The sequence below is a fragment of the Kitasatospora sp. NPDC004723 genome, from assembly GCF_040609255.1.
GTDB lineage: Bacteria > Actinomycetota > Actinomycetes > Streptomycetales > Streptomycetaceae > Kitasatospora.
Genome location: NZ_JBEXJT010000006.1, coordinates 1 through 56,530, shown reverse-complemented (window position 1 = coordinate 56,530; position 56,530 = coordinate 1). Strand labels below are relative to the sequence as shown.

The window sequence follows — 56,530 nt, the reverse complement described above, 5'->3', positions numbered from 1 at the left end:
GAGGCAAGGCGCACGACGACGCCCCGGCCCGCTGCGCGCGGCTGCGGCAGCCGTGAGCGGAGGGCCGGGGCGAGGGCGTCACGGGGGTGACTACCGGTCGGCGGGGATGGTGCCGAGGCGGCCGGCCTGGAAGTCCTCCATGGCCTGCTGGAGTTCGCGGTGGCTGTTCATCACGAACGGGCCGTAGTGGGCGACGGGCTCGCGGATCGGCAGGCCGCCGAGGAGGACGACCTCGAAGTTGTTGTCGCGGGAGTCCTGCTTCTCGTCGGCACGGATGGTGATCGAGTCGCCGTCGCCGAAGACCACGGCCTGGCCCCGGTGGAAGGGACGGTGCTCGGTGCCGGCCGAGCCGTTGCCGGCGAGGCCGTAGGCGAGGGCGTTGAAGTCGGAGCGCCAGGGCAGGGTGATCTGGGCGCCGGGGCTGACCGAGGCGTGGATCATGGTGATCGGGGTGTGGGTGGAGCCGGGGCCCTGGTGGCCGTCGATCTCACCGGCGATGACGCGCAGCAGGGCGCCGCCGTCCTCGGTGCTGAGCAGCTTGACGCTGCCGCCGCGGATGTCCTGGTACTTCGGGGCGATCATCTTGTCCGAGGCGGGCAGGTTGACCCACAGCTGGAGGCCGTGGAACAGGCCGCCGGACCGCACCAGGGACTCCGGCGGGGTCTCGATGTGGAGGAGGCCCGAGCCGGCCGTCATCCACTGGGTGTCGCCGTCGGTGATGGTGCCGCCACCGCCGTGCGAGTCCTGGTGGATGAACGTTCCGTCGATGATGTAGGTGACGGTCTCGAAGCCGCGGTGCGGGTGCCAGGGGGTGCCCTTCGGCTCGCCGGCCGCGTAGTCCACCTCGCCCATCTGGTCCATCATGATGAACGGGTCGAGGAACTTGGTGTTGATCTTGGCGAAGGCGCGGCGGACGGGGAAGCCCTCGCCTTCGAAGCCCTCGGGAGCGGTGGCCACGGTGAGGACCGGCCGGGCGCTCGTGACGGCGGGGTCGGGGGTGGCGACGCGCGGGAGGGTCAGCGGGTTGTCGACGGTCACGGCGGGCATGTCGGCCTCCTTCGGGGATTCTCCTCTGGCCTGTGTCCACGAGATTAGTTCAATCCTCAACAAGAAGCAAGTTGAATTTTGAACCAAGTCCGCGCGGGCCGACCGGCGGGCGGGGCCGGCGGCCCCCCGACCATCGTCCGTCAGCCGTACATCCGGCGCATGGTGAAGTCGACCATCTGCTCGACCGCCTTGGCGTCGAACACCATCCGGTGCTCGCCCTCCATGTCCAGCGCGAAGCCGTAGCCGGTCGGCAGCAGGTCGAGGACCTCGGCGCCGGTGACGGTGAAGTGCTTGGAGTCCTTGCCGGCGTAGCGGCGCAGCTCCTTCAGCGAGCTGAACATCGGGATGACCGGCGTCGGCGTGTTGTGCAGGGCCAGGAAGCCCGGCCGGTCGCCGCGCGGGCAGTGCACCTTGGAGGTGATGAAGATGGCCTGGAAGTCCTCCACCGCCATCGAGCCGGTGGTGAAGGCCCGCACCGCGTCCGCCAGGGACGGTGGCGAGGGCTCCGGGTAGAGGGACTGCTGTGCGCTCGGCGGCTGCTCGCCGTACGGGCCGGGGCCGGGCATGCCGTTCATGCCCGGCTGCGGCCCCGCCTGCTGCTGGTAGGGATCGCCCGGGTATGCGTTCTGGTCATAGCCGTACACACGGACAGGCTATCGGGAGCGCGGGGCCCCGTGCGGGCGTCGATCCTGACAAGGTGTGGCCGTCCCGGCTTGTGGGACGTGACCACGTTCATACGGTTATCCGCAGAGGATTCACCGACGGGGGCTTGAAACAAGTTACCGCCGGGTAGCATCATAGGCCTACTGGTGGGTACGGGCGCCCGAACGCGGAGATGTCCCGGAAGCGACGAACCGGAGATAACGGCCATGGGTCACTACAAGTCCAACCTGCGGGACGTGGAGTTCAACCTCTTCGAGGTGTTCGGCCGCGAGCAGGTGTACGGCACCGGACCGTTCGCGGAGATGGACGTCGAGACCGCGAAGAACATCCTGAGCGAGATCGCGCGCCTCGCCGAGAACGACCTCGCCGCGTCCTTCGCCGACACCGACCGCAACCCCCCGGTCTTCGACCCGGAGACCAGCACCGCGCCGATCCCGGCGGCCTTCAAGAAGAGCTACCAGACCTTCATGGACGCCGAGTGGTGGCGCCTGGGCATCCCGGAGTCGATCGGCGGCCAGGTCACCCCGAACTCGCTGGTCTGGGCCTTCGCCGAGCAGATCCTGGGCTCCAACCCGGCCATCTGGATGTACTCCTCCGGCCCGGCCTTCGCCGGCGTCATCGCCGAGGAGGGCACCGAGGCGCAGCTGGAGGTCGCCAAGCGGATGACCGACCGGCTGTGGGGCTCCACCATGGTCCTCACCGAGCCGGACGCCGGCTCGGACGTGGGCGCCGGCCGCACCAAGGCGGTCCAGCAGGAGGACGGCTCCTGGCACATCGAGGGCGTCAAGCGCTTCATCACCTCGGGCGAGCACGACATGTCCGAGAACATCATCCACATGGTGCTGGCCCGCCCCGAGGGCGGTAAGCCGGGCACCAAGGGCCTGGGCCTGTTCATCGTCCCCAAGTTCGACTTCGACTGGGAGACCGGCGAGCTGGGCGAGCGCAACGGCGTCTACGCCACCAACGTCGAGCACAAGATGGGCCTGAAGGCCTCGAACACCTGCGAGATGACCTTCGGTGCCAAGCACCCGGCCAAGGGCTGGCTGCTCGGCGAGAAGGTCGACGGCATCCGCCAGATGTTCAAGATCATCGAGTTCGCCCGGATGATGGTCGGCACGAAGGCCATCGCCACCCTCTCCACCGGCTACCTGAACGCGCTGGAGTACGCCAAGGAGCGCGTGCAGGGCGCCGACATCTCGCAGTTCCTGGACAAGACCGCCCCGCGCGTCACCATCACCCACCACCCGGACGTGCGCCGCTCGCTGCTGACCCAGAAGGCGTACGCCGAGGGCATGCGCGCCCTGGTGCTGTTCACCGCGTCCACCCAGGACGACATGGCGGCCGCCAAGCTGCGCGGCGAGCGCGACGAGGCCGCCGAGCGCCTCAACGACCTGCTCCTGCCGATCGTCAAGGGCTACGGCTCGGAGAAGTCCTACGAGCAGCTCGCCCAGTCGCTGCAGACCTTCGGCGGCTCCGGGTACCTCCAGGAGTACCCGATCGAGCAGTACATCCGGGACGCCAAGATCGACACCCTCTACGAGGGCACCACGGCCATCCAGGGCCAGGACTTCTTCTTCCGCAAGATCGTCAAGGACGGCGGCCAGGCGCTCACCGCGCTGTCCGAGCAGATCCAGAAGTTCCTCGGCTCCGCCGCGGGCGGCGACGCCCTGGCCGCCGAGCGCGAGCTGCTCGCCAAGGCCGCCGGCGACCTGGAGGCCATCGTCGGCAAGCTGCTCGCCGACCTCTCCTCGGTCGAGCAGGACGTCAAGAACATGTACAAGGTGGGCCTGAACACCACCCGCCTGCTGATGGTCTCCGGCGACGTCGTGGTCGGCTGGCTGCTGCTGCGCCAGGCCGCGGTGGCCCTGGCCAAGCTGGAGGCCGGCGCCTCGGAGAAGGACGTGCCGTTCTACCGGGGCAAGGTCGCGGCCGCCCGCTTCTTCGCCAAGAACGTGCTGCCGACCGTCGCCTCGCAGCGCCTGATCGCCGAGGGCATCGACAACGAGATCATGGAGCTGGCGGAGGAGGCGTTCTGACGCCACCCGTCTCCCGCCGCCGCCCTGCACCGGGCACGCCGCGCGTGACACCTTCCTGACCGCCCGACCCCACCCTCACACCGAAGGGCCCGGTCCTCCCGACCGGGCCCTTCGGCGTGTCCGACGGCCCGGTCGACGGCCCGGCCGACCTGCCGGTGGCCCAGCAGCGGTGAGGGGGGCGTCAGTTCACGGTTCTGTCTGCGTTGTGCATCCGTTGGGATGCTCCGAGTGTCATGTCCGTGTACGGGCATATGCTCAAGGTGCGAGGCCGATCCCCCATTTCGGCCCCGGCCCTCCCTCGACCCAGGAGCAGCATGTCGACCGCCGCCCGCCAGGCCTTCTTCGACCGGACGCACACCGATGACCTGATCGCCTTCCTCGGCACCTCGCCGTCGCCCTACCACGCGGTCGCGAGCGCGGCCGAGCGTCTGGAGAAAGCCGGCTTCCGGCAGGTGCTGGAAACGGACTCCTGGGACGGCGTGGCCGGTGGCCGGTACGTCGTCCGCGGAGGCGCGCTGATCGCCTGGTACGTGCCGGCCGGCGCGGGCCCGGAGACGCCGTTCCGCGTGGTCGGCACGCATACCGACTCGCCCAACCTGCGGGTCAAGCCCCTCCCGGACACCGGGTCGGCGGGCTGGCGGCAGGTGGCGGTGGAGATCTACGGCGGGGTGCCGCTGAACACCTGGCTCGACCGGGACCTCGGCCTCTCCGGGCGGCTCACGCTGCGCGACGGCAGCCGGCGGCTGGTCCAGCTGGACGAGCCGCTGCTGCGCGTGCCGCAGCTGGCGATCCACCTGGACCGCCAGGTCAACGACGGCATGAAGCTGGACAAGCAGCGCCACCTCACCCCGATCTGGGGCCTCGGTCCGGTCGACGAGGGCTCGCTGATCGGCTACGTCGCCGAGCGGGCCGGGGTCGACGCGGCCGACGTGACCGGCTGGGACCTCATGACCCACGACGTCCAGCCCGCCTCCTACCTGGGCCGGGACCGCGAGCTGCTGGCCGGCCCGCGGCTGGACAACCTGCTCTCGGTGCACGCCGCCACCGCCGCGCTGGCCGCGGTGGCCACCGCCGCCGAGACGGACGGCGCCGCGCTGCCGTACATCCCGGTGCTGGCCGCCTTCGACCACGAGGAGACCGGCAGCGAGTCGGACACCGGCGCGCAGAGCCCGCTGCTCGGCAACGTCCTGGCGCGCAGCGTCCACGCGCGCGGCGGCGGCCTGGAGGACCGGGCCCGGGCGCTGGCCGGCACCGTCTGCCTCTCCTCCGACATGGGCCACGCCGTCCACCCGAACTACAGCGAGCGGCACGAGCCGGGCCACCACCCGCTGCCCAACGGCGGGCCGATCCTCAAGGTCAACGTCAACAACCGGTACGCCACCGACGGCGTCGGCCGGGCGGTGTTCGCGGCGGCCTGCGAGAAGGCCGGCGTGCCGTGGCAGACCTTCGTCTCCAACAACGCCATGCCCTGCGGTACGACGATCGGCCCGATCACCGCGGCCCGCCTCGGCATCCAGACCGTGGACTGCGGCATCGCGGCGCTCTCCATGCACTCGGCCCGCGAGCTGTGCGGCGCGGAGGACCCGTACCTGCTGGCGAGCGCGATCAAGGCGTTCCTGGAGGGCTGAGCCCCCGCAGGACGCAGGAGCAGGACGCAGAACGAACGGGGCCCGGCGCGTGCGAACTCGCCGGGCCCCGTGTCCGTGCCGCGGGCCGGTTACTCCAAGCCCGCCAGCACCAGCGGCAGCCGGCGCGCGCCGTCGGCGGTGAGCTTCACCGGCACGCCCCAGTCCTGCTGGTGGACGTGGCAGGCCGGGTACTCGATCGCCGGGTCGTCGTCGCAGGACGCCGCCATCGCCGAGACGTGCAGCACGCCCTCGGTCACCGTGTCGGAGAGCACCAGCTCACGGGAGAGCGCGGAGTCCGCGCCCGCGCCGGAGACCAGCAGCTCGGGCGGGGTGGCGCTGACCAGCAGCCGGGTGGACGGGCCGTAGCGCTCGTCCAGCTTCTGGCCGGTGGGGGCCCGGAAGACCACGTCCAGCCGCAGGGCGCCCGGGGCGACCTCGGTGGCGGCCCGCTGGGTGCGGTGCGCCACCGCGTCCACCCGGACGGCCTCCTCGGGCAGCCGCAGCCGGGTCAGCCGGTGCCGGGCGGACTCGACCACCACGATGTCGCCGTCGGCCAGCACCGCGCCGGACGGCTCGCGCAGGTCGGTGGCCAGCGTGCTGACCTCGCCGCTCGCCGGATCGTAGCGGCGCAGCGCGTGGTTGTAGGTGTCGCTGACGGCCACCGAGCCGTCCGGCAGCACGGTGACGCCCAGCGGGTGCTGCAGCAGGGCCTGGCCGGCCGCGCCGTCCCGGTGCCCGAAGTCGAACAGGCCGGTGCCGACGGCGCTGTGCACGGTCCTTGTTTCACGTGAAACCCAGCGCAGCGCCGAGGTCTCGGAGTCGGCGACCCAGAGCCGCTCGCCGTCCGCCGAGACCGCCAGGCCGGACGGCTGGGCGAACCAGGCCTCGGCGACGGGGCCGTCGACCAGGCCCTCGTTGGTGGTGCCGGCCGCGACGCCGACGGTGCCGGCGGCCGGGTCGTACGCCCACAGCTGGTGGACGCCGGCCATCGCGATCCACACCCGGCCGTCGAACCACGCGACGTCCCACGGGGAGGAGAGGTCCACCTCGCGGGCCGGTCCCTCGGTCGCCGAGCCCTGCCACCACTGCCGTCCGGTGCCGGCCAGCGTGGTCACCCGGCCGTCGGCGAGCCGGACGCCGCGCAGCGCGTGGTTGACGGTGTCGGCGACGATCACGTCGTAGTCGGCGGTGCCCTCCGGCAGCAGCGCCAGGCCCTGCGGCTCGCTGAACCGGGGCGCGGTGCCGTCCACCAGCCCACGCGCGCCGTCGCCGATCCGGCGCACCACGGTCTCGCCGTCGGCCTCCAGCTCGACGAGCGAGTGGTGGCCGGAGTCGGCCACCAGGAAGCGGCCGTTCGGCAGCCGGACGGCCTTGCCGGGGAACTTGAGGTCCCCGGCGGTCGGCTCGGGCGCCACGTACGGGCCGTCGCCGCGCCGCAGCGTGCCCTTCGCCGTGTGCTCGGCCTCCAGCTCCTCGACCAGCCGGGCGATGGCGTGCGCATGCCCCTCGCCGGCGTGCTGGGCGACCACGTACCCCTCCGGGTCGATCACCACCAGCGTCGGCCAGGCCCGCACCGCGTACTGCTTCCAGGTCGCGAGCGCCGGGTCGTCCAGCACCGGGTGGTGCACCTCGTACCGGTCCACCGCGTCCACCACGGCCCGGTGGTCGGCCTCGTGCACGAACTTGGGCGAGTGCACACCGACGATCACCACGGTGTCCCGGTGCTTCTCCTCCAGCTCCCGCAGCTCGTCGAGGACGTGCAGGCAGTTGACGCAGCAGAACGTCCAGAAGTCTAGTACGACACACTTACCTCGCAGGTCGGCAAGCTTGAGTTCCTTGCCGCCTGTGTTGAGCCATCCACCGGCGCCGACCAACTCGGGGGCGCGGACACGTGCACGAGAAGCCATGGCCCAATCAAACCCCACGCTGCCCGTCCGCATTCCGGTGCGGGGCGTCATGCCGTGGAGCGGGGCCTGCGCTGATGCTTCGCGGCCTTGTAGGCTGCGACGGATTTGCGTGACGAGCGCCAGACTCCGTCGGAGCCCTGCACGGCGTTCAGGCGACCACGCTGGGCTGCCTGTCGGAGTGCTGCGAGGGACAGCTCCTCATCGACAAGCGCGGCAAGCGGGACCATCCTCGCGGGGCCGGCCACGTTCGGGACGATGAAGCGGTTGAGGTTGTCTTCCATGGCCCGCGCGATCAGCTCGCCGAGGGTGCCATAGTCCCCTGCGTCCGCTCTGCGCAGCGCGGTCAGGTATGCGTCCCGCTGTCGCTTGAAGATGATGATCGGCGGATATCCGAGGCGAACGAGGACAAGGTTCATGACGAGTCGGCCTGTTCGGCCATTGCCGTCGAGGAACGGGTGGATTCGTTCGAACTGGTTGTGGATGCGGGCCAGTTCTTCGGGGAGCGGGCGGTCGAGATCCGCGCTCTTCTCAATCAGCTGGCCAAGGGCGCAGGCGTCGGTAACCCACTGCTCGACCTGTGCCGGCACCAGCGGCCAGCGTGGCGGCGTCATTCCCTCGGCGAAGGGGGCGATGTCGTGTTCGCGGAAGTTGCCAGGGACCTCGCGGTCGCCCGCCTCCGGGTGGGGTGCCACGTTCCAGACCGGGGTCATCGCCGTGTGGTGGATATGGCGGATCTCGCCGAGGGTGATGAGGCGCCCGTCATGCCAGGCGTCGGGTTCCAGTGCCTGGCCGTAGACCCAGCGGGCGGCGTCGGCATATCCCTGGACCTCGTTGTACTCGCTGAGTGGCTTCGCTCCTACAGCTCGTCCTTGATCCAGGAGTGCTTGCACCTCGCGCAGGACGAGCGTATTGCCCTCAAGCGCGGTGGAGTGGTGTGCTTCCTGATGCCAGATGTCGTCCCAGATCTCCTGGGCTTCCCTGGGACTGGGGAGTCCGCCGAAGCGCTCGTTCAGCTCCGTCAGTGCGCCGGTGAGTCGGGCGTAGACAGTACTGCGGCTGGGCCTGCCTCGTCCGGCCAACTTCGCTCTCCTCGGAATTGATACATGCCATGAGTGGCTAATTGAACTTATCAACTTCGAGGGCTACCGAGGGGCTGACCAGTACATGCAGGCCCTGGGGCGGCAAGATCCCTACGCGAAAGTCCAGAAGTCCAGAATGGTGATCTTGCCCCGGAAGTCGGCGAGCGCCAGCTCCTTGCCCCCGGTGTTCAGCCAACCGCCTGCCCCGACCAGCTCGGGGGCGCGTACACGTGCACGAGATGCCATAACCCCATCAAACCGCACGGCGGGTGTCCGCATTCCGGGTACCCGGGGGTGCCCGGACGGGCTCAGACGATGAGGTGGGGCAGGAAGCGGGCGCCCTGGTGGGTGATGGGGCTGTCGTCGGTCTCGCGGATGCCGAGGCCGGCGGCCTCGCCGTCGACCACCCAGGTGCCGAGGACCGGGCGGTTGCCGTCGAAGTCGGGCAGCGGGTGGAGCTGCTGGTAGCAGTGGCCCTCGGCGCCGTAGCGGTCCGGGTCGCCGGCCCAGTCGGCCAGCCGGGTCTCCCGGCCGCCCGGTTCGACGATGCGCACGCCCGCGCCCTCGCGGCCGAGCAGCGGCTTGGCGGCGTAGCCGGGGCCGTCCGGGGCGGCGAGCTCGCGCGGGCCGTCCAGGTAGGCGGGCAGCAGGTTGGGGTGGCCCGGGTTGAGCTCCCACAGGACGGCCAGCAGGGCCTTGTTGGAGAGCAGCATCTTCCAGGCCGGCTCGATCCACATCGTGGAGCCGGTGGAGCCGCCGTGGTCGACGACGTCCAGCAGGCGCTCGCCGAACTCGTCGGAGGCCAGCCACTCCCACGGGTAGAGCTTGAACGCGGCGCGGACGAAGCGGTGCTCCAGGTCGACGAAGCGGCCGGACAGGCTGTCCCAGCCGATGTCCTCCATGGCGATGCCGACCGTCTCGATGCCGGCCTGCTCGGCGCACTCCTGGAGGTAGAGGGTGGTCATCCAGTCCTCGCCCTCGGTGTCGCCGCGCGAGTGCGCGAAGTGCACCGGGCCGGGCGGCAGCAGGTGCTTCTGCCGGGCCCAGGAGGCGACCAGGCGCTCGTGCAGCGAGTTCCACTGGTCGGCGTGCGGGAAGCGCTCCTCCATCCAGAACCACTGCGGGCCGGCCGCCTCGATCAGCGAGGTCGGGGTGTCGGCGTTGTACTCGAACAGCTTCGCCGGGCCGCTGCCGTCGTAGGCGAGGTCGAAGCGCCCGTAGAGAGTGGGCTGTTCGTCGCGGCGGTGCCAGGACTCGGCGACGGCGGCGGCGAGCCGCGGGTCGGTGATGCCGTAGTCGGCGAAGCGGCCGGTGCGCACCACGTGGTCGGCGGCGGCCAGCGAGAGCTCGTGCAGTTCCTCGACCACCTCCTCCAGCGCCTCCACCTCGGGCAGCGAGAACTCGTAGTAGGCGGACTCGTCCCAGTAGGCGTGCGGGCCGCCCTGGTTGCACGGGTCCGAGCACATCGCGTAGACGAGGCCCTGGCCCTCGACGGTGGCCAGCCAGTCGGGACGGGGTTCGACGGTGCGGCGGCGCACGGCGGATCAGCCCCCGCCCGAGCCGCTGGAGCCGGAGGGGCAGCCGAAGCCGCCGCGCTTGGTGGCGGACTTGTCGAAGGTGCCGCCGGTCGCGGTGGTGGAGCCGGAGCCGCAGTAGTACCAGCGGCCGGCGGTGGCGGTGCCCTTGGTGGTGCAGGAGTGGCTGTCCAGGACCTTGAGGGTGGCCGGGTCGACGCAGCGGCTCGGCGGGTTGCCGCCGGAGGAGGACGAGCAGCCGGAGAGGGCGAGCGCGAGGGTGCCGACCATGCCCAGGGTGACGACGCCGGAGCGGCGGCGGGAGGGCGCTGCCGAGGCGTGGCCGCCCGGGGAGGGCGCTCCCGGGGAGGGGGCGTCAGGTCCGGGATCGTCAGGTATCCGGGTGGACGCGGCGGGCGGCGGCTGGGTCATGGCGTCCGATGGTACGCGTGCGGCCCATGGTGCGGGAGGGGTCCGTTCCCGCTCGGAGCCCGACCGCGATGGGTTATCTTTTGCCGATCCTTGACCGTGGGAGGGGGCCCGCGCAACGGGCGGCCCGGCCCGCGGTGAGCGACCTGCGACACGGACCCCGGGGGGCTGGACAACCCATGAACGACATCCTGCACGGTCTCGGCGCGGCGTCGGCCTTCGGCGGCGTCGGCGTGGTCCTGCTGCTGCTCGGCATCGTCCTGGTGGACGCCCTGACGCCCGGCCGGCTCGGCCACCAGATCTGGATGGAGCGCAACCGCAACGCCGCCGTGCTGCTCAGCTCGGCGCTGCTCGGCATCGGCGGCATCGTCTTCACCGCGATCCTCTACACCTACGAGGACTTCGGGAAGGGCCTGGTCTCCACCGCCTGCTTCGGCGTGCTGGGGCTGCTGCTGATGGCCGTCGCGTTCTGGGTGGTGGACCTGCTGACGCCGGGCAAGCTGGGCGCGATCCTGGTCGACCCGGAGCCGCACCCGGCGGTCTGGGTGACCGCCAGCTGCAACCTCGCGGTGGCGGCGATCGTGTCCGCCGCGATCGCCTGAGACGGGCGCGACCGCCCCGGGCCGCCCCGGGCCGCCGCGATCGTCCGGGGTCGGCGGGGCGTCAGGCGGCCGGGTGCGGGACGCCGTTCAGCACGTGCTGCCGGCCCCAGGCGCCCAGCGGCGCCAGCGCCTCGTTGAGCCGCCGCCCGGCCGTCGTGAGCGAGTACTCGACCCGCGGCGGCACCTCGTCGTACGAATCGCGGTGCACGATGCCGTCGGCCTCCAGTTCGCGCAGGTGGGCGGCGAGCACCTTCTCGGTGATCCCCGGCACCTGCCGGCGCAGCTCGCCGAAGCGCAGGCTCGGCCGCTCGGCCAGCGCCCAGAGGATCAGCACCTTCCACTTGCCGCCGATCACGTCCATCGCGGCGTCGATCCCGCACACGTACGCACCGGGCCTCGGCACGGTTGCCGCCATGTCCCGCCCACACCCCTTCGCCGGCCTGCTCGCTCACCTCAGGGTAACCACCCACTCCGAAGTGCGTACTTGATCGTTTCCGGGGGCGGAACGAGGCTGACGGACATGACGCAGAACCTTTCCGACACCGCCTCGAAGGCCTCGCCCGCCCCGCTCACCCTGCTCGGCCTCGGCGCGATGGGCACCGCGCTGGCCGGCGCCTGGCTCGCCGCCGGGCACCCGCTCACCGTCTGGAACCGCACCGCCGCCCGGGCCGAACCGCTCGCCGCCCGGGGCGCCGTCGTCGCCGCCACCGCGGCCGAAGCGGTCGCAGCCAACCGGCTGGTGGTGGTCTGCCTGCTCGACGACGACTCGGTCGAGGAGGCGCTGGCCGGTGCCGACCTCACAGGCCGGGACGTCGTCAACCTGATCACCAGCACCCCCGGCACGGCCCGCGCCCGCGCCGCCTGGGCGACCGGGCGCGGTGCCCGCTACCTGGACGGCGGGATCATGGCCGTCCCGCCGATGATCGGTGTCCCGCAGGCCGGCCCGTACGTCTTCTACAGCGGTTCGCAGGAGCTCTTCGAGGAGCACCGGGCGGCCCTCGCGGCCCCGGCCGACGCCCGCTACGTGGGCGCGGACGCCGGCCTCGCCGCGCTGTACGACGTGGCGCTGCTGAGCGCGATGTACGGGATGCTCGGGGGCGTCGCGCACGCCTTCGCGCTGGTGCGCGGCGAGTCGGTCGACCCGCGCTCGCTGGCCCCGCTGCTCTCCTCCTGGCTCACCGCGATGACCGGCTCGGTCGCGGCCACCGCCGAGCAGCTGGTGGCCGGCGACTACACCGGTGGCGTCGTCTCCAACCTGGCGATGCAGGTCGCCGGTGTGCCGACCTTCCTGCGCACCGCCGAGGAGCAGGGCGTCAGTCCCGAACTGCTCACCCCCTACTTCGAACTGATGCAGCGCCGCCTCGCCGCCGACCCGGCCCGCCACGGCGTGGAGGACCTCACCGGCGTGATCGACCTCCTGCGTCCCTAGGGCGTGTCCGTCGGACACGCCCTGGGCGCCCGGCGCGTTGTCAGCCGGCCGCCGGGCGGTCGGCGGGGAGGCGGCGGCGCAGGGCCGGGTCGGTGAGGGTGCGGGGCTGCCAGACGCCGTCCGGGGGGTAGACGTCGGTGCCGGGCGGGACGATCGCGTCGATGCGGTCCAGGGTGGCGTCGTCGAGCACGAGGTCGGCGCCCTTGAGGGCCGACTCCAGCTGGCCGAGGGTGCGCGGTCCGATGATCACCGAGGTGACCGCCGGGTGCGCCGCCGGGAAGGCGAGGGCCAGTTCGGGCAAGGTGCGGCCGAGGTCCTCGGCGACGGCGGTCAGCTCCTCGACCGCGGCCAGCTTGGCCTGGTTGACCGGCAGCGCCGGGTCGAAGCGGGCCGGCATCAGGGCGGCCCGGCCGCTGGTCAGGTCGACCGGCCGGTCCTTGCGGTAGCGGCCGGTGAGGAAGCCGGAGGCGAGCGGGGACCAGGTCAGCGCCCCCATGCCGAGCCGCTGCACGGTCGGCAGGACGGCGCGCTCGACGCCGCGGGCGAGCAGCGAGTACGGCGGCTGCTCGGTGCGGAACCGGGGCAGGCCGCGCCGCTCGGCGAGGTGGTGGGCCTCGACGAGGTCGTGGGCGGGGAAGGTCGAGCAGCCGAAGGCGAGGATCTTGCCGGCCCGCACCAGGTCGCCGAGGACGGCGAGGGTCTCCTCCAGGTCGGTGGCGGGGTCGGGCCGGTGCACCTGGTAGAGGTCGATCCGGTCGGTGCGCAGCCGGCGCAGGCTCTCCTCGACCTCGCGGACGATCCAGCGGCGGGAGTTGCCGCCCCGGTTGCGGCCCTCGCCCATCGGGAAGTGCACCTTGGTGGCGAGCACGACGTCGTCGCGGTCGCCGCGGGCCTGCAGGGCCTTGCCGACGATCTCCTCGGACTCGCCGGCCGAGTACATGTCGGCGGTGTCCACGAAGTTGATGCCCGCGTCGAGCGCGGCGTGGACGATCCGGGCGCAGTCGTCGTGGTCGGGGTTGCCGATCGCGCCGAACATCATCGTGCCGAGGCAGTAGGTGCTGACCTCGATGCCGGTGCCGCCGAGGGTGCGGTAGCGCATGGTGGTGGTCCCCCTGGGGTGCGTCGGTGGTGGGTGCGGTTCGCTGATTCCGCTGCCGACCCTAGGAGTTGGAGTGCGCTCCAACGCAAGGCGCTGTCCCGGGGGTTTCCCTCTGCCGGGGGAGCCGGCTCGTCCCGGCGGGCGAGGTGCGGCCGGTCCGGCCGCTGCGAACGTGGCGGTATGACGACGGTGGACAGGCGGCGGCCGGCGGGCCGGTGGCGGCGGGTGGACGGGTGGCGGACCGACGGGCGGGCGGTGGCCGCCTGGGGCGTCGGCTACGCGGTGCTCGGCGCGGGCTGCGCGCTGGGCGGGACACCGCTGTTCGGTGCCGCCGCGGTGGGCTGGGCGGTGGCGGCGGTGGGCCTGGCCGCGGCGGCGGCCGGGGCGGTGCTGGGCGCGGCCGGGCCGGGTCGGGCGGTGCGCGGGGTGCTCTGGACGCTGTGCGGGCTCGCCGCGGCCGGTGCTTTCGGCCTGCTGATGGACGCGATCACGCTGCTGTTCGGCCAGGGCCTGGACAGCGGGCCGGGCGCGGCGGAGCACGCGCTGGCGGCCCTCGGCGCGGGGCTGCTGGCGGCCGCGGCGCGCTCCGGCACCGCGCCGTCCGCCGGCACCGCGCCGTCCGCCGGCTCGCACTCCGCCGGCTCGCACTCCGCCGGTCCGCACTCCGCCGGTCCGCGCTCCGGGGCCTCGCGCCCCGCCCCGTCGGCCGCCTCGGGAACGGTGCAGCTCGCGGCGCTCGCGGGGAGCGCGGCGTTCGTGCCGTACGTGGTGATGAAGCTGTGCTGGGCCTCCGGCGGCACCTTCGCCGGGATGAGCGGCGCCGAGATGCACGCCGCCTCCGTGCGCAACGGCGCCTCCGGGGTCTGGCTCACCCTGGAGTCCTGGGGGCTGGACGGGACCGCGCTGCTGGCGGGGCTCGGGGTGTTCCTGCTCTGGGGGCTGGTCCGCCCCTGGGGGCAGGCGTTCCCGCGCTGGACCCTCCCGCTGGCCGGCCGCCCGGTCCCGCGCTGGCTGCCGCTGGTGCCCGCCCTGCTGGGGGTGGCCACCCTGGCGCCGTACGGGGCGGTGGGTGTCGGCTGGTCGGCGCTGGCCACGGCGGGGGTGGTGGAGGTGCCGCGCGGTGACTTCCCGACGGCGGCGGACACCCTGCTGGTCGCCTGGATCGGCCTGGGCGCGTTCGCCGTGTACGGGGCGGCCCTGGCGGTGGCGGCCCGTTCGTACTGGCGGCGCACCGCCCGCTGACCGATCGGGCGGGTGTTGCTGAAACAGCAACGAAAGTTGCCTCCCGCCCGGCGGTCGGCGCAGCCTGGCGGTGGAGGTGATCGCCGTGAGCGAGATGCGGAACGGGACCGTTCCCGAGAGTTCCACCGCCACCGACGGCTATGACGTCGTGGTGGTCGGCGGCGGTGCCGCCGGGCTGAGCGCGGCCCTGGTGCTGGCCCGGGCCTGCCGCCGGGTGGCCGTGGTGGACGCCGGTCAGCCGCGCAACGCCCCGGCCGAGCGGATGGGGGGCTTCCTCTCCCGGGACGGCATGCCCCCGGCCGCGCTGCTGGAGACCGGCCGCGCCGAACTGGCGGGGTACGGGGTCGACCTGCTCGACGCCCGGGTGGACCACGTCGAGCCGGTGCCGGCCGCGGACGCGCCCGCCTTCGACGTCCACCTGGCCGGCGGCCCGGCCCTGCGCACCCGCCGGCTGGTGGTCGCCACCGGTCTGCGCGACGGCCTGCCGGAGCTGCCGGGCCTGGCCGAACGCTGGGGCCGCGACGTGCTGCACTGCCCGTACTGCCACGGATACGAGGTCCGCGACCGCCCGCTCGGCGTGCTGGGCGCCCACCCGGGCGCGGTGCACCAGGCGCTGCTGCTGCGCCAGTGGTCGGCGGACGTGGTGCTGCTCGCGCACACCCTGGAGCTGTCCGCGGACGACCGCGCCCGGCTCGACGTCCGGGGCGTGCGGGTCGTCGAGGGCGAGGTCAAGCGGGTGGTGGTCACCGACGACCGGCTGCGCGGCGTCGAACTGGCGGACGGTACGGCCGTGCCGCGCGAGGCGGTGTTCCTCTTCCCGCGCATGGTGCCCCGGGACGCCCTGCTGTTCGGCCTGGACTGCGAGCGTGACGAGCAGGGCTGGGTGACCACCGACCGCACGGGCCGCACCAGCGTGCCCGGGGTGTGGGCGGTGGGCAACGTCGCCGACCCGCGCGCCCAGGTGGTCACCGCCGCCGGAGCGGGCGCCGCGGCGGCATTCGCGCTCAACCACGACCTGGTGGACGAGGACGTCGAGCGCGCCCTCGTCGCAGCCTGAACCGACCCACCGAGAGGACGGAGTTCCCCATGGCCCCGCACGCCCACACCCCCCAGCACGGCCACGCCCACGGTCACGGCCACGCGCCCGCCCACCAGCACGCCCACCAGCACGGCCAGGAGGCCGAGTTCGACTGGGACGCCCTCGCCGGCCACCTGGAGCGCGAGGCCGAACTCAAGGTCCCGGCGGTCACCGAGGCCGCCCGGTGGCTGGGCGGGCTGCTGGACGGCGCCCCCGTCCACCGGGTGCTCGACGTGGGCAGCGGCCCCGGCGTGGTCGCCGGGCTGCTCGCGGACGCCTTCCCGTCCGCCGAGGTCGTCGCCGTCGACCGGTCGGACGCCCTGCTGGAGCGCGCCCGCACCCGCTCGGCCGGTCGTGTCGGTACCCACCGCGCCGACCTGCCGGAGGAGTTCGGCACGCTCGGCAGGGCCGACCTGGTCTGGTCCGGCAACGCGATCCACCACCTGGGCGACCAGCAGGCCGCGCTGACCGCGCTGGCCGCGATCCTGCGCCCGGGCGGTCTGCTGGCCGTTGCCGAGGGTGGCCTCCCGGCCCGCTACCTCCCGCGCGACCTCGGCCTCGGCCGCCCCGGCCTGCAGGCCCGCCTGGACGCGGCGCACGAGGAGACCTTCGCGGCGATGCGCGGGTCCGTCCCGGACGCGGTCGCGGTGGTCGAGGACTGGCCGGCCCTGCTGGCCGCCGCCGGGCTGATCCCCACCGGCAGCCGGACCTTCCTGGTCGACCACCCGGCCCCGCTGGACACCCCGGCCCGCGAGTTCCTGCACGCCCAGCTCTCGCGCCGCCGCGGTCAGGCGGCCGAGCTGCTGGACGAGGCCGACCTCGCCGCGCTGGACGCCCTGCTGGACCCCGAGGCCCCCACCGGCATCCTCGCCCGCCCCGACGCCTTCTACCTCGCGGCCCTCACCGTGCACACGGCCCGGAAGGTCCGGGTGTTCTGACCCGAGAGGCCGAGGACGCGGCCGGCGGGTGGCTCGCCGGCGGCCGGCCGTCAGTGGTCCGGCTTGCGGTGCCGGCCGGTTCCCCGGCGCAGCAGCGGGACGGGCGCGTCCGCCTGCGGGAAGAGCGCCTGTGGGCCGGACGCCCGTTCGGGGCGGACGATCAGCGGATAGGCCCCGGCGTAGTCCTGTGCCACCGCCAGGGGCTGCCAGGTGTGGCCGTCCCACTCGACCACCAGCCGGGGCACGTCCTGGAAGAGGTGGGCGGCACGCCGGGGCCCGGGGGCGAGGGTGATCGCGTCCCGCGTCCCCGGCGCCCGGCGGCGGCGTGCCCGCTCGGCGTACCAGTCGGCCAACGGCTCGTCGGCCAGGGGTTCTTCGGTGAACGGATCGTCCTCGGCGGCCATCGTCGGCGCCTCCCTCGCGTGTCGGTCGGGGACGGCCAGTCTGGCCGATCCGCCGGGGGCCGGGCGATTCCACGATCGGGTGAAAAACCGATGGACGGCCGCCTCCCCGCGCGGGGAGACGGCCGTCCATCGAACGCGCACCCATTCGAACGCACGCCTACTCGGCCACGCGCCCGCGTGCCTACGCGCCGCCGCCGAAGCGCTCGGTCCAGGAGGCCAGGTCCTCGTCCGTGATCTTCGCGAACAGCACCGGCGGCACCGTGAACGGCGTCCCGGCCGGCACCGCGTCCAGCGCCCGCGCCGCGTCCGCGTCCACCCAGGTGGTGGTGCGCGCCGGGGCGTCGGCGGGCAGCGCGAAGGCCTCGCGCATCGCCTGCGCCGCCGCCGGGATGAACGGCTCGGAGACCACCGCGTACAGGTGGATGAGGTTCATCGCCGTGCGCAGCGTCAGCGCCGCCGCCTCCGGGTCGGTCTTCACCTGCAGCCAGGGCGCCTTCTCGTCCAGGTAGGCGTTGCCCGCGCTCCACAGGGTGCGCAGGCTCTGCGCCGCCTTGCGGAAGTTGAGCGCCTCCAGCTGCGCCTCGTAGTCGGCCAGCAGTTCGGCGATCTGCGCGCCCAGCCGCTGCTCCGCCTCGCCCGCCGGGTTCCCGGCCGGCACGTCGTCGCCGAACCGCTTGCGGCTGAAGGACAGCACCCGGTTGACGAAGTTGCCGAGGGTGTCGGCGAGGTCCTTGTTGACCACCGAGGCGAAGAGGTCCCAGGTGAAGCTGGAGTCGTCCGACTCGGGCGCGTGGGCCATCAGGAAGTAGCGCCAGTAGTCGGCCGGCAGCAGCTCCAGGGCGACGTCGGTGAAGATGCCGCGCTTCTGGCTGGTGGAGAACTTCCCGCCGTAGTACGTCAGCCAGTTGAAGGCCTTGACGTAGTCGACCTTCTTCCAGGGCTTGCGCGAGCCGAGGATCGTGGCCGGGAACATCACCGTGTGGAACGGGACGTTGTCCTTGGCCATGAACTCGGTGTAGCGGACCGTCTCGTCCGCCTCGTACCACCAGGACTTCCAGTCCCGCAGCTCGCCGGCCGGCGCCGCGTCCGACCACTCCTTCGTCGCGCCGATGTACTCGATCGGCGCGTCGAACCAGACGTAGAAGACCTTGCCCGCGGCCGCCAGCTCCGGCCACACGTCGGCCGGGACCGGCACGCCCCACTCCAGGTCACGGGTGATCGCGCGGTCCTGCAGGCCCTCGGTCAGCCACTTGCGGGCGATCGAGGAGGCCAGCACCGGCCACTCGTCGCCGTGCGCGGCGACCCAGTCCTCCACCTGCCCGGTCAGCTTCGACTGGAGCAGGAACAGGTGCGTGGTCTCCCGCACCTCCAGGTCCGCGCTGCCGCTGATCGCCGAGCGCGGCTCCAGCAGGTCGGTCGGGTCGAGCACACGGGTGCAGTTCTCGCACTGGTCGCCGCGGGCCTTGTCGTAGCCGCAGTGCGGGCAGGTGCCGACGATGTACCGGTCCGGCAGGAAGCGGCCGTCCGCGTTGGAGTACACCTGGCGGATCGCCCGCTCCTCGATGAAGCCGTTGGCGTGCAGCTCGCGCGCGATCTCCTGGGTGATCTCCCGGTTCTGCGGCGAGGAGCTGCGGCCGAAGTAGTCGAAGGAGAGCCGGAAGCCGTCGTAGACCGCCTTCTGCTGCCCGTGCGCCCGCGCGCAGAACTCCGCCACCGGCAGCCCTGCCTCCTGCGCGGCCAGCTCGGCCGGTGTCCCGTGCTCGTCGGTCGCGCAGATGTACAGCACCTCGTGCCCGCGCTGGCGCAGGTACCGCGAGTAGACGTCCGCCGGCAGCATGGACCCGACCATGTTGCCCAGGTGCTTGATCCCGTTGATATAGGGGAGGGCGCTGGTGATCAGGTGCCGAGCCATCCTCGGATGCTCCGATTTCTCCCGCACGCACCCCTGTCCCGGAGTGCCGTGACGGGCGCAGGGTCTGGGGCGGCGAGGAGAACCGGGCACAGGCGCCGCCTCCCGGGCTGCCGGCCAGAGCGACGTTCCACTGTGGGCTCCCCAATCCTAGCGAAGCCCACCCCTCCCCCTCGCGCCCATTTCCCCGGGTCCGGTGCGCTGCGCTCCGCCGCCCGCTCGCGCGGAGCGAGGGGGCGGCGGAGCGGGACACGCCCTAACGCTCGACGAAGTGGTCGAACTCGCCGGCCTTCACGCCGAGGACGAAGGCGGCCCACTTGCGGGGGGTGGTGCGGACGACGATGGCGTCGTTCCTGGGGTCGCGGATCTCGACCATGCCGTTGACGGTGCGGATCTCGAGGGCGTCGTCGCCCTCGCCGCCGGGGGCGGCCTTCTGCCAGGTGTCCATGGAGGTGGCTCCTTTGTCGGAGGTGGGTGGGCTACCGGGTGGTGAGGTGGTCGAACTCGCCGCGCTTGACGCCCTCGATCCAGCGGGCGAAGGCCTCGGCGGTGGTGGTGACGGCGGAGTCGGGGGTGTCGGACTCGCGGATCTCGATCTGTCCGCCGGCGGCCCGCACTTCGAGGCACTGGTTGCTGTTGCCGCTCATCGAGGACTTCTGCCAGTCGGTCATCGGGGTGGCCGGCCTTCCAGGTCCGTCATGATGCGCCGGACGAAGTCGCGGGTCTCCTCGGGGGCCAGGGCGAGGGAGTCGGACTCGGTGACGATCGAGCGGTAGGACGCCAGGTCCGCCTCCGAGTCGATGAACTGCGGTCCCTGGGTCAGGTCGATCTGCACCGTGTCGAGCTCGGGGACCGGTCCGTGGGCGAGGAAGAGGTCCTCGCCCGAGCCGGGATAGGTGTCGACGCTGAAGGGGATCGCGCGGACGGTGACCCCGGGGCGCTCGGCGTCGTCCAGGAGGCTGGCGAGCTGTTCGCGCAGGACCGCGGGGCCGCCGAACTGCATCCGCAGCGCGGCCTCGTGTATGAACGCGGTGAACGGCCGGCCGGCGGCCAGGACCTGCTGGCGCTCGGTGCGGAAGGCGGTCCGTACGTCGGCGTCGTGGCGCGGCAGCGGCGGACGCAGCCGGGCGAACATCGCGGCGGCGTACCGGCTGGTCTGGAGCAGGCCCGGGATCGAGGTGGTGTTCAGGACGAGCAGGGACTCGGCGTGGTGCTCCAGCTCGGCGATGTCGAGCATCCCGGCGGGGACGCGACCGCGGAAGTGGTGCCACCAGTGCTTGCCGCGGTCCTGGGTCATCAGCGTCAGGGCCTCGACGAGCGGGGGGTTGGAGCAGCGGCAGGCGGCGGCCCAGGAGCGGAGGCGGTCGGCGCTGATGCCCGACTTCCCGTTCTCCATCTGGGAGATCTTGGGAACGTCCGTGCCCAGGGCCGCCGCCATGGCCTTCGGGGTCATGCCCGCGTGCTCGCGCAACTTGCGCAGTTCCGACCCGAGTCGTTGCTGGCGCACGCTGGGCGACAGGCGTGGGGGCATGCGCGTCTCTCCTCGGTCGGTGCCTTCGGTGCAGTTTGCCGCCCCGTGGACACCGGGTCCACCGTGTCGCTCGATAGGGTGAAGTGCGCCAGACGCAGTAGCAACTGTTGCCCCTGAAACCCTAGCGTCGTCGCCACGGGGCCGGTCTGCGCCGGCAGCCGGGCCCCACCCCTCAACTGGACTGGAGACAGTCGATGTTGCTTCCACCGGGGACCGGGGCCGAGCCCGACGGGTCGCGCCGCGGGTGGCCGCGCGGTGCCGTCGGGCCGGACTCGGCTCGAACTCGTGCGCGAGGGCTTGACCTCGTCGCCGCTTTGGCCGATGACTGGGGTGTGGAACTCATCGGGGTGTGCGGCGAGGCGGTCCGGGCCGTGGCGGCGGTCGATCGCTGATGGCCGTGGTGTTGCTGACGGGCCTGCTGGTGTCGGTGGTCTTCGTCGGGGTGGTCGCGCAGATCATCGCGACCCGTCAGCCACGGGAACGGCGGTCGGGCAAACGGGACTTGGCGCCCCGCAAGGAGAAATAGCGGTCAGCCGGCGGCGAGCCGCCGCTCCAGGCGGGCGCGGGCGGCCGGCCACTCGTCGCGCAGCATCCCGAAGTGGGCGGTGTCCCGCCAGACGCCGTTGGCGCGCCGCTTGTCGCGGCGGTGCACACCCTCGAACCGGGCGCCCAGCCGCTGGATCGCTTGGCGCGAACGGTCGTTGAGCGCGTCGGTCTTCCAGAACACCCGGCCCATGCCCAACTCGTCGAACGCGTGGACGAGCAGCAGCAGCTTCGCCTCGGTGTTGACGGCGGTGCGCCAGACCGACCGGGCGTACCAGGTGCCGCCGATCTCGACGAGCTCGTCCTCGGCGCTGAACGCGTAGTAGCCGGTGATGCCGACGGCCCGGCCGGACGCGAGCTCGATCACGGCGAACTTCACGGCCCTCCCGGCCGCCGCCTCGGCGAGCCGGAAGTCGAGGATCGCGCCGAGCTCCTCCTCCGACGCCGGCGGGGCGAACGGGATCCACCGCCACACCTCCGGGTCCGGGCCGACGGTGTCCCACAGGTCGGACAGGTGGCGGCGCTCCAGCGGCTCCAGACGGACGTGGCGGCCGGTGAGGACGACGGGGACGGGCAGCTTCGCGGTCATGACCCGGAACGGTAGCCAAACAATGCACTAGAGGCAATCAATTTTTGTGCTAGTTCAATGATTCGGGGGCAAAGGAAGAGGCCCTGCGGACCGAGTGGTCCGCAGGGCCTCCCCGGGAGGGCCCGGCCTACAGGAACGAGTTGATCTGGATCGTCTCGTCGCGGCCCGGGCCGACGCCGATGGCCGAGATCGGGGCGCCCGACATCTCCTCCAGCGCCTTCACGTACGCCTGGGCGTTCTTCGGCAGCTCGGCGAAGGTCTTCGCCTTGCTGATGTCCTCGCTCCAGCCCGGCAGCGTCTCGTAGATCGGCTTGGCGTGGTGGAAGTCGGACTGGTTGTACGGCAGCTCCTCGACCCGCTGCCCGTCGATCTCGTACGCCACGCAGACCGGGATCTGCTCCCAGCCGGTGAGCACGTCGAGCTTGGTGAGGAAGAAGTCGGTGAGGCCGTTGACCCGGGTCGCGTAGCGCGCGATCACCGCGTCGAACCAGCCGCAGCGGCGGTCGCGGCCGGTGGTGACACCGCGCTCGCCGCCGATGCGGCGCAGCGCCTCGCCGTCCTCGTCGAGCAGCTCGGTCGGGAACGGGCCGGAGCCGACGCGGGTGGTGTAGGCCTTCAGGATGCCGATGACCCGGTCGATCTTGGTGGGGCCGATGCCGGAGCCGGTGCAGGCGCCGCCCGAGGTCGGGTTGCTGGAGGTGACGAACGGGTACGTACCGTGGTCGACGTCGAGCAGGGTGCCCTGGCCGCCCTCCAGCAGGACGACCTTGCCGGCCTTCAGCGCCTCGTCGAGCACCAGGGTGGTGTCGGCCAGGAACGGCTTGATCTTGTCCGCGTAGCCCAGGTACTCCTCCAGCACCAGGTCGGCGGGGATGGCGCGGCGGTTGTACAGCTTGACCAGCAGCTGGTTCTTGTCGTGCAGCGCCGCCTCGATCTTCTGGCGCAGGATCGACTCGTCGAAGAGGTCCTGGACCCGGATGCCGACGCGGTTGATCTTGTCCGCGTAGGTCGGGCCGATGCCGCGGCCGGTGGTGCCGATCCGGCGCTTGCCGAGGAAGCGCTCGGTGACCTTGTCCAGGGTGCGGTGGTACGGCGTGATCAGGTGGGCGTTGCCCGAGACCAGCAGCTTGGAGGTGTCGATGCCGCGCTCGTTCAGGCCGTTGAGCTCGGAGAGCAGCACGCCCGGGTCGATGACGACGCCGTTGCCGATCACCGGCGTCACATTCGGGCTGAGGATGCCGGAAGGCAGCAGGTGCAGCGCGTACTTCTGGTCGCCGATGACCACCGTGTGACCGGCGTTGTTGCCGCCCTGGTAACGGACGACGTAGTCGACGGAGCCGCCGAGGAGGTCGGTCGCCTTCCCCTTGCCCTCGTCTCCCCACTGAGCGCCAACGAGCACGAGTGCCGGCACAGGCGTACACCCCTTCCGGTTGGGGCATCCTGCGTAGGCCGCAGTCTGCCCCGAGATAGACGAAGCCCCTGGCGCAATAGCGCAAGGGGCTCTTGCACCGAGAGATTACCTGAGGAAGGACCGGTTGTGTCGTCCCTGTCCACGCCCGCAACCGGCGGCCCGGAGCCGCTTCTCCTGCTCCTCGACCCGGCGGCCCGGCAGTCCGACGGCGAGTCGGTGCGGATCGCGAAGGACGTTCTCTCCGGTGGGACGGACGTCAAGGTGGCCTGTCCGGAGACGCCTTCCGAGCTCGACCGGGTGCTTTCGCACCGCGGCCGGCGGCGACCGGTGGTGATCGGTTCCGATCTCGCCCTCCAGCGGGTGCTCCAGGCGCTCTACCGCCAACGTGAGCTGGGGACGGACCCGGTGGGCCTGGTGCCGGTCGGCCAGCCGGAGGAGGTGGCGGCGGCCCGCGGACTGGGCGTTCCGGCGGCCCCGGTGGCGGCGGCGCGGGCGGTGCTGGCGGGGGCGCCGCGGAAGCTGGACCTGTTGGTCGACGACGGTGGCGGGGTGGCGCTCGGCGGGGTGCGGATCTCGGGAAGCGGGTCGCGGCGGCCGGTGGGCCGTCCGAGTGGCTGGCGTTCGCTATGGGCGAAATTGGCTGCGGCCGAGCAGGGGACCGTGCTCACGCCGGATCGGGCCGGGCGGACCGGACGCCCGGGCCGGGGCGAGCCGGGCGCGGGGGAGCAGAGCTCGCGGCTGCGGGTCGAGGCGGACGGCCGGCTGCTCGCCGACGTGCACCGGCCGGTCCGGGTGGTCCAGGTGACCCTGCCGGCCGGCGAGGCGGTCGGCGAGGGCGTGATGGAGATCGTGGTCCGCGCCCCCGGCGCCCTGCTCCGGGCGAAGGCGGCCAGCGTCTCGGTGGCCGGCCGCGGCTTCGGCTACCTGGCGGACGGCCGCCCGGTCGGGCCGGTCCGGGCCCGCACCTGGACGGTCCACCCGGGGTGCTGGGGCCTGCTGCTGCCCGCCGCGCCGGCGCCCCGCGCCGACGGTGCCCCCGGGTGAGCAGGCTCACGTTGGACGAACGGCGGACGAACGCCGGGCGAAGCGCCGGACCCGCCCGGAACGCGCCAACGGGCGCGGGCCGCAAGGCCGGGCGGGTTCGCCGTCCACTCCCGGAGGTGCAAACCCGCCTCCGGTAAGGGGTTTTGTCTACGCGCGTTACTGGCCCACGCCCGGTCAGCTCCGGTCGCCCGGGTGCCGGAGGGCCGGATCGGCTGGCCTAGACTCGAAGGCGTGCCACGTGGTGACGGAAGACTCAACCACGATCTTCTTCCCGGTGAGAAAGGCCCCCAGGACGCTTGCGGCGTCTTCGGTGTCTGGGCTCCCGGCGAGGAGGTCGCCAAGCTCACGTTCTTCGGCCTTTACGCCCTGCAGCACCGCGGTCAGGAATCCGCGGGCATCGCAGTGAGCAACGGCTCCCAGATTCTCGTCTTCAAGGACATGGGACTCGTCTCCCAGGTCTTCGACGAGGCCTCGCTGGGGTCGTTGCACGGGCATATCGCCGTCGGACACGCCCGCTACTCGACCACCGGTTCCTCGGTCTGGGAGAACGCCCAGCCGACCTTCCGGGCGACCGTGCACGGCTCGCTGGCCCTCGGTCACAACGGAAACCTGGTGAACACCGCCGAACTGGCGGCGATGGTCGCCGAACTCCCCGGCGAGGAGCACGTCTCCCGCTCCGGGAGGACGGCCGCGACCAACGACACCGACCTGGTGACGGCGCTGCTCGCCGGCCACCCGGAGCTCTCCATCGAGGAGACCGCCAAGGTCGTCCTGCCCAAGGTCAAGGGCGCCTTCTCGCTCGTCTTCATGGACGAGAACACGCTCTACGCCGCCCGTGACCCGCAGGGCATCCGCCCGCTGGTGCTGGGCCGGCTGGAGCGCGGCTGGGTGGTCGCCTCCGAGACCGCGGCGCTGGACATCTGCGGCGCCTCCTTCATCCGCGAGGTCGAGCCGGGCGAGCTCATCGCCATCGACGAGAACGGCATGCGCACCTCCCGGTTCGCCGAGGCGAAGCCCAAGGGCTGCGTCTTCGAGTACGTCTACCTCGCCCGCCCGGACACCACCATCGCCGGCCGCAACGTCCACCTCTCCCGCGTGGAGATGGGCCGCCGGCTGGCGAAGGAGGCCCCGGTCGAGGCCGACCTGGTGATAGCGACGCCCGAGTCCGGCACCCCGGCCGCGATCGGGTACGCCGAGGCCAGCGGCATCCCCTACGGCTCCGGCCTGGTGAAGAACGCCTACGTGGGCCGCACCTTCATCCAGCCCAGCCAGACCATCCGCCAGCTCGGCATCCGGCTGAAGCTCAACCCGCTGCGCGAGGTCATCCGGGGCAAGCGCCTGGTCGTGGTCGACGACTCGATCGTCCGCGGCAACACCCAGCGCGCCCTGGTGAAGATGCTCCGCGAGGCCGGCGCCGCCGAGGTCCACATCCGGATCTCCTCGCCGCCGGTGAAGTGGCCGTGCTTCTTCGGCATCGACTTCGCCACCCGCGCGGAGCTGATCGCCAACGGCATGACCATCGAGGAGATCGGCCGCACCCTCGGCGCGGACTCGCTCTCCTACATCTCGATCGACGGCATGATCGAGGCCACCAAGCAGCCGAAGGACCGGCTCTGCCGGGCCTGCTTCGACGGTGAGTACCCGATGGAGCTGCCGGACCCGGCGCTGCTCGGCAAGCTCCTGCTGGAGGCCGAGATCAAGGGCGGCCAGCAGACCCCCGCGGTCCGCGGCAAGCCGACCAGCGGCAGCGACCTGGACGGCGTCCAGTCGCTGCTCGGCGGGGCGGGCGCGGCCGACGCGCTGCGCCGCCCGTAACGAGCCCACGGTGGGGTCCCGCGAACCGGGGCCCCACCGCTGTTCCAACCCCCACCACAGACCCGAAAGGGCCGCAGTGACCAGCTCCAACCAGAACGGCGCCACCTACGCCGCCGCCGGTGTCGACATCGAGGCGGGCGACCGCGCCGTCGAGCTCATGAAGCAGTGGGTGAAGAAGGCCAACCGCCCCGAGGTGGTCGGCGGTCTCGGCGGCTTCGCCGGCCTCTTCGACGTCTCCGCGTTCAAGAACTACGAGCGGCCGCTGCTGGCCTCGGCCACCGACGGCGTGGGGACCAAGGTGGCCATCGCGGCCGCCATGGACAAGCACGACACCATCGGCCACGACCTGGTCGGCATGGTCGTCGACGACATCGTGGTGTGCGGCGCCGAGCCGCTGTTCATGACCGACTACATCTGCGTCGGCAAGGTCGTCCCGGAGCGGGTCGCCGCGATCGTCAAGGGCATCGCCGAGGGCTGCGCGCTGGCCGGCTGCGCCCTGGTCGGCGGCGAGACCGCCGAGCACCCGGGCCTGCTCGGCCCGGACGAGTACGACGTCGCGGGCGCCGGCACCGGTGTGGTCGAGGCGGACGCGCTGCTGGGCGCCGAGCGGGTCCGGGCCGGCGACGTGGTGATCGCGATGGCCGCCTCCGGCTTGCACTCCAACGGCTACTCGCTGGTCCGCCACGTGCTGCTGAACCAGGCCGGCTGGAAGTTGGACCGCAAGGTCGAGGAGTTCGGCCGCACCCTCGGCGAGGAGCTGCTGGAGCCGACCCGGATCTACTCGCTGGACTGCCTGGCGCTGATCCGGGCCACCGAGGTGCACGCCTTCTCGCACGTCACCGGCGGCGGCCTGGCGGCCAACCTGGCCCGGGTGATCCCGGACGGCCTGCACGCCCGCCTGGACCGTGGCACCTGGACCCCGCTGCCGGTCTTCCGGACCGTCGCGGAGGTCGGCAAGGTGGCCACCCTGGAGATCGAGAAGACGCTCAACATGGGCGTCGGCATGGTCGCGGTCGTCCCGCCGCACTCGGTGGACACCGTGCTGGCGGTCCTGGAGGACCGCGGCGTGGAGTCCTGGGTGCTGGGCGACATCGTCGACCGCACCGCCGAGCACGAGGACGGCGCGGCCCTCTACAACGCCTACGAGGGCTTCACGGCGGGCTGAGCCCGGCCGGTGCGCGGAAGGCCCCTCCGGCGCTGCCGGAGGGGCCTTCCGCGTCCGCTGCCCGAGTGCCCCGGCGCCCGGGGGCGGGTCCGCGGGTGCGGGAACGCCGAAAACCGGCCCGGTGCACTGGGCACCGAGGCCGGTCTGGTCAGACTCGGACTGGGAGACTACGCGCGACGGCGGGCCTGCGAGGGCCCGGTACCCGACTCGGTGTCGTCGTCCTCGCCGTCATCGGCGTAACGAGCCGCGTACTCCGCGTACGGGTCGTCGTCCTCGTCCTCTTCGATCGGCTCCGGCTCGATCGGGGAGGTGGAGGGCGATACGCCCAGCTCGCTGGAGAGACGATTGGCGTCGAACCCGCCGCTGTTGTACTTCAGCTCGCGGGCGACCTTCGTCTGCTTGGCCTTGGCCCGGCCGCGCCCCATGGGTCGACCCCCTCAACGATGGGGCTCACGGCCCCGAGTCTGACACGTGTTCATGATCAAGAGCGGCCTGCCCGAATGGGGAGAACCGTCCCTTGGAGCATTAACGGTACCTGTTTCTGCCGCTGGACGGTACGTCGTCAGTGTGACGTGGCGCGCACCAGCCGCACCCGCGACCAGGTCGTCCCAGGTCAGGGGAGGTTTTGCGGCTTTCTGCACGCTGTCCGGAGGTGTCTCAGGTCCGTTGTTTCCTCGTCGATTATCCCCCCAAGGGGGACCTTGGATCACCCGATCGGGCGCAGAATCGAGAATCCGGTTCCACATTGTGATGCGCGGGGGACGGACGTGGACGTCCCCCGCGCATCACCGGTCGGGTGCCGGGCGGGCACCGGTCGAGCCGGGCCCGGCCGGACCGGGATCAGCCCCGGCGGGCGCCCGGCAGCAGCACCGAGCGCAGCGCGCTGATCTCGCGCATCCGCTTCTCCGCGAGGCGGTCGGCGGCGACGGCCGGCGGCACGCCGTCGGCGGCGGCCCGGGTGAAGATCTCCAGGGTGGTGTCGAAGATCTTCGTCGCCTTGTTCTTGGCGCGCTCGAAGTTGAAGCCGTCGATCTCGTCGGCGACCTGGATGACGCCGCCGGAGTTCACCAGGTAGTCCGGGGCGTAGAGCAGGCCGCGGTCGGCGAGGTCCTTCTCGACGCCCGGGTGGGCCAGCTGGTTGTTGGCGGCGCCGCAGACGATGGCGGTGCCGGACTCGCCCAGCGCGGCCACCGTGTCGTCGGTGAGGGCGCCACCGAGCGCGCAGGGGGCGTAGACGTCCAGCTTGGCCCGGAGCAGCGCGGCGGTGTCGGCGACGACCTCCACGTCCGGGTGGGCGGCCCGCACGCGGTTGACGGCCGCCTCCGAGACGTCGGTGACGACGACGGTGGCGCCGTCCGCGACCAGGTGGCCGACCAGGTAGTGGCCGACCTTGCCGACGCCGGCCACGCCGACCCGCTTGCCGCGCAGGGTCGGCTGGCCCCAGCGGGCCTGGGCGGAGGCGCGCATGCCCTGGAAGACGCCGAAGGCGGTCAGGATGGACGAGTCGCCGGCGCCGCCGTGCTCGGGCGAGCGGCCGGTGACGAACTCCGTCTCGCGCGCCACGACGTCCATGTCCTGGACGTAGGTGCCCACGTCGCAGGCGGTGATGTAGCGGCCGCGCAGCGACTCGACGAAGCGGCCGTAGGCCCGGAGCATCGCCTCGTTCTTGTCCTTGGCCGGGTCGCCGATGATGACGGCCTTGCCGCCGCCGAGGTCGAGGCCGGCCAGCGCGTTCTTGTAGGACATGCCGCGGGAGAGGTTGAGCGCGTCCTCCAGCGCCGCCTCCTCGGAGGCGTACGGGAAGAAGCGGGTGCCGCCGAGGGCCGGGCCCAGCGCGGTGGAGTGGATGGCGATGATCGCCTTCAGCCCCGAGGAGCGGTCGTGGCACAGGACGACCTGCTCGTGGCCGTCGCCGGTGGCGCCGTCCTGGGAGTTGCCGAAGATCCTGCCGAGCACGCCGGGTACGGGGTGGGTCGGGGCGGCGGTCTGTACGTCGGTCACGGTGGTGACTCCAGTATTCCGAGGCCCGCTTGCTGTGGTGCGGGCGCCTAGGGCGAAGCGTAGTCGCGGGGGCGCCGCCGATCCGCCCCCTTGGCGAAGCTCGTCCCGGTTGTCCGAGGGGTGAGACGGGGAGGCCGTCAGCAGCCCGTTCGTGCCCCGGGGGTGTGTCCGCGAACGGGGCCGCCGGCGGGCACCCGCCGCCGGACACTCCCGGTCGGCGGGGGGTGCGTGCGACGATGCAGGACGTGACCGTCGTCCGTACCTCCGTGCTGCCGCCCTACGCCGCGCACCTGCGGGTCTACGAGCCGCTCGCCGCCTACCCGGAGCCCGACCGGGCGCACTGGCAGGCCTTCGCGGCGGAGCACGGCCCGGACGCGCCGGAGGCGGGCCGCTCGGTGGCCGCGGCGGCGCTGGCGGAGCAGCGCACGGCCCTGGCCGAACTGGTCGGCCGCACCCCCCGGGCGCTGCCGGAGCGGGAGAGCGAGCGGGCCTTCGTCCGGCTGGTGGACGAGGTGCTGTACATCTGCCCGTGGGCGACCAGGCTGCGCAACTGGCAGGCGCTGGAGGAGCTGCGGGCCGGGGCGCCGGTGGCGCTGCTGGACACCGCGCTGCCGCCGGCCACCCGGGCGGAGGCGGAGGCGGACCGGGAGCGCTGGCGGGCGGAGCACCCGGACGCCCGGCCGTGGATCCTCACCAGCCGGTGGGAGGTGCCGGTGCGGTGGTTCCTGCCGTTCGGGGACGAAGATCGATGCTTCGTTCCCTCAGTGGCGGGGGAGAAGGGAGGGGAAGGAGTCCGGGGGGACCGGGCGTCGGCGTTGTTCTACCTGACGCCGATGGCGCAGGCGCGCCGCCGGGTGGCCCGGGCGTACCGGGCGTTGCGCGAGGCGTCGCCGGAAGGGGAGCTGGTGCGGGGGGCGGAGCAGATCGGGCGGTGGCTGGAGGAGTTCCATCCGCGGTCGCTGGTGGAGCTGGACTACGGGGGGCTGGTGCATCTGCTGGGGCCGGACAGGCTGTCGGCGGACCGTTCGGCCGGGGAACTGGAGGACGGGCTGCGGGCGCTGCGGGCGGGGGACTCGGCGGAGGCGCTGCGCGCGTACGAGGCGCTGACGACGCGCTGGCGGCGGGTGCTGGCGCTGCGCCACGCGAACTGAGCGGGACGGGCCCGGGTGCGGCCGGGCCGGGCTGAGGGGGCGTCATCGCTGGCCGGGGCGGGTGTCGGTGGTACTTGTAAGACTGTAAGAGTCTTACGGCCTGACCCATATGACCAAGGTCCCGGTTCGGGTCAATACCTGTCGAACGTGACACTACTCACTGTTGACGCGAACTCACCCCTATGTGCAAAAATGGGACAACCAGCCCAACTTCACGTGAGCGCGCCCACTTTTGGGTGGTTCTGGAGTCGATGCGCGCTTTGCGGGGAAACGGAGGGTCTGGTCCCCTCGTAACCGAATGTCACTATTAGGTGACCGCCCGTTATGGGGTGGTCCATCGCGATCCGTCGGCCTTGAACCCGTGAGGGGTCAATTTTGGCGGTTTGGTCGATAGGGCTGGACGGATGGTGTAGTTGTAGACACCAGGACAAGCCGTTCGTCCTATAACCGACTCGGCCCGTCTATGCCATTTCGGGCATCGCGGGCCAAGGTGCAGAATTTGAAGGATAGAACCGCCCTGGTTCGGTTCTCCCGAGGAGGCCGCTCATGACCGCTCGTACCCCCGATGCCGAGCCCCTGCTGACTCCGGCAGAGGTCGCCACCATGTTCCGTGTGGATCCCAAGACCGTGACCCGCTGGGCTAAGGCCGGCAAGCTCACGTCGATCCGCACACTGGGCGGCCATCGCCGTTACCGTGAGGCGGAGGTGCGCGCCCTGCTGGCCGGTATTCCGGCGCAGCGCACCGAGGCCTGACCGGCCGAACGCTCAAGGCTCTTTCGAAGGGGCTGCTTACCGGACTCCGCCGGGTCCGGTAAGCGGCCCCTTTGTTTGTTCCGGCGCGCCCCGGGTGCAGTTCGTCCACAGCACTCTCGTGCTCGTGCGATCCATCCGGAATGTTGAACTCCGGATAACGATTTGAGGGAGAAGAGGTGGGGGGGATTTACTGTGAATAGCAGTACAATTTTACATATTAAATTAGCCCCTTCTGGGAAGGGTGCCCGAACGGCCGGTTCCCGGGAATGTCGGGTGACGACCATCACACGCATAGTCACTTGTGGTCTAGACCTAGTCCGGGTAAAAGAGCCGGCCCGGCAAACGCGAGAGGCCCGGAACCAAACGGTTCCGGGCCTCTCGACTACGGCGATCCCGACGGGACTTGAACCCGCGACCTCCACCTTGACAGGGTGGCGAGCTAACCAACTGCTCCACGGGACCAGAGTGTTCCTGATCCGTCCGCTCCGCTTGTCCTTGTCGGCCGCGCTGCGAACAAGACAGATCGTAGCCCATGTGGGGCCCCCAGGTCGAACCGGCTCCGAACCGGCTCCCGAGGGCCCCCGGCGCAGCTCAGAGCGTGGCCCTGGCCGCCTCCATCGCCTTGGTGATCCGCTTCTCCGAGACCGGCGACGGCGTGCCCAGCCCCTGGGCGAAGAAGCTGACCCGCAGCTCCTCGATCATCCAGCGGATCGCCCGCACCTCCGGGGAGGGCTCCCGCCCGGCCGGGACGGCCGCCAGCAGCTCCCCGTAGGCCTGCTGGACCTGCTGGACCTTCAGCAGCTGCTGGGCGTCCCGCTGCGGGTGGTTGGGCAGCGCCTCCAGCCGGCGGTCCACCGCCAGCAGGTAGCGCTTGAGGTCCGGCAGCCGCTGCCAGCCGGTCTCGGTGACGAAGCCCGGGTGCACCAGCGAGGCCAGGTGCAGCCGGATGTCGTTCACCGCGTTCAGCAGCACCGGGCTGCTCACCGACTTCAGCCGGGTCGACGCCTTGTGGAAGGCGATCAGTGCGGTGGCCGTCTTCAGCGTGGTGTCCGCCGAGAGGTCGTACAGATCGGCCCGGACCTTGTCGCGCAGCACGCCGAACGCCGCCTCGTCCCAGGCCGGTCCGCCGGCCAGCGTCATCAGCCGGTCGGCGGCGCAGGCCACCACGTCCTCGAAGAGCGCCGGGATCGAGCCGTGCGGGTTGTACGACAGCGCGAGCTTGGCCTGGTTGCCCAGCCGGCCCTGGATCGACTTGGCGGGCGAGGTGGTGGAGAGCATCAGCAGCCGCCGGGTGCCCTCCCACATCGCCTGCTCCTGCGCCTGCGGGGTGTCGAACAGCCGGATGCCGACCGTCTCCCGCTCGTCCACCAGTGCCGGGTAGGCGCGCAGCGAGTGGCCGCGGGAACGCTGCTCGAAGGTGCGCTGCAGCACCGGCAGCCCCTCCGGCCAGCCGGTCAGGCCGGACCGCTCGATGCCCCGGCCGGAGGCGGCCGAGGAGAGCGTCTCCTTCAGCTTCGGGTTGAGCCGCTGCCGCAGCTCCTCCAGGTCCTTGGACTCGGCGAGCTTCTTGCGGCCGTCCACCACCCGGAAGGTCACCTTGAGGTGCTCCGGGACCCGTTCCTCGTCCCAGGCCTCCGGCGGTACGGTGACCGCCGTCAGGCGCTTCAGGGCGTGCTCCAGGGCCGGCAGCAGCGGTTCCTGGCGCTCCTGGTGGTTCCTCAGGTCGCGCAGCGCGGCGCGGGCGAAGTCCGGGGCGGGCACGAAGTTGCGCCGCACCGCCTTGGGCAGCGCCTTGATCCAGGCGGTGACCAGCTCCTCGCGCAGGCCCGGGATCTGCCAGTCGAAGCCCTCCGCGGTGACCTGGTTGAGCACCGGCAGCGGGATGTGCACGGTCACGCCGTCCGCGTCGCTGCCCGGTTCGAACTGGTAGGTCAGCTGGAAGCGGAGCTTGCCCTGCTGCCAGTGGTCCGGGTAGTCGGCCTCGGTGACGCCGTCGGCGGCGTCGTTGATCAGCATCGACTTCTCGAAGTTGAGCAGGTCGGGCTGGTCCCGGCGGGCCTGCTTCCACCAGGAGTCGAAGTGCCGGGTGGAGACGATGTCGTCGGGCAGCCGGCCGTCGTAGAACTCGAACAGGGTCTGGTCGTCGACCAGGATGTCCCGGCGGCGGGCCCGGTTCTCCAGCTCCTCGACCTCGCTGAGCAGCTTGCGGTTCTCGGCGAAGAAGCGGTGGTGGGTCTCCCAGTCGCCCTCGACCAGGGCGTTGCGGATGAACAGCTCGCGACAGAGCTCCGGGTCGATCCGGCCGTAGTTGACCTTCCGCTGCGCGACCACCGGCACCCCGTAGAGGGTGACCTTCTCGTACGCCAGGACGGCCCCGGACTTCTTCTCCCAGTGCGGCTCGCTGTAGTTGCGCTTCACCAGGTGGCCGGCCAGCGGCTCGACCCACTCCGGCTCGATCTTCGCGTTGATCCGGGCCCAGAGCCGGGAGGTCTCCACCAGCTCGGCGGACATCACCCAGCGCGGCGGCTTCTTGAACAGGCCGGAGCCGGGGAAGACCGCGAACCGGGCGCCGCGCGCGCCGCCGTACTCGCGCTTCTCCACGTCGAACAGGCCGATGTGCGAGAGCAGGCCGGCCAGCAGCGACTGGTGGATCCGGTCGGCGTCCGGCTCGGCGTCGTCGTGCGCCTCCTCGATGGTGACGCCGAGCTGCTTGGCGACCGTGCGCAGCTGGGAGTAGATGTCCTGCCACTCCCGTATCCGCAGGTAGTTGAGGAACTCGGCCTTGCACATCCGGCGGAACGCGGAGGAGGACAGCTCGCGCTGCTGCTCCCGCACGTAGCGCCACATCGACAGGAAGGCGAGGAAGTCGGAGGTCTCCGAGGTGAAGCGGCGGTGCCGCTCGTCGGCGGCCTGGCGCTTCTCGGCGGGGCGCTCGCGCGGGTCCTGGATGGAGAGCGCGGCGGCGATCACCATGACGTCGCGCACGCAGCCGTTGCGGTCCGCCTCCAGGACCATCCGGGCCATCCGCGGGTCCACCGGGAGCTGGGACAGCTTGCGGCCGAGCGGGGTGAGCCGCTTGCGGACGTCCTTCTCCTCCGGGTCGAGCGCGCCGAGCTCGTGCAGGAGGCTGATGCCGTCCTTGATGTTGCGGGAGTCCGGCGGGTCCAGGAACGGGAAGGCGGCGATGTCGCCGAGGCCGGCGGCGGTCATCTGGAGGATGACCGAGGCCAGGTTGGTGCGCAGGATCTCGGCGTCGGTGAACTCGGGGCGGGAGAGGAAGTCCTCCTCCGAGTAGAGCCGGATGCAGATGCCGTCCGAGGTACGGCCGCAGCGGCCCTTGCGCTGGTTGGCGCTGGCCTGGCTGATCGCCTCGATCGGCAGCCGCTGGACCTTGGTGCGGTGGCTGTAGCGGGAGATCCGGGCGGTGCCGGGGTCGATCACGTACTTGATGCCGGGGACGGTGAGGCTGGTCTCGGCGACGTTGGTGGCCAGCACGATCCGGCGGGAGTGCGAGCGCTGGAAGACCTTGTGCTGCTCGGCGGAGCTCAGCCGGGCGTAGAGCGGCAGGATCTCGGTGCTCTTGAGCTTGAGCTTGGTGAGCGCGTCGGCGGTGTCCCGGATCTCGCGCTCGCCGGAGAGGAAGACCAGGATGTCGCCCGGGCCCTCGGCCTGGAGCTCCTCGGCGGCGTCGCAGATCGCCTGGATCTGGTCGCGGTCGCGGTCGGCCTCGTCGGCGTCGCCGTCCTCGTCGCCCTCGTCCACGACCGGGCGGTAGCGGACCTCGACCGGGTAGGTGCGGCCGGAGACCTCGACGATCGGGGCGTCCTCGAAGTGCCGGGAGAACCGGTCCGGGTCGATGGTCGCCGAGGTGATGATCACCTTGAGGTCGGGGCGGCGGGGCAGCAGCTGCTTGAGGTAGCCGAGCAGGAAGTCGATGTTGAGGCTGCGCTCATGGGCCTCGTCGATGATCAGGGTGTCGTACTGGCGCAGCTCGCGGTCGGTCTGGATCTCGGCGAGCAGGATGCCGTCGGTCATCAGCTTGACCAGGGTGTCCGGGCCGACCTGGTCGGTGAACCGGACCTTCCAGCCGACCGCCTCGCCGAGCGGGCTGCGCAGTTCCTCGGCGACCCGCTCGGCCACCGTGCGGGCGGCGATCCGGCGGGGCTGGGTGTGGCCGACCAGACCGCGCACGCCACGGCCCAGCTCCAGGCAGATCTTGGGGATCTGGGTGGTCTTGCCGGAGCCGGTCTCGCCCGCGACGATCACCACCTGGTGATCGCGGACGGCTTCGAGGATCTCGTCCTTCTTCTGGCTGACCGGCAGCTCGGCGGGATAGTCGATGGCGGGCACGGCGGCGCGGCGGCGCTCGACCACCAGCTCGGCCCTGGCGACGTCGGCGGCGATCTCGGCGGCGATCTTCGCGCGCGCCTCGGGTTTGCGGACCCGGCGCGCGCCGTCCAGCCGGCGGCCGATCCGCACCTGGTCGCGCAGGGTCAGCTCGGGCAGGCGTGCGGCCAGCTCGCCGATTCCGGGCCCCTCGCCCCGGGCGGACTCGGCGGCGGACTGGACTGCGGGAGAACTCACGGCGGGCATCCCTCTAGGTTCGCAAGGAGATGCGGTCGGGCGCACCTCGGTTTTCGAGCGACTCCAGTGTCACAGGGGACGCCGGTCCGCTGCCAACGGCGGCCCGGGACGCCGTCGGCACCGTCCGGAGCGGGGTGGCCGCGGTGCGTGAGGAGCGGCCCGGGCTCACCTCATCAGGAAGAGGACCAGCATGCCGAGCGGGACGAGGACGAGCGCGATGAGGTAGCCGGCCACCGTGGGCGAGATCCGGTCCCGCAGCTGCCTCCGGGGCCGGACCCGGCCGGACTCCTCGGTGCTCAGCTCCCACCGGGCGAGGATGCGGCGGTACTGCTCCTCGAAGTCCGGGGAGGGGTGGAGGGGGCTGTCCGCCAGCCCGGGGAGCGCGCGGCGCCGGCCGTCGGCGAGGAACATCCGCACCTGGGACGCGGTCCCGCCCTCGGCCTTGGTGGTCCGCACGTCGATCCAGCGGATCTCCTGCCAGGGGTGGGTGCGTCCGCGCCCGAAGCCCCAGCAGACGGTGATGCCCCCGGGCTCGACCGCGCTGAAGCTCCGCCGGGCGAGCGCCAGGCCGAGGCCGATGAAGGCGAGGCTGCCGCCGGCGAGCCACAGGGCGCCGGTGAGGCCGAGGCCGCGGATGGTGGCGGCGGCCTCGACGGCCGGGACGAGGAGCGCCAGGGCCAGGTGTGCGGGGGACGGGCGGTAGCGGTCCCGCCCGCGGAAGACCAGGTCGCCTGCGTCCGGTGCCCCGTGCCCGGACCCGGACGGCGTCACCACTTGTGGATCACGACCACGGGGACGACGGTGCCGATCACGACGATGGCCACCAGGGCGACCAGCTGGGAGGTCGGCAGGTCGAGGAACTTCTTCGGCGGTCGCACCCGGGCGGCCGGCTCGGTGTTGAGGTGCCACCAGTTGCGCACCCGCCACACCTGCTCGTCGAAGTCGGGGGAGGGGTGCGAGTGGTCCTGGACGAGCCCGGTCAGGAAGCGGCTGCGGCCGTTGGCGAAGTGGATCTGGAGCATGCGGCACGGCCCGAACCGGCTCTCCGTCTCGTACACCTCCATCCACCGGATGTCCTGCCAGGGGTAGGTCCGGCCGCGCCGGCGGAAGGCGCCGTGGATGGTGATCCCGGCGGGTCCGACCGTGCTCCACGTGGTGCGGGCCAGCAGGCGGGGGACGGAGAGGACGGCGATGCCGCCGATCATCCAGAGGAGGGTCGTGGTGCCGAGGTCGTACACGACCCGGGCGCCGGCGACGGCCGCGGCCATCCCGAACCAGATGGCGAAATTCCAGGACCAGTGGTACCGGTCCTTCGAGCGGAAGGTCAGTTCGTCCACGGTCTGAACCCTAAGCCCCGGGTGATCATGTGTCATCACCCGGGGCGGGACTTGTCCTTGGGGGCCGTGCTCAGCCCTCCTGGAGGACGAAGTCGCGGACCAGGCGGGACCACTCGGCGCCCTGCTCGTAGACGACGACGTGACCGCTGTCGATCTCCGCGTAGGTGCTGCCGGTGATGGCGTCGGCGAGCTCGCGGGAGAGCCCGACCGGGACGGTGGCGTCCTGGGTGCAGCCGATCACCAGGGTGCGGGCGGTGATCCGGGGCAGCAGCGGGCGGATGTCGGCGCGCAGGTTGAGGTCGATGTGGCGCAGCGCGCCCTCGGTGGGCTGGTTGCCCTTGATGATGCCTTCGAGCGCGGCGTGGTCCAGGGAGTTGAGGTGGTCGCGGCTGAACGCGGTCAGGGTGCCGAACCGGCCGAAGGCGTCGGCGTCGCCGCGGATGGCCTGCCAGGTGGTCATGTGGTTGCGCAGGTAGGCGTCGTCCGGGCGGCTCCAGCCGGAGGTGAGCACCAGGCTGCGCACCAGCTCGGGGCGCAGGGCGGCGAGGGCGGCGGCGACCAGTGAGCCGAGCGAGAAGCCGACCACGTCGGCGGGGCCGTCGCCGGCCGCCTCGATCACGGCGGCGATCTGCTCGGCGAGCAGTTCGGGGGTCAGCTCGCGGCCGTCGTCCTCGGTGTCGCCGCAGCCGGCGAAGTCCGGCAGCAGGACGGTGCGGACGTCGGTGAAGTCACCGGTGAGGTGGCCGAAGGTGCCCGCGGCGCCGAAGCCGGTGCCGTGCACGAAGACCAGGGGCGGGTGGCCGGAGCCCGCCACGGTGTAGGAGACGCGGGCGCTGGGGCTTTCGACGATGGGCATGGCGGAGGTTCTCCTCGGGGAAGCGGAACGGAAGGCGGAACGGGAAGCGGGGCGGGGTGGGTCAGGCCAGGCTCTTCGCGGCGCCGTCGTCGACGGCGTCCGCGGCCGGGCGGGGGGCGCGTTCGAAGCCGAGCGCGACCAGGACCAGGGCGACGATGCCGCCGGTGGCGACCAGGACGGCGGTGCGCAGGCCGTCGGTGGTGGCCGAGCGCAGTGCCTCGCCGGTCAGGCCCTCGGTGCCGGCGTTGGCGATCGCCACCAGGGCGCCGAGGCCGACCGCGCTGCCGACCTGCTGGCCGGTGGAGACGATGCCGGAGGCGATGCCCTGCTCGTAGGGGTGCACCCCGGTCGAGGAGGCGGCGAACATCGTGGTGAAGATGACGCCCTGGCAGACGCTGAGCACCACCAGGCCGGGCAGCAGGGCGACGTAGCTGCCGTCCGGCTCCATGGCCAGCGCCGCCGCGGCGGTGCCGAGCGCGCCGAACAGGTAGGAGGCGATCAGCGTGTTGCGGGCGCCGAAGCGGGTGGCGAGCCGGCCGCCCAGCATCGAGCCGAGGAAGCCGCAGGCCATCGGGATCAGGAAGGCGACGCCGGTGCGCAGTGCGCTGTACTCGTGCACGGTCTGGAAGTAGACGGTCAGGAAGTACAGCAGGGTGCCGAAGCTCGCCATGAACAGGAAGGTGGTGAGCACGCCGGTGGACAGGTTGCGGTTGCGGAAGAGCCGCAGCGGCATCAGCGGGTCGCCGGCCCGGGACTCGATCGCCACGAAGGCGGCGAGCAGGCCGAGGCCGAGCACGGCGGTGGTCAGCACCAGCGGCGAGGTCCAGCCGGAGGCGGGTGCCTGGACCAGGGTGAAGACCACCAGGGTGGCGCCGACGGTGGAGGTCAGCGCGCCGGGCAGGTCGAAGGAGCGCCCGCTCTCGCGCGGGCCGTCGGCGGCGATCAGCCGGGGCGCGAGCAGGGCGGCGCCGCCGGCCAGCGGCACGTTGACGTAGAAGACCGCCTGCCAGCCGAAGGCCTCGGTGAGCACCCCGCCGGCCAGCGAGCCGATGATCATGCCGCTGGCGCCGGCCGCCGCCCAGACCGACAGGGCCCGGTTGCGCTCGCGGCCCTCGGCGAAGCCGGTGACCACCAGGGCGAGGGTGGCGGGGAACAGGAAGGCGCCGCCGAGGCCCTGCAGGGCGCGGGCCGCGACCAGCAGGCCGGGGACGTTGGCCAGGCCGCCGAGCAGCGAGGAGCCGGCGTACAGCAGCAGGCCGAGGACGAACATCCGGCGGCGGCCGAAGAGGTCGGAGGCCCGGCCGCCGAAGAGCAGGAAGCCGCCGAAGGCGACCGCGTAGGCGCTGACCACCCACTGCAGGGTCTGCGCGGAGAAACCGAGGCCGCTGCCGATCTCCGGGAGCGCCACGTAGACGATGTTGTAGTCGATCGAGACGATCAACTGGGCGAACGCCAGCAGGGCCAGCAGGAGGCCCGAGCGGCGCGGCCCGGCGGCCTGCTCGGCGCCGGCGGACGGGGACATGGGGGAGCCTTTCGGAGGCGGTCGGGGGAGCGTCGGCCAGGGGCGTACAGGTGTACGGGCGTGCGGGAGGTGCGGGGGACGCGGGGCGAGCCGTCACGGCCCGGGGGTCAGGACGACCCGTCGGCCGTTCAACTCGCCCTTCTCCAGCCGCTGATGGGTCTCGCCGGCGGCGCTCAGCGGATGGATCTCCAGGGCCCGAGGGCGCAGCCGGCCGGCCGCGAGCAGCCGGTTGACGGCGACCGCGGCCTCGGCGAGCTCGGCGGTGGTGGCGTGCGAGATGACGAACCCGCGGATCGAGCCGTCCTTCATGTAGAGCCGGCCGGCGGGCAGTTCGGGGTGGGAGCGGGCGCCGGCGAGCAGCACGATCCGGCCGCGCGGGGCGAGCAGGTCGACGGCGGTGGCGAGGTCGTTGGTGCCGGAGGTGTCGAGGTGGACGTCGATGCCGCCGGGGCAGGCGGCGCGGAGCAGGCCGGGCAGGTCGGGGGCACGGTAGTCGAGCACCTCGGCGGCACCGAGGGCCCGGCAGTGCCCGGCGTCGGCGGGGTCCGCGGTGGCGACCACCCGCGCCCCGGCCTCGGCGGCCAGCACGATCAGGGCGCCGCCGACGTTGCCGCCCCCGCCGCCGACCAGCACGGTCTCGCCGGTGCGCAGCCCGCCGTGGGTGAACAGGGCGAGGTACGCGGTGGCCGCGGGGTGGACGACGGCGACGGCCTCGGCCGGGTCGGTGTCCGGGGGCAGGTGGTAGAGCCGGTCGGCGGGGACGGCCGCGCGCTCGGCCGCCGCGCCCTGCCGGCCCCCGTGGCCGAGGCTGTTGCTCCAGACCCGGTCACCGGGGGTGAAGCCGGGGGCGCCGGGGCCGGCCCGGACCACCGTGCCCACGAGGTCCCGCCCGATCACGAACGGGAAGGGCAGTGCGGTCGGGAAGAGCCCCGAGCGGACGAAGGTGTCGACCGGGTTGACCGACACGGCGGTCACCTCGACCAGGACATCGGTGGGACCGGGGGCCGGCTCGGGCACCTCGCCGTGACGGATGAGGGTGGCCGGTCCGAGCTGCGGAATGAACGCTGCACGCATGGGGCCGATCCTGCGGGAGATGCGCACGGGCGGCGTCGGATCGCGGCATCGTTCGTCAACTCCCTTGTCTCGGAAGGAAAGCCGGGTGGGGACGGGTTGTCCCCCGACCTGACATAGATGCTACACCGATCGGTGCAATCTCTCATCTGCACGGAGTAGTTTACTTGGCCTGCGGGTGGGGCCGGCCTGCCTCCGTCCCCACCCATCGCCCGACCCCAAGGACGGAACCATGGCCACCGACCGACTCCTCGCCCAGCCGGGACCGAGACCCGCCGGCGGGAGCGGACCGGGCACGACGCGCCCAGCCGCCGTCCGTCTGCCGTCCCTGACCGGCCTGCGCTTCCCCGCCGCCCTCGCGGTCTTCGCCTACCACGCGGCGCTGCCGATCCCCACCCTGCGGTTCTTCGCCGACGACAGCACCGAGTACCGCTTCACCGACCTCGCCGACCAGGCCGGCGGCCTCGGCGTGGCCTTCTTCTTCGTGCTCAGCGGCTTCGTACTGACCTGGTCGGCCCGCCCCGGCGACACCGCCACCGGGTTCTGGCGGCGGCGCCTGGTCAAGATCGTCCCGAACTACGTGGTCACCTGGGCGCTGGCCCTGGTGCTGTTCGCGGGCGCCTACACCCCGGTCCGCACCGCGGTGCTCAACCTGCTGATGGTGCAGGTCTGGATACCCGACTTCAACACCTACTTCAGCGTCGACCCGCCGAGCTGGTCGCTCGGCGCCGAGCTGGTCTTCTACCTCTCCTTCCCGCTGCTGTACCGGGTGCTGCGCGCGATCCGCCCCGAGCGGCTGCCGTACTGGATAGCCGGGGCGGTCGCCGCCGTCGTCGCCACCCCCGCCCTCGCCTACCTGCTGCTGCCCGACACCCCGGGCGTTCCCGGCGGCTACCAGGCCTCGGTCTCCCAGTACTGGTTCGCCTACGTGCTCCCGCCGGTGCGGATGGTCGACTTCGCGCTCGGCATCCTGGTCGCGCTCGCGGTGCGCTCCGGCCGCTGGCGCGACATCGGCATGGTCTGGTCCGGTGCGCTGCTGGTGGCCGGCTACGCCGCCACCCGCTGGGTGCCCTACCTGTACGCCCAGCGCGCCCTCACCGTGCTGCCGATCGCGCTGCTGGTCGCGGCCACCGCGATCGCCGACCGGGACGGCCGGTTCACCCCCTTCCGCAACCGGACGATGACCTGGCTCGGCGAGATCTCCTTCGCCTTCTACCTGCTGCACTTCATCGTGCTGACCGAGCTGCGCGACCTGCTCGGCACCCGGATGTACTCCACCGTCGAGGGTGTCGGCCTGCTGTTGCTCGCCATCGCGGTGACCGTGCTGCTCTCCTGGGTGCTGTACCGGTTGGTCGAGGCGCCGGTCACCCGGCGGTTCTCCGCCCCGCGCCGCAAGCCGGCCGGGACGACCACGTCCCCGTCCTCCCCATCGTCCTGACCCACGTTCAGAAAGCGAGCCGTACCCATGGGCAAGATCCTCGTCACCGGGGCGACCGGCCAGGTCGGCGCCGAGGTGCTGGCACACCTGCTGGCGGCCGGCGCCGACGTCCGGGCCGGCGCCCGGACCCCCGAGAAGCTGACGTCGCCGGCCGAGGTCGAGACCGTCGTGCTCGACCTCACCGACCCCGACACCCACGCCCCGGCGCTGGCCGGGGTGGAGAAGGTGTTCCTCTACGCCGTCCCGCAGGGCACGGCCGGCTTCCTCGCCGCGGCGAAGGAGGCGGGCGTGCGGCACGTCGTGGTGCTCTCCTCGCAGACCGTGGTGGAGTCCTTCCCGGTGCAGAAGCCGATCGTCGAGATGCACCGCGCGGTCGAGGAGGCGGTGCTCGCCTCCGGGATCCCGCACACCTTCCTGCGGCCGCACAACTTCGCCACCAACATCCTGATGTGGGGCTGGCCGGAGTCGATCCGGGCCGAGGGGCGGATCCGCTTCCCGTACCCGGAGTCGCACAGCGACGCGATCCACGAGAAGGACATCGCCGCGGTCGCGGCGGCCGTGCTCACCGGGGCGGGCCACGAGGGGCAGGCGTACTTCCTCAGCGGCCCGGTCTCGATCACCCAGCGCGAGCAGCTGGCGGCGCTGTCCGAGGCGCTCGGACGGCCGCTGGAGTTCGAGGAGCTGACCGAGGCCGAGGCGCGCGAGGCGCTCGCCCCGATCGTGCCGGTCTGGGTGATGGACGCGGTGGTCGGCTACTGGGCCGGCTCCGACGGCGTCCCCACCGAGGTGTCCGACACGGTGGAGCGGCTCACCGGCCGCCCGGCCCGGACCTTCGCCGAGTGGGCCCGCGACCACGCCGCGGACTTCACCGCCTGAGCACCGGGCCCGGTGCCCGACCGAGCCCGGCCGCCGGGCCCCGCCGTACCGGAATGCGGAACCCCCGCACCGGTCGGCGGGACCCCGGTGGCCGGGCCACCACCGACCGCGCCGGACGGGTGGGCCGCGCACCTTAGCGGGACGGGGCGCGAACCCTAGCGTGAGCACGGCGCAGCCACACCGCGATTCGAGGGGGACCGATGAGCGGAACAGCCATCACCCGACCCCTGCCGGTGGAGCCGCAGGCCCCGCCGGAGGACGGCCGGTTGCTCGACGCCTCGCATGAGGTGCTGCTCAAGGAGCTGTGCGCGGTGCTGTTCGCCTCGCTCCCGCGCAGCGACCAGCGTCGTAAGGGGGACCAGTACCTGCGCGGACTGCTCGGCGCGAGCGGACGCAAGTCGATCCGCAACATCGCCACCGTGGTCGGCGGTCCGGCCGCCGAGCAGAGCCTGCACCACTTCATCACCAGCTCCACCTGGGACTGGGGCCCGGTCCGCCAGGCGCTGGCCCAGCACCTCGCCCGGATCGCCCCGCCGCAGGCCTACGTGCTGCGCCCGATGGTCGTCCCGAAGGCCGGCGACCACTCGGTGGGCGTGGACCGCCGCTTCATCCCGGCCCTCGGCCAGGTGCTCAACGCCCAGCAGGCGGTGGGCGTCTGGGCCGCCTCGGAGAGCTTCAGCGGGCCGGTCAACTGGCGGTTGCACCTGCCGCGCACCTGGCTGGAGGACGCGCCGCGGCGCAGCCAGGCCCTGATCCCGGACGAGGTGGACGCGGAGAGCCTCGGTGACTGCGCGCTGGAGGCGGTGCTCGGCCTGCCCGCCCGCTGGGGCCTGCCGGCCCGCCCGGTGGTCGCGGACGCCCGGGACGCCGACGGGCTGCGGCTGGTGCGCCGGATGCGGGCCGAGCGGCTGCCGATGCTGGTCCGGGTGAACGGCTCCTTCCCGCTGCGGCCGGTGGCGCCGCTGCCCGGCCACCCGGCCGGGCCCGGGCCGGCCTGCCAACTGCTCACCGCGGCCCGGGAACTGCGCCGGCCGGTGGTCTGGTCGGACGCGGCGGGCGCGCTGCGCGCCGGGCTGGTGGCCGCGGTGCGGGTGCGTCCGGCCTGGCCGGGTCCCGCCCGGGCGAACCGGGGGCGGCGCGGCGGCGCGGACCTGCTGCTGCTCGGGGTGGGCACGGTCGGCGGGCGCTGGCCGGCCGAGCTGTGGCTCACCGACCTGGTGGACCTGCCGCCGGCCGGGCTGGTGCGGCTGGCCCGGCTGGCCGATCGGGTGGACCGGGACTTCACCCGGACCGCCGACCGGGTCGGGGTGCGGGACTTCGCCGGGCGCTCGTTCGGCGGCTGGCACCGGCACATCACGCTGGCCTCGGCGGCGCACGCGGTGGCGGTGCTGGCCCGCGGCGACGACCGGCCGTGAGCCTCGGGCGGGTGTCAGCCGCCCGGGCCGGGGTGGCCGTTGCGGGTGTCGCTCGGGTCCCGGGTGTCCCGGACGTCCCGGGCGTCGAGGGTGTCGGGGCTGTCGCGGCCGTCCCGGCCCTCGCGCCCGTCCCGGGTGTTGCGGGTGTTGCGGTCGAGCAGCACCCGGCGCACCCGGCAGAGCTTGAGCGCCAGCTGGATCTCGAAGGAGCGCTCGGGCTTCAGCCAGTCCGGGCCGAGCAGCTCGCCGATCCGCTCCAGCCGCCGGGCCACCGTGTTGGGGTGCACATGCAGCCGCTGCGCCGCGTGGGTCGGGCTGTTGCCGGTCTCGAACCAGGCCTGCAGGGTGCGGGTCAGCTCGGTGAGCCGCTGCCGGTCGTAGTCGAGGACCGGCCCGACGGCCGACTCGATGAACCCGTCGATGTCATGGTTGTCCGCCAACAGAACGCCCACGAACCCGAGTTCGCGAGCGGAGGCGGCGCGGCCGACGGCGCCCAGCGAGGTCATCGCGTCCAGGCAGCGCAGCGCCTCGCGGTAGCCGTGCAGGACCGAGGTCGGGTCGCAGACCGGCCCGGCCGCGCCGACCGTCACCGGCAGGCCGAGCAGCGGGGTGAGCTCCTCGGCGACCGCCCGGGCGGCCCGGCCCGGATCGGCACCGGGCAGCAGCAGCACCGCCCGGCCGTTGTGCACCCGTTTGAGGCCGCCCATCCGGTGGGCGTACAGGCCGGCCCAGGTCGCGGTCCGGCCCTGGGCCTCGCCCTCGGGCCGGGCGACCACCAGGACGTGCTCGGCGGACAGGTCGATGCCCAGCCGGTGGGCCCGCGCGGCCAGTTGCTGGGGCGGGCGCTGCGGGTTGCTGAGCAGTTCGTCGAGCAGCTCGTCGCGGACCGGGCGGGCCGGGGCGGCCGACCGCTCGCCCTCCAGCAGCAGGGCGACCGCGAGGGCCTGCGCGACGCTCTGGCAGAACTCCGCGGCCCGTTCGGCGCGCCGGTCGGACGGGCGGGCGAGCAGGGTGCCGAGGTCCGTCGAACCGGCCCGCACCGGGGCGGCCCAGAGCGGTCCGGCCAGCCGGAGCGGACGCCCGGCCGCGTGGGTGTCGACGGCGGTGGCCAGCACGGTCGGCTCGTCGAGCTCGGGCAGCTCGCCGGCCGAGGCGAGCACGGTGCCGTCACTGGCGTACACCCGCAGGCCCAGGTCCAGCCGGCGGCCGGCGTCCCGGACCAGGGCGTGCGGGTCGCGTCCGGAGAGCGCCAGGTCGACCAGGCTCCGGTGCACCTCGGCGAGTTCACCGGCCGGGTCCGCCCGGTCCGTGTCGTCCGCCCGGTCCATGTCGTCCGCCCGGTCCGCGCCGTCCGAACGGTTCGCGTCGTCCGAACGGTCCGCCGGGCCCGCCGGGTCGCCCGGCCGGACCGGTGGTCCGGCGGGCGCCCGGGAGGCCCGCTCCAGCAGCCGGGCCTTCTCGATCGCCACCCCGGCGAGGTCGCCGAGCGCGGCCATCAGCGAGATCTCGTCGGTGGTGAAGTAGCGCACCGCGCGCTCGGCGACGTACAGCGTGCCGAACGGACGGCCGCGGTGGCCCAGCGGGACGGCCATCACCGCCCGCAGCCCCTCGGCGCGGATCGTCGCGTCGACCACCGGGCTGCGCCGGATCCGCTCGTCGGCGAGGTAGTCCGGGGTCCAGAACGGCCCTGGGTCGGCCGGTACGCCGCCGCCCAGGCCGAAGCCGTCGGGCACGGCCAGACCGGCCCGCAGCGACCCGCAGGTGCCGTCGGTGGTGCGGATCCGCACCGGCCCCGGCCCCGGCTCGCCGCCGGGCGGTTCGGTGGTGGTCAGGCAGGACAGGTCGGCGCCCAGCAGCAGCCGGGCCCGGCGGGTGATCACCCGCAGCAGGCTGTCCAGCTCGTACGGCAGGGCCAGGTCGCGGGCGGTGTCGGCGAGCGCGGTCAGCCCGGCCTCGCGCCGGCGGCGGCGCTGGGACTGGGAGCGGATGGACAGACCGAGCTGCTCGATCCGGCAGAGCGCCTCCCGTTCCCGGGCGGACTCGCAGCCCCGCCGGGCCTGCTCGACCAGCTCCGCCACCTCGGCGGCCGGCGCCTCGCTGGCCAGCAGTTCCAGGACGTTGAACGCGATTGAGTCGGCCGACCGTCGCGCCATGACCTTCCCTCCCCCAGGCCCTCCTGGACGAAGGAGTGCGTGACGGCCTGCTGATCGGAAGGTATGCGGGGGCGGTTGGTCCCGTCAAGAACGGGTCCGGGCACCCGACGGGGACACATGCCAAGGCGGTGACGGCACGTCAGTGATCGTTGTGATCAGCTCAGTCGGGCCGGCTCCGGATCGCCGGACAGGCCGGCCGGGCGGCCCTCGACGGCGGTGTGCAGCCGCCGCCAGTGCTCGACCAGCCCGGGGACGCTCTCCTCCTCCAGCCGCCGGGCCACCGCGCCGTAGTCGATGCCGAGCCGGCCCAGCCGGTCGAGCACCGCGCGGGCCGCCTCGTGTCGGCCGAGCAGGGTGTCGCCCTCCAGCCGGAGCTTGCGGACCGCCTCCTCCAGCACCGGGCGGGTCATCGCGTGCGCGGTGCCCCAGGACACCAGACCGGCCACGTACCGGGCCTGCGCGGCGGCCCCGCCGAGCGCCGAGTCGGTCCACAGCAGCCGCTGCGGGCGGGCCCCGGAGGCGCGCAGGGTGCGCCAGCGGCCGTCGCCGAGCCGGTCCTCGTAGGCCCGGTACATCAGCCGGGCCGCGGCCTGGGCGGTGAGGCCGCGCAGCGCCGCGGCGTCCGGCCCGGGGATCGCGGCGAGCCGACGGTCGATCTCCCGGTCGACCCGGCCGACCGGCAGCGAGGCCACCGAGGCGATGCCGGCCAGCCGGTGGCCGGCCGCCAGCGCCTGCTCCAGACCGTCGAAGTAGGCGTCCACCACCTGCCCGTAGCGCCGCACCGAGTAGAGGCCGGTGGCGTGCACGCCGAGCCCCAGGCCCAGGCAGTCGCGGATCGCGGCCAGCCCGGCGGGGGTGGCCGGGATCTTCACCAGCAGGTTGGGCCGGTCCACCGCGCGGGCCAGTTCGACGGCCTCCGCGACGGTCGCGGCCGGATCGTGGGCCAGCCGCGGGTCCAGGTCGGCGGAGACCAGGCCGTCGTGGCCGTGGGTGGTGCGGAAGACGCCGAGGAACTCCTCGCAGACCAGCCGCAGGTCGTGCACGGTGGCGGCCCAGACCGAGCCCTCGGCGGAGACGTGGTGGCCGGCCAGCCGGGCCAACTGGTCGGCGTAGGCCGGATCGTGCCGCAGCGGGCCGGCCAGCAGGGCGGGGTTGGTGGTGGCGCCGCGCAGACCGCTGCGCTCGATCAGCCGGCCGAGCAGGCCCGAGGTGGCCAGACCGCGGTGGATCCCGTCCAGCCAGGGCGAGACGCCCTCGGAGATCAACGGCCGCAGGTCTCCGGTGCGGGGCGAGGCGGCCGGCGGCTTCTTCACTGCGGGATCACTGCTCCTCGGCTCTGCGACGGTCCGCAAACGGGCCGTGGACCGAGGATAGGGAGCAATTCGTGCCCGGAAAAGTGAGCCCTCCGGTCAATGTCAGGTCGGGGCCGGTGAAGTGATCGGCGAGTATTTGATGGAGTCCGCCGCCACCTGACGAAGTGCCGGGAACTCCGTTGGCCGCTCGCCGGTCCACGGTCAACGATCGGGGGAACGCGCCGCCGTCCCCGAGGAGTTCACCGCCGTGACCACCATTGCCGTCATCTATTACTCGTCGACCGGAAATGTCGCCAGGCTGGCCGAGGCGGCAGCCGACGCCGCCGGGAAGGCGGGCGCCGAGGTGCGGCTGCGCCGGATCGCGGACCTGCCGGACGATACCTACGTGCCGGGCACCGAGGAGGCCGCCCGGGAGCTGCGGGTCCGTACCGCGGACGTGCCCGAGGCCACCCTCGACGACCTGGCCTGGGCGGACGGCATCCTGATCGGCACCCCGGTGCGGTTCGGCCTGCCGGCCGCGCCGGTGCTGCGGTTCGTCGACTCGACGGCGCCGCTGTCGATCCCCGGCGGGCTGGCCGACAAGGCGGTCTCCGCGTTCACCTCGGGCTCGGCGCCGCGCGGCGGCCACGAGACGACGATCCTCGCGCTGCACAACGCGTTCTGCCACTGGGGCTCGCTGATCCTGGCCACCGGCTCCACCGACCCGGTGCTGTTCCGCCCCAACAACGGCAACCCGTACGGGGCCAGCGCGGTCTCCCGCAACGTGCCCGGTCAGGTGCACGAGGAGAACATCGCCGCCGTCGAGTTCCAGGCCCGCCGGGTGGTCCGGGTGGCCGGACTGGTCCGCGGTCTCGCCGACTAGCCACCGGGCGGGTCCGCCCACCCGGGAGGGAGAGCACAGTGCACGACCCGCTCGCGGCCGTCCTCGCCGGCCGCCCCGCCGGGCAGCAGCCCGATTGGCCGGATCCGGTCGAACTCGCCGCCGTCCGAAAAGAGTTGGCCGACCGACCGGCTCTGGTGGCAGCCGCCGGGGTGCACCGGCTGCGCGCCCTGCTCGCCCGGGTCGCGTTGGGCCGCGCGCACGTCCTGCAGGCCGGCGACTGCGCCGAGGACCCCCAGGAGAGCACCTTCGGGGACGTCGCCCGCAAGGCCGCGCTGCTCGACCTGCTGGCCGGCCGGCTGAAGCTCACCACGCACCGCCCGGTGGTGCGGATCGGCCGGATCGGCGGCCAGTACGCCAAGCCCCGTTCGCGCCCCACCGAGCGGTGCGACGGCATCGAGCTCCCGGTCTACCGCGGCCATCTGGTCAACGGTCCGGAACCCGACCGGTCCCGGCGCACCCCGGACCCGCGCCGGCTGACGGCCGGCTACGAGGCGGCCCGGCGGGTGATGGACCACCTCGGCCGGCTCGCCCCCGGCGAACCGGCCGCCGTCGGGCCGCCGCCGTGGACCAGCCACGAGGCGCTGCTGCTGGACTACGAACTGCCGCTGCTGCGCCGGGACGAGCGGGGCCGGCCGCTGCTCGCCTCCACGCACTTCCCGTGGATCGGCGAGCGCACCCGCGACCCCGAGGGCGCCCATGTGGCGCTGCTCGCCCGGGTGGTGAACCCGGTCGGCTGCAAGGTCGGCCCGGCCACCGCGGTGGAGGAGCTGCTGCGGCTGTGCGCCCTGCTCGACCCGGGCCGCGAGCCCGGCCGGCTCACCCTGATCGCCCGGCTCGGCGCGGACCGGGTCGCCGAGGTCCTGCCCGGGCTGGTCCGTGCCGTCCGCACGGCCGGCCACCCGGTGGTCTGGCTCAGCGACCCGATGCACGGCAACACCGTCACCGGGCCGGACGGGCTGAAGACCCGGCTGGTGCCGGCGCTGGTGCGGGAGGTCGAGGCGTTCCAGCAGGCCGTCCGCTCCGAGGGCGGCGTCGACGGGGGACTGCACCTGGAGACCACCCCGGACGACGTCACCGAGTGCGCCGACGACGGGGCCGGGCTGGCCCGGGTCGGCGACAAGTACACGAGCCTGTGCGACCCGAGGCTCAACCCGGGCCAGGCGCTCGCCGTGGTGTCCGCCTGGCGCCCCTGAGCCCCGGTCCCGGCCCGAGTCCGAGTCCGAGTCCGGGGCCGGTCAGCGCACCACCCCGTTCCGTCCCGTGCACCACCCCAACCCACCCGCGGCCCACGTCCCCCGGGCCGCGTCCCCCAGGGAGGTCCGCACATGAGAAACAAGGTGGCATTCGTCACCGGCGCGGCGGGCGGCATCGGCGCCGCCGTGGTCCGGCTGCTGGCCGAGCGCGGTGCGCTCGTCGCGGCCGTGGACCGGGACGCCGAGCGCCTCGCCGAGCTCGCCGGCAAGCTGACCGCCGAGGGCCGCACGGTGGCCGCGATCCCCGCCGACGTCACCGACAGCGCCTCCGTCGAGGCCGCCGTCGAGGCCGCCGAGCAGCGGCTGGGACCGCTCGACCACCTGGTCAACAACGCCGGGGTGCTGCGGCTCGGCGCGATCCGCGACCTCAGCGACGAGGACTGGCGGACCACCTTCGCGATCAACGCCGAGGGCGTCTTCCGGGTCTCCCGGGCGGTGGTCCGCCGGATGATCCCGCGCGGGCACGGCGCGATCGTCACGGTGGCCTCCAACGCGGGCCTCGTGCCGCGCACCGAGATGGCGGCCTACGCGGCCTCCAAGGCGGCGGCCACCCACTTCACCCGCAGCCTCGGCCTGGAGGTGGCCCGGTACGGCATCCGCTGCAACGTGGTCGCGCCCGGCTCCACCGACACCCCGATGCTCAGCGCCATGTGGTCGGACGGCGAGGCCGGGCGGGCCGCCACCCTCGCCGGGCTGCCGTCCGCCTACAAGGTCGGCATCCCGCTCGGCAAGCTGGGCCGCCCCGAGGACGTCGCAAACGCGGTGGCCTTCCTGCTCTCCGACGAGGCCGGCCACGTCACCCTGCACGCGCTCACGGTGGACGGGGGTGCCGGGCTCGGTGCGTAACGACCGACCGTCCCCGCTGGACCGGGTGCTGGCCGACGGGCCGCCCGCGTTCGCGCTGCTGCACCGGCCGGAGGCCACCGGCCCCGGCCTGGTGGAGCTGCTGATCGGCGAGGTGTCCGCCCCGGCGGTGCTGGCCGACCTGCCACTGTCCGAGGAGCCCGGGGAGCCGGGGCCGCCCGGGGAACCGGCCGGCGAGCGGCACGAACTGCTCGCCCTGGTCCCCTACCGGCAGATCGCCGAGCGCGGCTTCGAGGCCCCGGACGACGGCGCCCCGCTGCTCGCGCTGACCGTCACCGAGCAGGCCGTGCTGCCGCTCGCCGACCTGCTCGCCCGGCTCCCGGACGGGCCGATCGAGCTGACCGGCGGCGGCTTCGACCTCGGCGACGAGGAGTACGCGCAGACCGTCCGCCGGGTGCTCGCCGAGGAGATCGGTGAGGGCACCGGCGCCAACTTCGTGCTCAAGCGCTCCTACCTGGCCGGTGTCGCCGGGGACGCCGGGTCCGCCGCGCTCACCCTGTTCGGCCGGCTGCTGCAGCGGGAGAGCGGCGCCTACTGGACCTTCCTGGTGCACACCGGGGAGCGGACGCTGGTCGGCGCCACCCCGGAGCGGCACATCAGCGTGCACGGCGGGCGGGCGGTGATGAACCCGATCAGCGGCACCTACCGCTACCCGGAGCGCGGCCCGGACCTCGACGGGCTGATGGACTTCCTGGCCGACCGCAAGGAGAGCGAGGAGCTCTCCATGGTGCTCGACGAGGAACTCAAGATGATGGCCCGGATCTGCCCGGGCGGCGGCCGGGTGGTCGGCCCGTACCTCAAGGAGATGGCCCGGCTCGCGCACACCGAGTACTTCATCGAGGGCCGCACCGGCCGGGACCCGCGCGAGGTGCTGCGCGAGACGCTGTTCGCGCCGACGGTGACCGGCAGCCCGCTGGAGTCCGCCGCCCGGGTGATCGCCAAGTACGAGCCCGGCGGCCGGGGTTACTACAGCGGGGTGGCCGCGCTGATCGGCCGGGACGCGGCCGGCGGGCGCACTCTGGACTCCGGCATCCTGATCCGCACCGCCGAGATCGCGCCCGGCGGCCGGCTGCGGATCGGCGTCGGGGCGACCCTGGTGCGGCACTCCGACCCGCTCTCCGAGGTGGCCGAGACCAGGGCCAAGGCGGCCGGACTGCTGGCCGCGCTGACCGAGGGCGGCCGGGACCGGTTCGCCGCGCACCCGCGGGTGCGGGCGGCGCTGGCCGGTCGCAACGGGGGTCTGGCGGACTTCTGGCTGGCCGGGGAGGCGGAGCGGGCCGGGCCGCGCTCCGGGCTGGCCGGGCGGCGGGTGCTGGTGGTGGACGCCGAGGACACCTTCACCGCGATGATCGGCCACCAGTTGCGGGCGCTCGGCCTGGAGGTCGAGGTCCGCCGGTTCGACGAGCCGTACGCGCTCGCCGGGACGGACCTGGTGGTGCTCGGGCCGGGGCCCGGGGACCCGCGCGACACCGCGCACCCGAAGATCGCCCATCTCCGCTCGGCGGTCCGGGAGTTGCTGGCCGCACGGCGGCCCTTCCTGGCGGTCTGCCTGAGCCACCAGGTGCTCAGCGCCGAGCTGGGGCTGCCGCTGGTCCGCCGCGCGGTGCCCAACCAGGGCGTGCAGCGCGCGATCGACCTGTTCGGCGCCGCCGAGCGGGTCGGCTTCTACAACACCTTCGCCGCCTCCTGGCAGCCCGACGAGGCCGGCGAAGCCGGTGCGGACGGCGAAGCCGGTGCGGACGGGCCGGGCGGGCCGGACGGGCCGGTGTGGTTCGAGGCGCCCGGGGTCGGCCCGGTGCGGATCGCCCGGGACGCCGCGACCGGCGAGGTGCACGCGCTGCGCGGACCGGGCTTCGCCTCGGTGCAGTTCCACGCCGAGTCGGTGCTCACCCGTGACGGCGTGCGGATCACCGGTGATCTGATCGAACACGCGTTGGCATTACCGTCCGCCGGGCGGAAAGCGCCGGAACGGCCGGAATTCCCCTGACGAGTCGTACACGTCCCCCAGCCGTTCCACCTGGAAAAGCATTACCGGAGCCGGAAAACCCCGGCGGAACCACCGCAACCACCGCAATCACCGACAAGGAGATCACCGTGCTGGACGACGCCTTGGTGGACGCGTATCTCGCCCGGATCGGCGCCGAACGGCCCGAGCGGGCCGACCTCGCCGCGCTCACCCGCCTCCAGGAGCGGCACGTGCTGTCCGTGCCGTTCGAGAACCTCGGCTACCACCTCGACGAGCCCGTCCACATGGACGAGCAGGTCCTCGACAAGATCGTCCGCCAGCACCGCGGCGGCGGCTGCTACGAGGTGAACCCGGCCTTCTCGTTCCTGCTCACCGCCCTCGGCTACCCGGTGGAGATCCTCCCCGGCCGGGTCCACCGCCCCGGCGGCACGCTCGGCGCCGCCCTGTGCCACCTCGCCCTGCGGGTCACCGTGGAGGGCGAGCAGTGGCTGGTCGACACCGGCTTCGGCCGCAACAGCCGCCACCCGCTGCGGCTGGCCTCGCGCGAGGTCCAGCACGACCCGGACGGCGAGTTCCAGCTGGTCGACGTCGAGGGCGGCGGCTTCGACGTGCTGCTGAACGGCAGGCCGCTGTACCGGCTGGACGACCGCCCGGTGCGGATCGAGGACTTCCGCCCGACCCTCTGGTGGTACCGCACCGCGCCCGAATCGCCCTTCCTGCAGGACGTGTTCTGCACCCTGCGGACCGAGGACGGCCGGATCACCCTCAAGGGCAACCAGCTCTCCACGCTGGCCGGCGGGGAGCGCAGCACCCAGGAGTTCGCCGGCGACGCCGCCGTGCTGGAGGCCTACAAGACCCACTTCGGCTTCAGCCTCGACCGGCTGCCCGCCCAGCCCGCCGGCGGCGTCACCGCCGGCGTCCAGACGGGATGACCTCCGCGATGACCTCCGCGACCCCGCCGACCGACCCAGCCCGGCTGCCCGCCGTCTTCGCCGAGGCCTTCAACACCGGCGACCCGGCCGCCGTCGAACCGCTCTTCGAACCCGGCGCCGCCTTCGTCGACCGCCCCGGCACGGTGCTCACCGGCGACGACCGGCGCGCCGCCGTCGCCGGCTTCCTGGCCCTCGGCCTGCCGATCCGCATCGAACTGCGGCACTGCTACACCACCGGCGACCTCGCCCTGCTGATCGGCGACTACCTGATCGAGGGCGAGGACCCGGACGGCAACCCGTTCCGCTCCGCGGGCACCGCCACCGACGTCGCCCGGCGCGGCGCCGACGGCCGCTGGCGCTACGCCATCGACAACCCGCCCGGCACCGACCGCCTCCCCGAGGAGGGACCCCAGTGACCCCCGTTCCGGAAAGCCCTGTCCTGGAAGGGCCCGGCCCGCTGCCCGACCCCCTGCTCGACCTGCCCTTCGACGCCGGCCCCGACCCGGACGCCTACCTGCGCGCCGCGATGCGCTGGCACTTCTCCCCGGAGACCGGCTCCCCGTTCTGGCTCGCCCGGGCCGGCTCGCTCGGCTTCGACCCGCTCACCGACGTCACCACCCACGCCGACCTCGCGAAGTTCCCCAACCTCGCCAACGAGCTGCGCACCGCCCGGGTCGAGGATCTGCTGCCGCGCGGCTACGGCGGGCGCGCCGAGGTGGTCGGCGTCTACGAGAGCGGCGGCACCACCGGCGCGCCCAAGCGGATCCTGCTGCTGCGCGACTGGCTGGACCGGCTGCTCGGCTGGTCCAGCGCCCAACTCGACCTGCACGGCGTGCCGCAGGACGTCAACTGGCTGGTCGTCGGGCCCACCGGCCCGCACATGGTCGGCGACGTCATCAAGGCGCAGACCGCGCTGCGCGGCGGCCTCGCCTTCACCGTCGACCTCGACCCGCGCTGGGTCAAGAAGCTGATCTCGGCGGGCCGCGGCGAGGAGGCCGCCGCCTATGCCGAGCACATCGTCGACCAGGTCGCCTTCGTGCTGGAGACCCAGGACGTCGGCGTGCTGCTCTGCACCCCGCCGGTGCTGGAGCGGATCGCCCGCCGGGACGACCTGGCCCGGCTGGTGGACGAGAAGGTCCGGGCGATCAACTGGGTCGGCACCCAGCTGGACCCGGACACCCGCCACCTCTACCGCACCGAGGTCTTCCCGAAAGCCGTGCTCTACAGCGGCTACGGCTCGACCATGATCCTCGGCAACGCCGGCGAGCGTCCCGGGCTGACCGACGACGACCCCTGCGTCTACGACCCCTTCGCGCCGTACATGAGCTTCGGCGTGGTCGACCCGGAGACCGGGCGGACGGTGGAGTACGGCGAGCGCGGCCAGGTGGTGATGCACCACGTCTCCAAGGGGCTGCTGGTGCCCAACAACCTGGAGCGCGACCTCGCCACCCGGATCCCCGCGCCGCCCGGACAGCCCGGGGACTCGGTCGCGGACATCGCGCCGGTCCGGGAGTTCGAGAACGAGACGGTCGTCGAGGGGGTGTACTGATGACGGAGCAGTCCCGGCCCCCGCAGCCGTCCCCCCTGCTGCAGCTGGACGCGCTCGGCCCCGGCGAGCCGTACCGGGCCCGCAAGCGGACCGTGGTGGGCGACGTCACCGGCGCGCCGTTCGCCGAACTCAGCCTGGTGCCACGGCTGTTCGTCAGCCGCGCGATGCGCGCCCTGCACGCCGCCGAGCCGCTGCCGGCCGAGGAGCGGTCCGCCGCGCTCGCCCGGGCCGGGCGGATCTTCCTCACCGAGCGCATCGACGGCCTGGACCTCGACGGCTACCAGCGCGCCGTGGCCCGGGTCTCCGGGGTGCCGATCGGGGTGGTCCGGGAGGCCGTCCGGGCCATCGCCGACTCCGCCGAGAAGGCCGGCTGGGCCGCCCAGCAGGCCCGCCCGGCCGGGGCGGTGGCCGACTGGCGGGACAGCGCGACGCGCCGCGGCAGCGCGGTGTGGACCAGGCGCGGCGAGGTGTTCGCCGTCCACGCGGCCGGCAACCACCCGGGCCCGCACGGCCTCTGGCTGGAGGCGCTGGCGCTCGGCTACCGGGTGGCCGTCCGGCCCTCGCGGCGCGAACCGCTCACCCCGCACCGGCTGGTCACCGCGCTGCGGCTGGCCGGCTTCGGCTCCGACCAGGTGGTGCTGCTGCCCACCGACCACGACGTCGCCGACGAACTGCTGGCCGGCGCCGACCTCGGCATGGTCTACGGCGGCGACGACGTGGTCCGCAAGTACGCCGGCAGCACCGTGCTGCCGCAGGGCCCGGGGCGCTCCAAGATCCTGATCACCCGGGACACCGACTGGCGGGAGCACCTGGACACCGTCGTCGACTCGATCGCCCACCAGGGCGGGGTGGCCTGCATCAACGCCACCGCCGTGCTGGTCGAGGGCGACCCGGCGCCGCTGGCGGCGGCGATCGCCGAGCGGCTCTCCGCGCTGCCCACCCTGCCGCCGGAGGACGAGAAGGCGGTGCTCTCCGTCCAGCCGGTCGCCGAGGCCCGGGCGATCGAGGCGTACCTGCTGCGCCGGGCGGCCGGCACCCGGGCCTGGCTCGGCGGGGACGGTGTGGTGGCCGAACTCGGCGACGGCAGCGCGGTGCTGCGCCCGGCCGTGCACCAGCTGGACCGGCCGGACGCCGAGCAGGCCGGGATCGAACTCGCCTTCCCCTGCGTCTGGGTGGCGCCGTGGAGCCCGGAGGCCGGGGTCGCGCCGCTGCGCGACTCGCTGGTGCTGACCGCGCTCACCGGGGACGACGAGCTGTTCGACCGGCTGCTGCGCGAGCCGAGCATCGCCAACGTCTACCGGGGCGACCACCCGACGTACTGGATCCGGCCGGGGGTGCCGCACGACGGCTACCTCGGGGAGTTCCTGATGCGGACCAAGACCGTCATCCGCTGAGCGGACCGGGGTCCCGGGGGCTCACCGCCCCCCGGGACCCCGCCCCCCCCCCCCCCCGGACAGGGCGCCGGGCCCCGGCCCCCAAGGCGGCCCGCCCGCCCGGGGTCCCGGGCCGGG

At 73.1% G+C, this 56,530-nt stretch carries 49 protein-coding genes and 1 tRNA gene; 23 read left to right on the top strand and 27 right to left on the bottom strand.

Annotation, left to right across the window (positions count from 1 at the left end):
- Positions 1–90 precede the first annotated feature (90 nt).
- Positions 91–1,047 carry a pirin family protein gene (locus tag ABZW10_RS09720; RefSeq protein WP_355362206.1) on the bottom strand — a complete coding sequence of 319 codons (957 nt, stop codon included), beginning with the start codon at positions 1,045–1,047 and terminating at the stop codon, positions 91–93.
- 140 nt (positions 1,048–1,187) lie between these two features.
- Entirely contained in the window at positions 1,188–1,622 is a 435-nt protein-coding gene (locus tag ABZW10_RS09715) for an SseB family protein (RefSeq protein WP_350560614.1), read from the bottom strand.
- A gap of 294 nt (positions 1,623–1,916) precedes the next feature.
- Between ABZW10_RS09715 and ABZW10_RS09710 the strand changes: the two genes are divergently transcribed.
- Together ABZW10_RS09710 and ABZW10_RS09705 are read left to right on the top strand one after the other, a co-directional pair.
- Entirely contained in the window at positions 1,917–3,746 is a 1,830-nt protein-coding gene (locus tag ABZW10_RS09710) for an acyl-CoA dehydrogenase (RefSeq protein WP_355362204.1), read from the top strand.
- Between the two features lie 314 nt (positions 3,747–4,060).
- Positions 4,061–5,374, top strand: a complete 1,314-nt coding sequence (locus ABZW10_RS09705) for a M18 family aminopeptidase (protein WP_355362202.1) — start codon at positions 4,061–4,063, stop codon at positions 5,372–5,374.
- A gap of 89 nt (positions 5,375–5,463) precedes the next feature.
- On the opposite strand, the gene ABZW10_RS09700 is transcribed toward ABZW10_RS09705, so the two are convergent.
- The 5 genes from ABZW10_RS09700 to ABZW10_RS09680 form a co-directional block, all read right to left on the bottom strand.
- Positions 5,464–7,281: an NHL domain-containing thioredoxin family protein gene (locus ABZW10_RS09700; protein ID WP_355362200.1), complete on the bottom strand. Its 1,818-nt coding sequence runs from the start codon at positions 7,279–7,281 to the stop codon at positions 5,464–5,466.
- A gap of 47 nt (positions 7,282–7,328) precedes the next feature.
- Positions 7,329–8,360, bottom strand: coding sequence for a Fic family protein (locus ABZW10_RS09695; RefSeq protein ID WP_355362198.1), 1,032 nt, complete (start codon positions 8,358–8,360; stop codon positions 7,329–7,331).
- A 111-nt stretch (positions 8,361–8,471) separates the two neighbouring features.
- A complete protein-coding gene (locus ABZW10_RS09690; protein ID WP_355362670.1) occupies positions 8,472–8,606 on the bottom strand; it encodes a hypothetical protein in 135 nt (44 codons plus the stop codon).
- 62 nt (positions 8,607–8,668) lie between these two features.
- Positions 8,669–9,898, bottom strand: coding sequence for a glutathionylspermidine synthase family protein (locus ABZW10_RS09685; RefSeq protein ID WP_355362196.1), 1,230 nt, complete (start codon positions 9,896–9,898; stop codon positions 8,669–8,671).
- A 6-nt stretch (positions 9,899–9,904) separates the two neighbouring features.
- Positions 9,905–10,306 carry a hypothetical protein gene (locus ABZW10_RS09680; RefSeq protein WP_355362194.1) on the bottom strand — a complete coding sequence of 134 codons (402 nt, stop codon included), beginning with the start codon at positions 10,304–10,306 and terminating at the stop codon, positions 9,905–9,907.
- A gap of 176 nt (positions 10,307–10,482) precedes the next feature.
- Between ABZW10_RS09680 and ABZW10_RS09675 the strand changes: the two genes are divergently transcribed.
- Positions 10,483–10,905: a DUF350 domain-containing protein gene (locus ABZW10_RS09675; RefSeq protein WP_355362192.1), complete on the top strand. Its 423-nt coding sequence runs from the start codon at positions 10,483–10,485 to the stop codon at positions 10,903–10,905.
- A gap of 61 nt (positions 10,906–10,966) precedes the next feature.
- Here ABZW10_RS09675 and ABZW10_RS09670 read toward each other — a convergent pair whose 3' ends face one another.
- The gene (locus ABZW10_RS09670; RefSeq protein ID WP_355362190.1) at positions 10,967–11,320 is read right to left on the bottom strand and encodes a helix-turn-helix domain-containing protein; all 354 of its coding nucleotides are present in this window, start codon (positions 11,318–11,320) and stop codon (positions 10,967–10,969) included.
- Between the two features lie 105 nt (positions 11,321–11,425).
- On the opposite strand from ABZW10_RS09670, the gene ABZW10_RS09665 reads away from it, so the two are divergent.
- Positions 11,426–12,334: an NAD(P)-binding domain-containing protein gene (locus tag ABZW10_RS09665; protein WP_355362188.1), complete on the top strand. Its 909-nt coding sequence runs from the start codon at positions 11,426–11,428 to the stop codon at positions 12,332–12,334.
- 40 nt (positions 12,335–12,374) lie between these two features.
- On the opposite strand, the gene ABZW10_RS09660 is transcribed toward ABZW10_RS09665, so the two are convergent.
- Positions 12,375–13,433 (bottom strand): aldo/keto reductase, encoded by a 1,059-nt coding sequence (locus ABZW10_RS09660; protein ID WP_355362186.1) that lies wholly within the window; start codon positions 13,431–13,433, stop codon positions 12,375–12,377.
- Positions 13,434–13,613: 180 nt separating this feature from the next.
- On the opposite strand from ABZW10_RS09660, the gene ABZW10_RS09655 reads away from it, so the two are divergent.
- The 3 genes from ABZW10_RS09655 to ABZW10_RS09645 all read left to right on the top strand — a co-directional run bounded on the left by ABZW10_RS09655 (position 13,614) and on the right by ABZW10_RS09645 (position 16,691).
- On the top strand, positions 13,614–14,675 hold the full coding sequence (locus ABZW10_RS09655; protein ID WP_355362184.1) for a hypothetical protein: 1,062 nt from the start codon (positions 13,614–13,616) through the stop codon (positions 14,673–14,675).
- Positions 14,676–14,769: 94 nt separating this feature from the next.
- Positions 14,770–15,732, top strand: a complete 963-nt coding sequence (locus ABZW10_RS09650) for an NAD(P)/FAD-dependent oxidoreductase (RefSeq protein ID WP_355362641.1) — start codon at positions 14,770–14,772, stop codon at positions 15,730–15,732.
- A 29-nt stretch (positions 15,733–15,761) separates the two neighbouring features.
- A complete protein-coding gene (locus tag ABZW10_RS09645; RefSeq protein ID WP_355362182.1) occupies positions 15,762–16,691 on the top strand; it encodes a methyltransferase domain-containing protein in 930 nt (309 codons plus the stop codon).
- Between the two features lie 50 nt (positions 16,692–16,741).
- On the opposite strand, the gene ABZW10_RS09640 is transcribed toward ABZW10_RS09645, so the two are convergent.
- From ABZW10_RS09640 to ABZW10_RS09610, 7 genes are all read right to left on the bottom strand, one after another.
- Positions 16,742–17,095, bottom strand: coding sequence for a DUF6087 family protein (locus tag ABZW10_RS09640; protein ID WP_355362180.1), 354 nt, complete (start codon positions 17,093–17,095; stop codon positions 16,742–16,744).
- Between the two features lie 181 nt (positions 17,096–17,276).
- Positions 17,277–19,007 carry a methionine--tRNA ligase gene (gene metG / locus ABZW10_RS09635; RefSeq protein WP_355362178.1) on the bottom strand — a complete coding sequence of 577 codons (1,731 nt, stop codon included), beginning with the start codon at positions 19,005–19,007 and terminating at the stop codon, positions 17,277–17,279.
- Positions 19,008–19,260: 253 nt separating this feature from the next.
- On the bottom strand, positions 19,261–19,452 hold the full coding sequence (locus ABZW10_RS09630) for a DUF397 domain-containing protein (protein WP_355362176.1): 192 nt from the start codon (positions 19,450–19,452) through the stop codon (positions 19,261–19,263).
- Positions 19,453–19,483: 31 nt separating this feature from the next.
- Positions 19,484–19,675, bottom strand: a complete 192-nt coding sequence (locus tag ABZW10_RS09625) for a DUF397 domain-containing protein (protein ID WP_355362174.1) — start codon at positions 19,673–19,675, stop codon at positions 19,484–19,486.
- The gene (locus ABZW10_RS09620) at positions 19,672–20,535 is read right to left on the bottom strand and encodes a helix-turn-helix transcriptional regulator (protein ID WP_355362172.1); all 864 of its coding nucleotides are present in this window, start codon (positions 20,533–20,535) and stop codon (positions 19,672–19,674) included. Before ABZW10_RS09620 ends, ABZW10_RS09625 begins: the two co-directional genes overlap by 4 nt.
- 529 nt (positions 20,536–21,064) lie before the next feature.
- Positions 21,065–21,667 (bottom strand): GNAT family protein, encoded by a 603-nt coding sequence (locus ABZW10_RS09615; protein WP_355362170.1) that lies wholly within the window; start codon positions 21,665–21,667, stop codon positions 21,065–21,067.
- A 127-nt stretch (positions 21,668–21,794) separates the two neighbouring features.
- On the bottom strand, positions 21,795–23,078 hold the full coding sequence (locus ABZW10_RS09610) for an adenylosuccinate synthase (RefSeq protein WP_355362168.1): 1,284 nt from the start codon (positions 23,076–23,078) through the stop codon (positions 21,795–21,797).
- A 126-nt stretch (positions 23,079–23,204) separates the two neighbouring features.
- Here ABZW10_RS09610 and ABZW10_RS09605 point away from each other — a divergent pair, with 126 nt between their 5' ends.
- The 3 genes from ABZW10_RS09605 to purM all read left to right on the top strand — a co-directional run bounded on the left by ABZW10_RS09605 (position 23,205) and on the right by purM (position 27,102).
- Positions 23,205–24,122, top strand: a complete 918-nt coding sequence (locus ABZW10_RS09605) for a diacylglycerol kinase (RefSeq protein ID WP_355362166.1) — start codon at positions 23,205–23,207, stop codon at positions 24,120–24,122.
- Positions 24,123–24,353: 231 nt separating this feature from the next.
- Positions 24,354–25,937 carry an amidophosphoribosyltransferase gene (gene purF / locus ABZW10_RS09600; RefSeq protein WP_355362164.1) on the top strand — a complete coding sequence of 528 codons (1,584 nt, stop codon included), beginning with the start codon at positions 24,354–24,356 and terminating at the stop codon, positions 25,935–25,937.
- Positions 25,938–26,013: 76 nt separating this feature from the next.
- Positions 26,014–27,102, top strand: a complete 1,089-nt coding sequence (purM, locus tag ABZW10_RS09595; RefSeq protein ID WP_355362162.1) for a phosphoribosylformylglycinamidine cyclo-ligase — start codon at positions 26,014–26,016, stop codon at positions 27,100–27,102.
- 167 nt (positions 27,103–27,269) lie between these two features.
- On the opposite strand, the gene ABZW10_RS09590 is transcribed toward purM, so the two are convergent.
- Positions 27,270–27,527 (bottom strand): DUF3073 domain-containing protein, encoded by a 258-nt coding sequence (locus ABZW10_RS09590; protein WP_327679361.1) that lies wholly within the window; start codon positions 27,525–27,527, stop codon positions 27,270–27,272.
- A gap of 415 nt (positions 27,528–27,942) precedes the next feature.
- On the bottom strand, positions 27,943–29,058 hold the full coding sequence (locus ABZW10_RS09585; RefSeq protein ID WP_355362639.1) for a Glu/Leu/Phe/Val dehydrogenase dimerization domain-containing protein: 1,116 nt from the start codon (positions 29,056–29,058) through the stop codon (positions 27,943–27,945).
- A gap of 290 nt (positions 29,059–29,348) precedes the next feature.
- Here ABZW10_RS09585 and ABZW10_RS09580 point away from each other — a divergent pair, with 290 nt between their 5' ends.
- On the top strand, positions 29,349–30,254 hold the full coding sequence (locus tag ABZW10_RS09580) for a hypothetical protein (protein WP_355362160.1): 906 nt from the start codon (positions 29,349–29,351) through the stop codon (positions 30,252–30,254).
- 546 nt (positions 30,255–30,800) lie between these two features.
- Positions 30,801–31,007, top strand: a complete 207-nt coding sequence (gene bldC, locus ABZW10_RS09575) for a developmental transcriptional regulator BldC (RefSeq protein ID WP_014137253.1) — start codon at positions 30,801–30,803, stop codon at positions 31,005–31,007.
- 388 nt (positions 31,008–31,395) lie between these two features.
- Here bldC and ABZW10_RS09570 read toward each other — a convergent pair.
- The 7 genes from ABZW10_RS09570 to ABZW10_RS09540 all read right to left on the bottom strand — a co-directional run bounded on the left by ABZW10_RS09570 (position 31,396) and on the right by ABZW10_RS09540 (position 40,380).
- Positions 31,396–31,469 (bottom strand) — tRNA-Asp (locus ABZW10_RS09570).
- 129 nt (positions 31,470–31,598) lie between these two features.
- On the bottom strand, positions 31,599–35,534 hold the full coding sequence (gene hrpA, locus ABZW10_RS09565) for an ATP-dependent RNA helicase HrpA (RefSeq protein ID WP_355362637.1): 3,936 nt from the start codon (positions 35,532–35,534) through the stop codon (positions 31,599–31,601).
- A gap of 222 nt (positions 35,535–35,756) precedes the next feature.
- Positions 35,757–36,362, bottom strand: a complete 606-nt coding sequence (locus tag ABZW10_RS09560; RefSeq protein ID WP_355362158.1) for a hypothetical protein — start codon at positions 36,360–36,362, stop codon at positions 35,757–35,759.
- Complete coding sequence (locus ABZW10_RS09555; protein WP_355362156.1) at positions 36,359–36,928, bottom strand: hypothetical protein; 570 nt, start codon at positions 36,926–36,928, stop codon at positions 36,359–36,361. The genes ABZW10_RS09560 and ABZW10_RS09555 overlap by 4 nt, the downstream gene beginning before the upstream one ends.
- Before the next feature lie 70 nt (positions 36,929–36,998).
- Positions 36,999–37,784: an alpha/beta hydrolase gene (locus tag ABZW10_RS09550; RefSeq protein WP_355362154.1), complete on the bottom strand. Its 786-nt coding sequence runs from the start codon at positions 37,782–37,784 to the stop codon at positions 36,999–37,001.
- A 61-nt stretch (positions 37,785–37,845) separates the two neighbouring features.
- Positions 37,846–39,306, bottom strand: coding sequence for an MFS transporter (locus ABZW10_RS09545; protein ID WP_355362152.1), 1,461 nt, complete (start codon positions 39,304–39,306; stop codon positions 37,846–37,848).
- A 93-nt stretch (positions 39,307–39,399) separates the two neighbouring features.
- Complete coding sequence (locus tag ABZW10_RS09540; protein WP_355362150.1) at positions 39,400–40,380, bottom strand: NADPH:quinone reductase; 981 nt, start codon at positions 40,378–40,380, stop codon at positions 39,400–39,402.
- 229 nt (positions 40,381–40,609) lie between these two features.
- Here ABZW10_RS09540 and ABZW10_RS09535 point away from each other — a divergent pair, with 229 nt between their 5' ends.
- The 3 genes from ABZW10_RS09535 (at position 40,610) to ABZW10_RS09525 (ending at position 44,106) form a co-directional block, all read left to right on the top strand.
- On the top strand, positions 40,610–41,815 hold the full coding sequence (locus ABZW10_RS09535; protein ID WP_355362148.1) for an acyltransferase: 1,206 nt from the start codon (positions 40,610–40,612) through the stop codon (positions 41,813–41,815).
- A gap of 27 nt (positions 41,816–41,842) precedes the next feature.
- Entirely contained in the window at positions 41,843–42,691 is an 849-nt protein-coding gene (locus tag ABZW10_RS09530) for an NAD(P)H-binding protein (RefSeq protein ID WP_355362146.1), read from the top strand.
- A gap of 200 nt (positions 42,692–42,891) precedes the next feature.
- The gene (locus ABZW10_RS09525; RefSeq protein ID WP_355362144.1) at positions 42,892–44,106 is read left to right on the top strand and encodes a transposase; all 1,215 of its coding nucleotides are present in this window, start codon (positions 42,892–42,894) and stop codon (positions 44,104–44,106) included.
- Between the two features lie 14 nt (positions 44,107–44,120).
- On the opposite strand, the gene ABZW10_RS09520 is transcribed toward ABZW10_RS09525, so the two are convergent.
- Both ABZW10_RS09520 and ABZW10_RS09515 read right to left on the bottom strand, forming a co-directional pair.
- Positions 44,121–46,259 (bottom strand): helix-turn-helix domain-containing protein, encoded by a 2,139-nt coding sequence (locus ABZW10_RS09520; RefSeq protein ID WP_355362142.1) that lies wholly within the window; start codon positions 46,257–46,259, stop codon positions 44,121–44,123.
- A 155-nt stretch (positions 46,260–46,414) separates the two neighbouring features.
- Positions 46,415–47,572: a transaldolase family protein gene (locus tag ABZW10_RS09515; protein ID WP_355362141.1), complete on the bottom strand. Its 1,158-nt coding sequence runs from the start codon at positions 47,570–47,572 to the stop codon at positions 46,415–46,417.
- Between the two features lie 247 nt (positions 47,573–47,819).
- Between ABZW10_RS09515 and ABZW10_RS09510 the strand changes: the two genes are divergently transcribed.
- From ABZW10_RS09510 to ABZW10_RS09475, 8 genes are all read left to right on the top strand, one after another.
- Entirely contained in the window at positions 47,820–48,434 is a 615-nt protein-coding gene (locus ABZW10_RS09510) for an NAD(P)H-dependent oxidoreductase (protein WP_355362139.1), read from the top strand.
- Between the two features lie 38 nt (positions 48,435–48,472).
- Positions 48,473–49,648 (top strand): 3-deoxy-7-phosphoheptulonate synthase, encoded by a 1,176-nt coding sequence (locus ABZW10_RS09505; RefSeq protein ID WP_355362137.1) that lies wholly within the window; start codon positions 48,473–48,475, stop codon positions 49,646–49,648.
- Between the two features lie 132 nt (positions 49,649–49,780).
- Complete coding sequence (locus tag ABZW10_RS09500; RefSeq protein ID WP_355362135.1) at positions 49,781–50,554, top strand: 2,3-dihydro-2,3-dihydroxybenzoate dehydrogenase; 774 nt, start codon at positions 49,781–49,783, stop codon at positions 50,552–50,554.
- Positions 50,547–52,559 carry an anthranilate synthase family protein gene (locus tag ABZW10_RS09495; RefSeq protein WP_355362133.1) on the top strand — a complete coding sequence of 671 codons (2,013 nt, stop codon included), beginning with the start codon at positions 50,547–50,549 and terminating at the stop codon, positions 52,557–52,559. Before ABZW10_RS09500 ends, ABZW10_RS09495 begins: the two co-directional genes overlap by 8 nt.
- A 107-nt stretch (positions 52,560–52,666) precedes the next feature.
- Entirely contained in the window at positions 52,667–53,470 is an 804-nt protein-coding gene (locus tag ABZW10_RS09490) for an arylamine N-acetyltransferase (RefSeq protein WP_355362131.1), read from the top strand.
- Between the two features lie 8 nt (positions 53,471–53,478).
- Positions 53,479–53,886, top strand: coding sequence for a DUF4440 domain-containing protein (locus tag ABZW10_RS09485; RefSeq protein WP_355362129.1), 408 nt, complete (start codon positions 53,479–53,481; stop codon positions 53,884–53,886).
- The gene (locus tag ABZW10_RS09480) at positions 53,883–55,019 is read left to right on the top strand and encodes a phenazine antibiotic biosynthesis protein (RefSeq protein WP_355362127.1); all 1,137 of its coding nucleotides are present in this window, start codon (positions 53,883–53,885) and stop codon (positions 55,017–55,019) included. Before ABZW10_RS09485 ends, ABZW10_RS09480 begins: the two co-directional genes overlap by 4 nt.
- Entirely contained in the window at positions 55,019–56,413 is a 1,395-nt protein-coding gene (locus ABZW10_RS09475) for an aldehyde dehydrogenase family protein (protein WP_355362125.1), read from the top strand. Before ABZW10_RS09480 ends, ABZW10_RS09475 begins: the two co-directional genes overlap by 1 nt.
- Positions 56,414–56,530 lie beyond the last annotated feature (117 nt).

Coding starts and splice junctions, on each gene's coding strand:
- ABZW10_RS09485 (WP_355362129.1), top strand. CDS start 53,479: ATGACCTCCGCGACCCCGCCGACCGACCCAGCCCGGCTGCCCGCCGTC.
- ABZW10_RS09675 (WP_355362192.1), top strand. CDS start 10,483: ATGAACGACATCCTGCACGGTCTCGGCGCGGCGTCGGCCTTCGGCGGC.
- ABZW10_RS09650 (WP_355362641.1), top strand. CDS start 14,770: ATGCGGAACGGGACCGTTCCCGAGAGTTCCACCGCCACCGACGGCTAT.
- ABZW10_RS09630 (WP_355362176.1), bottom strand. CDS start 19,452: ATGGACACCTGGCAGAAGGCCGCCCCCGGCGGCGAGGGCGACGACGCC.
- ABZW10_RS09620 (WP_355362172.1), bottom strand. CDS start 20,535: ATGCCCCCACGCCTGTCGCCCAGCGTGCGCCAGCAACGACTCGGGTCG.
- ABZW10_RS09700 (WP_355362200.1), bottom strand. CDS start 7,281: ATGGCTTCTCGTGCACGTGTCCGCGCCCCCGAGTTGGTCGGCGCCGGT.
- ABZW10_RS09535 (WP_355362148.1), top strand. CDS start 40,610: ATGGCCACCGACCGACTCCTCGCCCAGCCGGGACCGAGACCCGCCGGC.
- ABZW10_RS09545 (WP_355362152.1), bottom strand. CDS start 39,306: ATGTCCCCGTCCGCCGGCGCCGAGCAGGCCGCCGGGCCGCGCCGCTCG.
- ABZW10_RS09520 (WP_355362142.1), bottom strand. CDS start 46,259: ATGGCGCGACGGTCGGCCGACTCAATCGCGTTCAACGTCCTGGAACTG.
- ABZW10_RS09720 (WP_355362206.1), bottom strand. CDS start 1,047: ATGCCCGCCGTGACCGTCGACAACCCGCTGACCCTCCCGCGCGTCGCC.
- ABZW10_RS09475 (WP_355362125.1), top strand. CDS start 55,019: ATGACGGAGCAGTCCCGGCCCCCGCAGCCGTCCCCCCTGCTGCAGCTG.
- ABZW10_RS09500 (WP_355362135.1), top strand. CDS start 49,781: ATGAGAAACAAGGTGGCATTCGTCACCGGCGCGGCGGGCGGCATCGGC.
- ABZW10_RS09540 (WP_355362150.1), bottom strand. CDS start 40,380: ATGCGTGCAGCGTTCATTCCGCAGCTCGGACCGGCCACCCTCATCCGT.
- ABZW10_RS09710 (WP_355362204.1), top strand. CDS start 1,917: ATGGGTCACTACAAGTCCAACCTGCGGGACGTGGAGTTCAACCTCTTC.
- ABZW10_RS09590 (WP_327679361.1), bottom strand. CDS start 27,527: ATGGGGCGCGGCCGGGCCAAGGCCAAGCAGACGAAGGTCGCCCGCGAG.
- ABZW10_RS09550 (WP_355362154.1), bottom strand. CDS start 37,784: ATGCCCATCGTCGAAAGCCCCAGCGCCCGCGTCTCCTACACCGTGGCG.
- ABZW10_RS09690 (WP_355362670.1), bottom strand. CDS start 8,606: ATGGCATCTCGTGCACGTGTACGCGCCCCCGAGCTGGTCGGGGCAGGC.
- ABZW10_RS09680 (WP_355362194.1), bottom strand. CDS start 10,306: ATGACCCAGCCGCCGCCCGCCGCGTCCACCCGGATACCTGACGATCCC.
- metG (WP_355362178.1), bottom strand. CDS start 19,007: ATGGCTCGGCACCTGATCACCAGCGCCCTCCCCTATATCAACGGGATC.
- ABZW10_RS09670 (WP_355362190.1), bottom strand. CDS start 11,320: ATGGCGGCAACCGTGCCGAGGCCCGGTGCGTACGTGTGCGGGATCGAC.
- ABZW10_RS09655 (WP_355362184.1), top strand. CDS start 13,614: ATGACGACGGTGGACAGGCGGCGGCCGGCGGGCCGGTGGCGGCGGGTG.
- ABZW10_RS09640 (WP_355362180.1), bottom strand. CDS start 17,095: ATGGCCGCCGAGGACGATCCGTTCACCGAAGAACCCCTGGCCGACGAG.
- ABZW10_RS09530 (WP_355362146.1), top strand. CDS start 41,843: ATGGGCAAGATCCTCGTCACCGGGGCGACCGGCCAGGTCGGCGCCGAG.
- ABZW10_RS09525 (WP_355362144.1), top strand. CDS start 42,892: ATGAGCGGAACAGCCATCACCCGACCCCTGCCGGTGGAGCCGCAGGCC.
- ABZW10_RS09645 (WP_355362182.1), top strand. CDS start 15,762: ATGGCCCCGCACGCCCACACCCCCCAGCACGGCCACGCCCACGGTCAC.
- bldC (WP_014137253.1), top strand. CDS start 30,801: ATGACCGCTCGTACCCCCGATGCCGAGCCCCTGCTGACTCCGGCAGAG.
- ABZW10_RS09615 (WP_355362170.1), bottom strand. CDS start 21,667: ATGACCGCGAAGCTGCCCGTCCCCGTCGTCCTCACCGGCCGCCACGTC.
- ABZW10_RS09705 (WP_355362202.1), top strand. CDS start 4,061: ATGTCGACCGCCGCCCGCCAGGCCTTCTTCGACCGGACGCACACCGAT.
- ABZW10_RS09660 (WP_355362186.1), bottom strand. CDS start 13,433: ATGCGCTACCGCACCCTCGGCGGCACCGGCATCGAGGTCAGCACCTAC.
- ABZW10_RS09625 (WP_355362174.1), bottom strand. CDS start 19,675: ATGACCGACTGGCAGAAGTCCTCGATGAGCGGCAACAGCAACCAGTGC.
- ABZW10_RS09715 (WP_350560614.1), bottom strand. CDS start 1,622: ATGAACGGCATGCCCGGCCCCGGCCCGTACGGCGAGCAGCCGCCGAGC.
- ABZW10_RS09665 (WP_355362188.1), top strand. CDS start 11,426: ATGACGCAGAACCTTTCCGACACCGCCTCGAAGGCCTCGCCCGCCCCG.